55 protein-coding genes (2 of these 55 running past the window's edge) are annotated in these 57671 nt (G+C 56.9%); 21 read left to right on the top strand and 34 right to left on the bottom strand.

Annotation, left to right across the window (positions count from 1 at the left end):
* From tatC to udp, 10 genes are all read right to left on the bottom strand, one after another.
* Positions 1-724: the 5' portion of a Sec-independent protein translocase subunit TatC gene (tatC, locus tag ACNT1W_RS03460; RefSeq protein WP_012004722.1), read on the bottom strand. 47 nt of this gene lie to the left of the window's left edge; the window shows 724 of its 771 coding nt (coding positions 1-724); it begins with the start codon at positions 722-724; its stop codon lies beyond the left edge, outside the window.
* A gap of 3 nt (positions 725-727) precedes the next feature.
* Complete coding sequence (gene tatB / locus ACNT1W_RS03455) at positions 728-1294, bottom strand: Sec-independent protein translocase protein TatB (RefSeq protein ID WP_115183420.1); 567 nt, start codon at positions 1292-1294, stop codon at positions 728-730.
* A gap of 3 nt (positions 1295-1297) precedes the next feature.
* Entirely contained in the window at positions 1298-1561 is a 264-nt protein-coding gene (gene tatA / locus ACNT1W_RS03450; protein ID WP_006323098.1) for a Sec-independent protein translocase subunit TatA, read from the bottom strand.
* A gap of 80 nt (positions 1562-1641) precedes the next feature.
* Complete coding sequence (ubiB, locus tag ACNT1W_RS03445; RefSeq protein WP_017891313.1) at positions 1642-3273, bottom strand: ubiquinone biosynthesis regulatory protein kinase UbiB; 1632 nt, start codon at positions 3271-3273, stop codon at positions 1642-1644.
* Positions 3270-3878, bottom strand: a complete 609-nt coding sequence (gene ubiJ, locus ACNT1W_RS03440) for a ubiquinone biosynthesis protein UbiJ (RefSeq protein ID WP_017891312.1) — start codon at positions 3876-3878, stop codon at positions 3270-3272. Before ubiJ ends, ubiB begins: the two co-directional genes overlap by 4 nt.
* Before the next feature lie 13 nt (positions 3879-3891).
* Positions 3892-4647, bottom strand: coding sequence for a bifunctional demethylmenaquinone methyltransferase/2-methoxy-6-polyprenyl-1,4-benzoquinol methylase UbiE (gene ubiE / locus ACNT1W_RS03435; protein ID WP_012004718.1), 756 nt, complete (start codon positions 4645-4647; stop codon positions 3892-3894).
* Positions 4648-4726: 79 nt separating this feature from the next.
* A complete protein-coding gene (rmuC, locus tag ACNT1W_RS03430; RefSeq protein ID WP_261132873.1) occupies positions 4727-6274 on the bottom strand; it encodes a DNA recombination protein RmuC in 1548 nt (515 codons plus the stop codon).
* A gap of 140 nt (positions 6275-6414) precedes the next feature.
* Positions 6415-6945: a DedA family protein gene (locus ACNT1W_RS03425; RefSeq protein ID WP_012004716.1), complete on the bottom strand. Its 531-nt coding sequence runs from the start codon at positions 6943-6945 to the stop codon at positions 6415-6417.
* An 87-nt stretch (positions 6946-7032) separates the two neighbouring features.
* Positions 7033-7815: a tyrosine-protein phosphatase gene (locus tag ACNT1W_RS03420; protein WP_115183422.1), complete on the bottom strand. Its 783-nt coding sequence runs from the start codon at positions 7813-7815 to the stop codon at positions 7033-7035.
* Between the two features lie 170 nt (positions 7816-7985).
* A complete protein-coding gene (udp, locus tag ACNT1W_RS03415; protein ID WP_012004714.1) occupies positions 7986-8747 on the bottom strand; it encodes a uridine phosphorylase in 762 nt (253 codons plus the stop codon).
* A gap of 506 nt (positions 8748-9253) precedes the next feature.
* Here udp and ACNT1W_RS03410 point away from each other — a divergent pair.
* The gene (locus tag ACNT1W_RS03410; protein WP_017891309.1) at positions 9254-10090 is read left to right on the top strand and encodes a dienelactone hydrolase family protein; all 837 of its coding nucleotides are present in this window, start codon (positions 9254-9256) and stop codon (positions 10088-10090) included.
* A gap of 104 nt (positions 10091-10194) precedes the next feature.
* Here the strand turns inward: ACNT1W_RS03410 and metE are convergent, their stop codons facing one another.
* Positions 10195-12471, bottom strand: a complete 2277-nt coding sequence (metE, locus tag ACNT1W_RS03405; RefSeq protein ID WP_218218094.1) for a 5-methyltetrahydropteroyltriglutamate--homocysteine S-methyltransferase — start codon at positions 12469-12471, stop codon at positions 10195-10197.
* A 105-nt stretch (positions 12472-12576) separates the two neighbouring features.
* On the opposite strand from metE, the gene metR reads away from it, so the two are divergent.
* Positions 12577-13527 carry an HTH-type transcriptional regulator MetR gene (metR, locus tag ACNT1W_RS03400; RefSeq protein ID WP_012004711.1) on the top strand — a complete coding sequence of 317 codons (951 nt, stop codon included), beginning with the start codon at positions 12577-12579 and terminating at the stop codon, positions 13525-13527.
* A 33-nt stretch (positions 13528-13560) separates the two neighbouring features.
* Here metR and ACNT1W_RS03395 read toward each other — a convergent pair whose 3' ends face one another.
* Entirely contained in the window at positions 13561-14424 is an 864-nt protein-coding gene (locus ACNT1W_RS03395; protein WP_419246420.1) for a carboxylate/amino acid/amine transporter, read from the bottom strand.
* 152 nt (positions 14425-14576) lie between these two features.
* Here ACNT1W_RS03395 and ACNT1W_RS03390 point away from each other — a divergent pair, with 152 nt between their 5' ends.
* Positions 14577-14906 (top strand): hypothetical protein, encoded by a 330-nt coding sequence (locus tag ACNT1W_RS03390; protein WP_259191895.1) that lies wholly within the window; start codon positions 14577-14579, stop codon positions 14904-14906.
* Here the strand turns inward: ACNT1W_RS03390 and ugpQ are convergent.
* From ugpQ to ACNT1W_RS03335, 11 genes are all read right to left on the bottom strand, one after another.
* A complete protein-coding gene (gene ugpQ / locus ACNT1W_RS03385; protein WP_259191903.1) occupies positions 14903-15649 on the bottom strand; it encodes a glycerophosphodiester phosphodiesterase in 747 nt (248 codons plus the stop codon). The genes ACNT1W_RS03390 and ugpQ overlap by 4 nt on opposite strands.
* Positions 15649-16722 carry a sn-glycerol-3-phosphate import ATP-binding protein UgpC gene (locus ACNT1W_RS03380; RefSeq protein ID WP_012004707.1) on the bottom strand — a complete coding sequence of 358 codons (1074 nt, stop codon included), beginning with the start codon at positions 16720-16722 and terminating at the stop codon, positions 15649-15651. Before ACNT1W_RS03380 ends, ugpQ begins: the two co-directional genes overlap by 1 nt.
* Before the next feature lie 4 nt (positions 16723-16726).
* Positions 16727-17572, bottom strand: a complete 846-nt coding sequence (ugpE, locus tag ACNT1W_RS03375; RefSeq protein WP_419246419.1) for a sn-glycerol-3-phosphate ABC transporter permease UgpE — start codon at positions 17570-17572, stop codon at positions 16727-16729.
* Entirely contained in the window at positions 17569-18456 is an 888-nt protein-coding gene (gene ugpA / locus ACNT1W_RS03370; protein WP_419246418.1) for a sn-glycerol-3-phosphate ABC transporter permease UgpA, read from the bottom strand. The genes ugpE and ugpA overlap by 4 nt, the downstream gene beginning before the upstream one ends.
* A 114-nt stretch (positions 18457-18570) precedes the next feature.
* Positions 18571-19890 (bottom strand): sn-glycerol-3-phosphate ABC transporter substrate-binding protein UgpB, encoded by a 1320-nt coding sequence (gene ugpB, locus ACNT1W_RS03365; protein ID WP_112363609.1) that lies wholly within the window; start codon positions 19888-19890, stop codon positions 18571-18573.
* Positions 19891-20081: 191 nt separating this feature from the next.
* Positions 20082-21269, bottom strand: coding sequence for a PLP-dependent aminotransferase family protein (locus ACNT1W_RS03360; protein WP_419246417.1), 1188 nt, complete (start codon positions 21267-21269; stop codon positions 20082-20084).
* A gap of 42 nt (positions 21270-21311) precedes the next feature.
* Positions 21312-22013, bottom strand: coding sequence for a high-affinity branched-chain amino acid ABC transporter ATP-binding protein LivF (gene livF, locus ACNT1W_RS03355; protein WP_012004702.1), 702 nt, complete (start codon positions 22011-22013; stop codon positions 21312-21314).
* A 3-nt stretch (positions 22014-22016) separates the two neighbouring features.
* Positions 22017-22784, bottom strand: coding sequence for a high-affinity branched-chain amino acid ABC transporter ATP-binding protein LivG (gene livG, locus ACNT1W_RS03350; protein WP_012004701.1), 768 nt, complete (start codon positions 22782-22784; stop codon positions 22017-22019).
* Positions 22781-24064 (bottom strand): high-affinity branched-chain amino acid ABC transporter permease LivM, encoded by a 1284-nt coding sequence (locus ACNT1W_RS03345; RefSeq protein WP_017891301.1) that lies wholly within the window; start codon positions 24062-24064, stop codon positions 22781-22783. Before ACNT1W_RS03345 ends, livG begins: the two co-directional genes overlap by 4 nt.
* Positions 24061-24987, bottom strand: a complete 927-nt coding sequence (livH, locus tag ACNT1W_RS03340) for a high-affinity branched-chain amino acid ABC transporter permease LivH (protein ID WP_012004699.1) — start codon at positions 24985-24987, stop codon at positions 24061-24063. Before livH ends, ACNT1W_RS03345 begins: the two co-directional genes overlap by 4 nt.
* Positions 24988-25103: 116 nt before the next feature.
* Positions 25104-26219 carry a branched-chain amino acid ABC transporter substrate-binding protein gene (locus ACNT1W_RS03335; RefSeq protein ID WP_012004698.1) on the bottom strand — a complete coding sequence of 372 codons (1116 nt, stop codon included), beginning with the start codon at positions 26217-26219 and terminating at the stop codon, positions 25104-25106.
* A gap of 406 nt (positions 26220-26625) precedes the next feature.
* Between ACNT1W_RS03335 and panM the strand changes: the two genes are divergently transcribed.
* The 3 genes from panM to ACNT1W_RS03320 are packed head-to-tail and all read left to right on the top strand — an operon-like array spanning position 26626 to position 30276.
* Positions 26626-27018, top strand: coding sequence for an aspartate 1-decarboxylase autocleavage activator PanM (gene panM / locus ACNT1W_RS03330; RefSeq protein WP_012004697.1), 393 nt, complete (start codon positions 26626-26628; stop codon positions 27016-27018).
* Positions 27015-28232: a DUF3142 domain-containing protein gene (locus ACNT1W_RS03325; protein ID WP_419246416.1), complete on the top strand. Its 1218-nt coding sequence runs from the start codon at positions 27015-27017 to the stop codon at positions 28230-28232. Before panM ends, ACNT1W_RS03325 begins: the two co-directional genes overlap by 4 nt.
* Positions 28219-30276: a hypothetical protein gene (locus tag ACNT1W_RS03320; protein ID WP_419246415.1), complete on the top strand. Its 2058-nt coding sequence runs from the start codon at positions 28219-28221 to the stop codon at positions 30274-30276. Before ACNT1W_RS03325 ends, ACNT1W_RS03320 begins: the two co-directional genes overlap by 14 nt.
* A gap of 59 nt (positions 30277-30335) precedes the next feature.
* On the opposite strand, the gene rpoH is transcribed toward ACNT1W_RS03320, so the two are convergent.
* The 4 genes from rpoH to ftsY form a co-directional block, all read right to left on the bottom strand.
* Positions 30336-31193 carry an RNA polymerase sigma factor RpoH gene (gene rpoH, locus ACNT1W_RS03315; protein WP_012004694.1) on the bottom strand — a complete coding sequence of 286 codons (858 nt, stop codon included), beginning with the start codon at positions 31191-31193 and terminating at the stop codon, positions 30336-30338.
* A gap of 316 nt (positions 31194-31509) precedes the next feature.
* A complete protein-coding gene (ftsX, locus tag ACNT1W_RS03310; RefSeq protein ID WP_012004693.1) occupies positions 31510-32463 on the bottom strand; it encodes a permease-like cell division protein FtsX in 954 nt (317 codons plus the stop codon).
* Positions 32453-33124: a cell division ATP-binding protein FtsE gene (gene ftsE, locus ACNT1W_RS03305; RefSeq protein ID WP_012004692.1), complete on the bottom strand. Its 672-nt coding sequence runs from the start codon at positions 33122-33124 to the stop codon at positions 32453-32455. Before ftsE ends, ftsX begins: the two co-directional genes overlap by 11 nt.
* Positions 33125-33129: 5 nt before the next feature.
* The gene (ftsY, locus tag ACNT1W_RS03300; RefSeq protein WP_419246414.1) at positions 33130-34752 is read right to left on the bottom strand and encodes a signal recognition particle-docking protein FtsY; all 1623 of its coding nucleotides are present in this window, start codon (positions 34750-34752) and stop codon (positions 33130-33132) included.
* A gap of 223 nt (positions 34753-34975) precedes the next feature.
* Between ftsY and rsmD the strand changes: the two genes are divergently transcribed.
* The 9 genes from rsmD (at position 34976) to ACNT1W_RS03255 (ending at position 43854) form a co-directional block, all read left to right on the top strand.
* The gene (gene rsmD, locus ACNT1W_RS03295; RefSeq protein ID WP_012004690.1) at positions 34976-35596 is read left to right on the top strand and encodes a 16S rRNA (guanine(966)-N(2))-methyltransferase; all 621 of its coding nucleotides are present in this window, start codon (positions 34976-34978) and stop codon (positions 35594-35596) included.
* On the top strand, positions 35586-35858 hold the full coding sequence (locus ACNT1W_RS03290) for a DUF1145 family protein (protein ID WP_006317223.1): 273 nt from the start codon (positions 35586-35588) through the stop codon (positions 35856-35858). Before rsmD ends, ACNT1W_RS03290 begins: the two co-directional genes overlap by 11 nt.
* Before the next feature lie 247 nt (positions 35859-36105).
* On the top strand, positions 36106-36681 hold the full coding sequence (locus tag ACNT1W_RS03285) for a tyrosine-type DNA invertase (RefSeq protein WP_012004689.1): 576 nt from the start codon (positions 36106-36108) through the stop codon (positions 36679-36681).
* A 434-nt stretch (positions 36682-37115) separates the two neighbouring features.
* Positions 37116-37790 (top strand): fimbrial protein TcfA, encoded by a 675-nt coding sequence (locus ACNT1W_RS03280; RefSeq protein WP_041418431.1) that lies wholly within the window; start codon positions 37116-37118, stop codon positions 37788-37790.
* 9 nt (positions 37791-37799) lie between these two features.
* The gene (locus tag ACNT1W_RS03275) at positions 37800-38333 is read left to right on the top strand and encodes a CS1 type fimbrial major subunit (RefSeq protein ID WP_012004687.1); all 534 of its coding nucleotides are present in this window, start codon (positions 37800-37802) and stop codon (positions 38331-38333) included.
* 84 nt (positions 38334-38417) lie between these two features.
* Positions 38418-41045 carry a fimbrial outer membrane usher protein TcfC gene (tcfC, locus tag ACNT1W_RS03270; protein ID WP_012004686.1) on the top strand — a complete coding sequence of 876 codons (2628 nt, stop codon included), beginning with the start codon at positions 38418-38420 and terminating at the stop codon, positions 41043-41045.
* Between the two features lie 20 nt (positions 41046-41065).
* A complete protein-coding gene (locus ACNT1W_RS03265; RefSeq protein WP_419246413.1) occupies positions 41066-42223 on the top strand; it encodes a CfaE/CblD family pilus tip adhesin in 1158 nt (385 codons plus the stop codon).
* Between the two features lie 60 nt (positions 42224-42283).
* Entirely contained in the window at positions 42284-43036 is a 753-nt protein-coding gene (locus tag ACNT1W_RS03260; protein WP_419246412.1) for a LuxR C-terminal-related transcriptional regulator, read from the top strand.
* A gap of 191 nt (positions 43037-43227) precedes the next feature.
* Positions 43228-43854 carry a lysoplasmalogenase gene (locus ACNT1W_RS03255; protein WP_012004683.1) on the top strand — a complete coding sequence of 209 codons (627 nt, stop codon included), beginning with the start codon at positions 43228-43230 and terminating at the stop codon, positions 43852-43854.
* 37 nt (positions 43855-43891) lie between these two features.
* Here ACNT1W_RS03255 and ACNT1W_RS03250 read toward each other — a convergent pair whose 3' ends face one another.
* From ACNT1W_RS03250 to ACNT1W_RS03240, 3 genes are all read right to left on the bottom strand, one after another.
* Positions 43892-44269, bottom strand: a complete 378-nt coding sequence (locus ACNT1W_RS03250) for an AprI/Inh family metalloprotease inhibitor (protein ID WP_017891291.1) — start codon at positions 44267-44269, stop codon at positions 43892-43894.
* 52 nt (positions 44270-44321) lie between these two features.
* The gene (locus ACNT1W_RS03245) at positions 44322-45785 is read right to left on the bottom strand and encodes a serralysin family metalloprotease (protein ID WP_419246411.1); all 1464 of its coding nucleotides are present in this window, start codon (positions 45783-45785) and stop codon (positions 44322-44324) included.
* A gap of 310 nt (positions 45786-46095) precedes the next feature.
* A complete protein-coding gene (locus ACNT1W_RS03240) occupies positions 46096-46320 on the bottom strand; it encodes a hypothetical protein (protein WP_129939550.1) in 225 nt (74 codons plus the stop codon).
* An 80-nt stretch (positions 46321-46400) separates the two neighbouring features.
* On the opposite strand from ACNT1W_RS03240, the gene ACNT1W_RS03235 reads away from it, so the two are divergent.
* The 4 genes from ACNT1W_RS03235 (at position 46401) to ACNT1W_RS03220 (ending at position 52242) form a co-directional block, all read left to right on the top strand.
* Complete coding sequence (locus ACNT1W_RS03235) at positions 46401-48716, top strand: zinc/cadmium/mercury/lead-transporting ATPase (RefSeq protein WP_419246410.1); 2316 nt, start codon at positions 46401-46403, stop codon at positions 48714-48716.
* A gap of 153 nt (positions 48717-48869) precedes the next feature.
* Positions 48870-49940: a hypothetical protein gene (locus tag ACNT1W_RS03230; protein ID WP_218218113.1), complete on the top strand. Its 1071-nt coding sequence runs from the start codon at positions 48870-48872 to the stop codon at positions 49938-49940.
* Positions 49940-51076 (top strand): BamA/TamA family outer membrane protein, encoded by a 1137-nt coding sequence (locus tag ACNT1W_RS03225; RefSeq protein WP_419246409.1) that lies wholly within the window; start codon positions 49940-49942, stop codon positions 51074-51076. Before ACNT1W_RS03230 ends, ACNT1W_RS03225 begins: the two co-directional genes overlap by 1 nt.
* On the top strand, positions 51076-52242 hold the full coding sequence (locus tag ACNT1W_RS03220) for a DUF4056 domain-containing protein (RefSeq protein ID WP_419246408.1): 1167 nt from the start codon (positions 51076-51078) through the stop codon (positions 52240-52242). Before ACNT1W_RS03225 ends, ACNT1W_RS03220 begins: the two co-directional genes overlap by 1 nt.
* On the opposite strand, the gene tusA is transcribed toward ACNT1W_RS03220, so the two are convergent.
* Positions 52218-52463, bottom strand: coding sequence for a sulfurtransferase TusA (gene tusA / locus ACNT1W_RS03215; RefSeq protein ID WP_012004676.1), 246 nt, complete (start codon positions 52461-52463; stop codon positions 52218-52220). The genes ACNT1W_RS03220 and tusA overlap by 25 nt on opposite strands.
* Positions 52464-52683: 220 nt before the next feature.
* On the opposite strand from tusA, the gene ACNT1W_RS03210 reads away from it, so the two are divergent.
* A complete protein-coding gene (locus ACNT1W_RS03210; RefSeq protein ID WP_115183434.1) occupies positions 52684-53349 on the top strand; it encodes a 7-cyano-7-deazaguanine/7-aminomethyl-7-deazaguanine transporter in 666 nt (221 codons plus the stop codon).
* 137 nt (positions 53350-53486) lie between these two features.
* On the top strand, positions 53487-54050 hold the full coding sequence (locus tag ACNT1W_RS03205) for a DcrB family lipoprotein (RefSeq protein ID WP_012004674.1): 564 nt from the start codon (positions 53487-53489) through the stop codon (positions 54048-54050).
* A gap of 35 nt (positions 54051-54085) precedes the next feature.
* Here ACNT1W_RS03205 and glpC read toward each other — a convergent pair whose 3' ends face one another.
* The 3 genes in view from glpC to glpA are tightly spaced (each overlapping or abutting the next) and all read right to left on the bottom strand, a layout consistent with a single transcriptional unit that may run on beyond the window.
* Complete coding sequence (glpC, locus tag ACNT1W_RS03200; protein ID WP_012004673.1) at positions 54086-55285, bottom strand: anaerobic glycerol-3-phosphate dehydrogenase subunit GlpC; 1200 nt, start codon at positions 55283-55285, stop codon at positions 54086-54088.
* Complete coding sequence (gene glpB, locus ACNT1W_RS03195) at positions 55282-56553, bottom strand: glycerol-3-phosphate dehydrogenase subunit GlpB (protein ID WP_419246853.1); 1272 nt, start codon at positions 56551-56553, stop codon at positions 55282-55284. The genes glpC and glpB overlap by 4 nt, the downstream gene beginning before the upstream one ends.
* On the bottom strand, positions 56543-57671 hold the 3' portion of the coding sequence (gene glpA, locus ACNT1W_RS03190; RefSeq protein ID WP_419246407.1) for an anaerobic glycerol-3-phosphate dehydrogenase subunit A. It continues 515 nt past the right edge of the window; the window shows 1129 of its 1644 coding nt (coding positions 516-1644); the start codon falls outside the window, past its right edge; its stop codon occupies positions 56543-56545. The genes glpB and glpA overlap by 11 nt, the downstream gene beginning before the upstream one ends.

The raw sequence follows: 57671 nt of genomic DNA, 5'->3' as shown, positions 1-57671 counted from the left end.
GACGACGCTTACCGGTGTAGAAGCGGGCAAAGAACACGCCCACTTCAAACAGCAGATACATCGGGATCGCCAGCAGGGTCTGCGAGAACACATCCGGCGGGGTCAACAGCATACCGACCACGAAAGCGCCGACCAGAACATAAGGTCGTTTCTTTTTCAGATCTTCCGGTGAAGTGACGCCACTCCAGCACAGCAGAATAATGGCAACCGGTACCTCAAACGCCACGCCAAACGCCATAAACAGCGCCATGACGAAATCGAGATAGTTATTGATGTCGGTCGCTATCATTACCCCGGCCGGTGCGGTCTTGGCAAAAAAACCGAACGCCAGCGGGAAAACGATAAAGTAGGCAAACGCCATGCCGAGATAAAACAGCAGGCTGCTGGAGACCAGTAAAGGCATCATCAGGCGACGTTCATGTTTGTACAACGCCGGTGCGATGAAGGACCACACCTGATACAGGATCACCGGAGCAGACACAAACACCGAGACGATCATGGTCAATTTGATCGGGGTAAAGAACGGTGAAGCCACGTCGGTGGCGATCATGCTCGCCCCGGCGGGCAACTGCTTGATCAGCGGTGCTGACACCAGTTGGTAAATATCATTGGCGAAAAAAACCAGCACCAGGAAGATCGCCAGTATGCTGATAATCGAGTTTAACAACCGCTTACGCAGTTCTATCAGGTGACTGATAAGGGGTTGGGTATCTTCAACAGCCATGTTTTAACGATCGCCACTAGGTTGGTGAGACGCTGGGGTTTTATCCGCAACAGGTTCTGGGGTTGCCTGAACGCCCGAAACGACCGGTTGTTTAACCGGCTCGACCACGGGTTGTGCAACCGGCGGCGTTACCGAAACCACCGGCTCCGGCACGACAGCCGGGGACGATGCCACGGCCGCAGCCTCTGCCGGCGTCACGCCGTCATGAATGGCTTCAGGATCGGTGACCAGAGGGTTATGGATGGTGTGAGCAGGTTCGGTTTTGTTGTCACTGTCACCCAGATAAGAACGTTTCAGCGATTCCGCCGCGTCTTTCAGCTCATCCATCGACGCCTTCAGCTCCGGCGACAAATTCTGCATGCCCGCCTTCTCTACCTTTTTCAGGCTGTCCTGCAGTTCCTGCAGCTTCAGTTCCTGAGAAAGTTCGTTCTGCACCGAAGCCGCAAGCGAACGCAGCGCGCGGATCCAGCCCGAAACTGTTCTTACCGCTACCGGCAACCGTTCCGGCCCGAGTACCACCAGGCCGATAACCAGAACCAGCAGCAGTTCACTAAACCCAATGTCAAACACGGTTTATACCTGCTCTTTGTTCTTCGACTCTTCCGTTTTCACTTCCGGCTGCTTATCGGTAATAGGCTTGGCCGTGAAGTCAGCGTCATCCAGGCTGCTTTTTTCAGCCGTGTTGGTCGGCGGCGTGTTGTCATCGCCGATCGCCTTTTTGAAACCTTTGATTGATGCACCGAGATCAGAGCCCAGCGTACGGAGCTTTTTGGTACCGAACAGCAGCACCACGATCACTGCGATGATCAACAATTGCGTAATACTAATACCGCCCATTGCAATTACCTCTATTTTTACAGGGTTTTTTCAAAATCCGTCGCATTATACGGCAGATTTTACCAGAGTTTCGAATCAATTCAGGTGGTTCGCTTCCAGCCAATCACCCAGGATACGATACCGGCCGCTATCAGCCACGCAGGGAACACTTCAACATCCCCCAACAGCAAAATCGTACCGCTTACTAACAGTGTAGCGCCAACGCCGAACAAATAACGCGATTGTCCCTGGCGAACGCGCTGGGCCTGCATCTGATTGGTCAGCTTATCAACGCTTTGTTGCAACAGTTTATGCTGCTGCAGGCTATCGTAAAATAATTCAGGCAGTTCGGGCAGTTTCTCGGCCCAAAACGGCGCTTTTTCTTTCAGTGCGCGGATCACTGCCGGTATACCGACCTGATCGCGCATCCAACTTTCCAGGAACGGCTTTGCAGTGGTCCACAAATCCAGCTGTGGATAGAGCTGCCGGCCCAGACCTTCAACATACAGCAAGGTCTTCTGCAATAACACCAGTTGGGGCTGCACTTCCATATTGAAACGGCGTGCGGTATTGAACAGGTTCAACAGCACGTTGCCGAACGAAATTTCCGACAGTGGCTTTTCGAAGATGGGTTCACACACCGTGCGAATAGCGAATTCGAAATCTTCCACGTTGGTGTCGCGCGGCACCCAGCCAGAATCAACGTGCAGTTCTGCAACCTTGCGATAGTCACGATTGAAGAAGGCAATAAAGTTTTCCGCCAGATAGCGTTTATCGTCTTTGTTCAACGAGCCGACAATACCGCAGTCAATGCCGATATAGCAGGGATCTTCAGGATGCTCATAGCTGACAAAAATATTACCGGGATGCATGTCCGCATGGAAGAAGCTGTCGCGGAACACCTGGGTAAAGAACACCTGAACCCCGCGTTCGGCCAACAGTTTCATGTTGGTGCCCTGCTTTTCCAGCGTTGGAATATCCGAAACCGGAATTCCGTAGATGCGCTCCATGACCAACACGCTTTCGCGGCAGTAATCGGAGTAAACCTCCGGCACATACAGCATCGGGCTACCGTCGAAATTGCGGCGCAGCTGGATGGCGTTGGCCGCTTCACGCAGCAGGTTCAACTCGTCCAGCAAGGTCTTTTCATATTCGCGCACCACTTCACGCGGACGCAGACGGCGACCATCCGGCATCAGCTTTGGCACCCAGGCCGCCAAACGATACATCAGGCGGACGTCAGCCTTGATGATCGGCCGAATATCGGGCCGAATCACCTTCAGAACCACTTCCTGCCCGGTCGTTTTTAGCCGTGCGGTATGCACCTGAGCTATCGATGCCGAAGCCAGCGCCTGCTGGTCAAAATCATCAAACCAGGTTTCCAGCGGGCCGCCCATCGCCAACTCAATATGCTTGCGCGCCAGTGCACCATCGAAGGGGGCAACCCGGTCCTGCAACAGAGTCAGTTGATCGGCGATTTGTGGTGGGAACAGGTCGCGGCGTGTTGACATCATCTGGCCAAACTTGATCCATACCGGCCCCAGTTCCTGCAAGGCCAAACGCAGACGTTCACCCAGCGGTTTGTCTGCATGGCGGTTTGGCATCCAGAACAGCAGACGGCGCCCCACGCGCAGCGGCAACGTCAAGCGCATCTGGGGGATCAGTTCATCCAGGCCATAGCTGAGAAAAACGCGGACGATCAAATACAGGCGGCGTAGTTCGCCAGGGGTCATCGTTTACCCTCCAACTTGTCCATGCGAGCAATCAGCGCTTCGAGGTTGCGAACGGTGGCATCAACTTCCTCGTTGAACCACACAACTTCCAGTGGGCCTGGCGCCACGCGCCACTCTTCCGTCAGCGTTTCCGCTACATAATGCTGTTGACGCTGAAAGCCTGTCTTCAGCAGATTCGCGCCCTTACCGAGCGCCTGCGTGATACCCTGCGCGGCAATATCGCCGATGTAGGGGGCCAACCATTCAGCCGGATCCCACTCTGCCAGATCGAGCAGCCCAACCAGTTGTTGAACCACCTGAATATCACCTTCGACAATCAGTTCACCGCTGCGCATCAATGGCGAAAGTTGCTGGCGATCCCGCAGCTTCAGCAACACCGAGATGCGGCTGCGCACCGTGCAGTCGGCGGTATCTTCAGACTGACCAAGCACATCGACACGCTGCTCACTGAACAGCAACACCAACGGTGAGGAAAGCTCCTGCAATTCAATACGCAGAACCTTACCCGCCAGGCGCAAACGGGCGGCTTTCATGCTGCGATCGCGGAACAGCAGGCTGTTGAGCGATGTTTCCAGCACGCCGGTCAACAACGGGGTTAACAGCATCGGCATGTCCATATCAGAACTTGAAGCCGCGATGCAGGGCCACAATGCCGCCGGTCAGGTTAAAATAGGTCACGTTGTCAAAGCCGGCAGCCCCCATCATACCTTTCAGGGTTTCCTGATCGGGATGCATGCGGATCGACTCAGCCAGATAACGGTAACTTTCCGGATCCTTCACCACCAGCTCCCCGATTTTCGGCAGCACGTGGAACGAGTAGGCGTCATAGGCTTTACTTAACGGCGCCAGCAGCGGCTTGGAGAACTCCAGCACCAGCAAACGGCCGCCCGGCTTAAGCACGCGGAACATGGAACGCAGCGCCTTGTCTTTGTCGGTCACGTTGCGCAGGCCGAAGGAAATGGTAATGCAGTCAAAATAGTTATCCGGGAACGGCAGCGCTTCGGCATTGGCCTGCACATAGTTGACGTTACCGATAATGCCGCGGTCGCGCAGCTTCTCGCGCCCCATCTTCAGCATGGAATCGTTAATGTCCGCCAGTACCACCTGCCCCTGCTCACCGACCATGCGGGAGAACTTGGCGGCCAGGTCACCGGTACCACCGGCCAGATCCAACACCCGCTGCCCACGGCGAACGCCGCTGCAGTCAATGGTAAAACGCTTCCAGATACGGTGGATACCAAACGACATCAGGTCGTTCATCACGTCATACTTTGCAGCTACCGAATGAAAAACATCTGCCACCATGGCCTGCTTCTCGTCTCTAGCTACGGTGCGAAAACCGAAGTCGGTGGTTTCCTGCGGTTGATCTGCCATTGTCCTGCCTGCTATTCAGTCAATTTAGTGTGGATGAGTGTACCAGAACCCTACGCAATACCCCACCTCGCAGCCGCTGTCATGCCTGCGATGCGGAGCGGGGTTCCTCTGCGGAGTCGTCGTCTTCCGCCCCGGGCAACGCGTCAACTTCATCAAAGCCCGTCGCCTCGCATTCTTCATCATGCTGCGCACTGGCCTGCTGAGCCAGCAGCGGGTTAATCGGCCTTTTCACCTCAACCCCCAAAGCGCGGAACCCCTCGGTCTGGCCGATAAGATTACCACGGCCTTCGCTCAGTTTATTCATCGCCTGGCGATAACTCCCCTGGGCCTTGTCCAGGCTCTGCCCCAGCGCCGACATATCGTCAACAAACAGCCGCATTTTGTCATACAACCGCGCCGCTCTGTCGGCAATGCGTTGGGCATTCTGGCTCTGATGCTCATAGCGCCAAAGATTGGTGATGGTGCGCAACGCCACCAGCAAGGTAGTCGGGCTGACCAGCATGATGTTGTGTTTGAGCGCTTCGCTGATCAGCTCCGGCTCACGGTCGATGGCCAGCAGGAAAGCCGGCTCGACCGGAATAAACATCAGTACGTAGTCCAGCGAACGCAGGCCGGGCAACTGCTGGTAATCCTTGCGTCCCAACAGGCGGATATGGCCACGCAGCGAGCCAATATGCTCACTCAGCGCCGCCTCGCGTTCCACTTCATCTTCACTGTTGAAGTAACGTTCGTAGGCCACCAGCGACATTTTCGCATCGATGACCACGTCCTTACCCTGCGGTAAACGAACGATAACGTCGGGCTGCATACGGCTCTGATGATCCAGCCGCACATTGACCTGGGTTTCGTATTCGTGTCCTTCGCGCAGGCCGGAGGCTTCCAGTACCCGACTTAACACCACCTCACCCCAGTTACCCTGAGTTTTGTTATCCCCTTTCAGGGCCTTGGTGAGGTTAATCGCCTCGCGTGCCATTTGTGCATTGAGCTGCTGCAGGTTACGTATTTCGTGGGTCAGCGTATGGCGTTCACGCGCTTCCTGGCCAAAACTATCCTGTACCTGGCGGCGGAAACCATCGAGTTGCTCACGCAGCGGCAGTAACAGGCGGTCCAGGCTTTGCTTATTCTGCTCGTCAACCTTGCGCCCGCTGTGTTCAAAAATGCGGTTAGCCAAATTTTCAAATTGGGTGGTGAGGCGCTGCTCGCTGTTAATCAGCAGACGCTGTTTCTCTTCTGCCGCCATACGGGTCTCTTCCAGGCGGATAGTCACCTCACGCAGCTCGGCCTCCTGAGCGCTGTTAACCTCACGCTGGGCGCGCAGTTCCTGATTCAGCAACTCGCATTCGTTGCGCCAGTGATTGAGCTGTTGAAGTTTTTCGTGCCCGGCAGCCAGCTGGCTGTGCAAATTGCGCAGTTCCAGATCGGTCTGTCGCATTTGTTGTTCATTACGCTGCAGCGTTTCTTGCCGGGCTGCTGTTTCCTGCTGCGCCTGCTGTAGCGATTGTTCCAACAGCCGTTGCTCGGTTTCATGCTGTGCCTGCGTCTGCTGCACACGCAAACTGGCAATTAGCCACCCCAACAGCAGGCCAATTGCCACCCCGCCCATACCGTAAACCAAACTGGTATCCACCCTGCCTCCTGTTACACCTGACCGTTCCGGCGTTTTATGCGCCTGTTGCCCGTCACGTTAAGGGGATGCTGTATGGATGTCCAGTCTGTTTTTGCCCCAACGGCGCAAAATTGCGAAACGCTACGCAAGTCAGACCAGAACTAGCCAAACCACTGGCTTAACCACTTGATGCCAAACGCCCCCGGCGCGAGAATGCCAAACGCCCAGATCATCGCCGACGTGATATTCGCCACCTGGAAATAACGCTGGGGCATACCGCAAATGCCACCAACCAAAGGCACCACGGCACGCAACGGGCCGAAGAAGCGACCAATGAAAATGCCCAGTACTCCCCAGCGTTCAAAAAACGCATGGCCACGCGTGAGTAGCTGTGGATTGCGGGAAAGGGGCCACATATGCGCCACCCGGTCTTGATAGTGATAGCCAATCCAGTAAGAGAGCCAGTCGCCGAAAAAGGCCCCGGCAGCGGCGGCGGCCCAGATAGGCCAGAATGCAATGCCGCTTTCGCCTATCAAGGCTCCCAGCGCCAGCAGAATCACCGTGGCCGGCAACAGCAGCGACAGGAACGCCAGCGATTCGCCGAACGCCAGGAAGAAGATAATCGGGATGGCCCAGGCTTCATGCTGCCGCACGGTGTCGCTGACCCAGTGGATAATGTCATTGAGGCTCAATATGGGCTCCTGATGCGGGATTTATGGCCCCAAGGATACGCAATGCCGGCCGGGGCCGATTAAACCCCGGCTAAACACCCGTGCAGTTTACTCGAGGTAGAACGCCTGCAGTGCTTCACGCTGGTTTTGGCCCAGTCCGTACTCGGCCTCCAGCCAGCGATCGGTTGAACCATATTGGTCACGGATGCAGTTCAGGGCGGTCATCAGGAATTCTTCACGGGCGCTGAGCACATAGGCAAATTGCCCCAGTGCCGAAGCGTTAAGGCGAATCGACAGTTGATCCAGCATCTGTTCGCGGAAGGTCGCCAGCGTGGTTTCGGTCAGCAGGTAATCTTCCACTACCGTCGCTTCATCTGCCCCCAGCGCAAACAACACCAGCGCCGAACCGACCCCGGTACGATCCTTGCCTACCGCGCAGTGCTGGACGATGGCACCGTTATCGACATTGCTCAGCAATTGGGCCAACTGCTTATACGCCGCATTACCGAAAGGCAGTCGACGGTAAAGTTCCAGCATAAAGGCCTGTGCGTCGAAACCGGCCAGCGTTTCGCTGGTCAGTTTTTCCAGGTTGGCATTCACCTCATTGCTCAACGGATTGGCCGGGAAATGATGATAATCGGCGCCGTTCCACAGGACATCAGGCTTGGCCTGAACTTCATCGGCGTCACGGTAATCCAGCACCGAACGCACCGGCACACCGGCCAGGAAGGTGCAGTCGTCTTCGGTCAGACGCTCCAGCGAGCCTGAGCGGAACAGCAGACCACGCTTGATACGGCGGCCATCGGCGACGCTATTGCCGCCAAGATCGCGAAAGTTAATGCCGCCATCAAGCGGCGCCAATGAAGGATGAAGCAGGATCTGGGCAGTCATAGACGTCCTCGTGGTTATTGTCTGAAAAACGCAACCTGAGAGCAGCGGAAAAACCGGGCTCAACGGGTAAAGAGGCGGCCAGAAAGATGGCGCTGATGAGGTTAACCGTAACAGATTACGGCCGAATGGAGAAACGGGCCGCGTCGGCGACCCGTTGAACTGCGAGGTAATTACAGCAGGCGGCGCGCCGCATCAACCACGATCTGCACCGCTTTGCTTTCGGTGTTTTTCATGGTTTCTGCGTTCGGGATTTCCTGCTGGGTGCGGTTAACAATCACACCGGCAACCATACCGGCACGCAGGCCCTGGCTGGCACACATGGTCAGCAAGGTAGCGGATTCCATTTCATAGTTCATCACGCCCATCGACTGCCATTCTTCCATCGAGCCTTTGAAGCGGCTGACGACGCGGCCGGAGAAGGTATCGTAACGTTCCTGGCCAGGGTAGAAGGTATCAGAAGACGCGGTCACGCCAATGTGCGTGGTGGCGCCGGCAGCCTTGGCGGCTTCGACCAGTGCCGTGGTACAGGCAAAGTCGGCCACGGCCGGGAACTCCATCGGTGCGAAGTGCAGGCTGGCACCGTCGAGACGAACCGCGGCGGTGGTGACCAGAACATCGCCGACATTGATGTTCGACTGGATCGCACCGGTGGTGCCGATACGCAGGAAGGTACGGATACCCAATTGCGCCAGTTCTTCAACGGCGATAGAGGTAGACGGGCCACCAATGCCGGTAGAGCAGACGATCACCGCCTTGCCGTCCAGCTCTGCGCGCCAGGAGGTAAATTCACGATGGGAAGCCAGATGCACCGGATTTTCCATCAGCTTGGCAATTTTCTCTACGCGCTGTGGATCGCCAGGAACGATGGCAAGCTGGGCCCCTTGTAAATCTTTTTTAGTGAGGCCGAGATGAAAAACGTCAGATTGGGACATGCGAGACTCCTCATGGATCATGTTTATTGGGAGGAACAAAAAAGTACTCTACTGAAAATTGCCATTCAATTTCGTGACAACCATCACTATGAATAAAGAAACAGAATGCAATCTACATAACTTTTGTGACTAAAGTCACAAAAACACACCAGAAGCTGGAATGGTTGTCTCAGATGCCCCAAGTCTAGTCGACAAAATGCAGCGCCGTTTTTCACCCTGTCTCCTGAGCGCAGAGCTGATTTCCTGATGAAACTATTGACACCGCCACAGAAAATAACCTTATTTTATCGGTGACTTAGCCACAATAAAGGGAGCTAACGCACCTTATGGTATTAATGCAGGTCAACATGCGTAATAGCATGATAAAAAGGCAACAAAAACGCGCTAAAGCCAGATAATTATTCGTTTTTTACAGACTTGGCCGAAAATGCTCCACCCGGTGCCAATAACGGGTAATCTTTCCTATAGTTAATCTCAGCGCTTTTCTCGATTGCACGGAGACCGCAATGAAAACCGATCAAGTGATGACATTAAAACAGGCCCAGGGGGGATTCACCCCGGCCGTTACACCCTTGGCTGCTTCAACCATTATCACCGACGAACAAGGCATTCATGCCGGGGAAACCACCATTCCTTCACAGGGTGACAATCTGCCGGCCTATATCGCCAAACCTGCCGATAGCAGCGGCCCCTTCCCGGTGGTGCTGGTGGTACAAGAGATTTTTGGCGTGCATGAGCACATTCAGGACGTGTGTCGTCGCCTGGCCAAACAGGGCTATCTGGCGATAGCACCGGAACTGTATTTCCGTCAGGGGGATGCCCGGGATTACACCGACATCGGCGAACTGTTCCAAAAGCTGGTGACCAAAGTGCCGGATCGTCAGGTGCTGGCGGATCTGGATCATGCCGCTCATTGGGCCACGCGCCACGGTGGCGATGCCGGCAAGCTGGCGATTACCGGTTTCTGCTGGGGCGGGCGTATTAGCTGGCTGTATGCGGCACATAATCCGCAGTTGAAAGCGGCCGTCGCCTGGTACGGCAAACTGGTGGGCGAAAAAACGCTGAACTCGCCAAAACATCCGATCGATGTCGCTACCCAACTCTCTGCGCCGGTGCTGGGATTATATGGCGGGCAAGACACAGGTATCACGCTGGATACGGTGGAAAGCATGCGTCAGGCGCTGCGTGCGGCCAACGCCGATGCCGAGATCGTGGTCTATCCTGACGTCGGCCATGCCTTCAATGCCGACTACCGGCCAAGCTATGATGCCGAAGCGGCCGCCGACGGTTGGCAACGCATGCTGGCATGGTTCACCCAACATGGCGTTCCGGGCGTTAAGTAAACCTCACCTCACGGCTGCCTGACCAGACAGCCGCTTGCGACATAAAAAAGGGCGCCGAAGCGCCCAGATTGCCAGATCAAAACATCATTGCACCACGGCGACAATCAGGCCTGCTGCTCGCGCAGGCGCTGTGCAGCCAGCACCATGTTGGCCAGCGACTGACGGGTTTCCGGCCAGCCACGGGTTTTCAGGCCGCAGTCCGGGTTAACCCACAGGCGTTCTGCCGGGATGTTCTGCGCGGCTTTACGCAGCAGCGCTTCGATCCATTCCACGCTTGGCACGTTTGGCGAGTGGATGTCATACACGCCCGGACCGATTTCGTTCGGATATTCGAACTCTTTAAAGGCTTCCAGCAAATCCATATCGGAACGCGAGGTTTCGATGGTGATCACGTCAGCATCCAGCGCCGCAATCGAATCCATGATGTCATTGAACTCGCAGTAACACATGTGGGTGTGGATCTGAGTATCATCCTGCGCCACGGCGGCATTCAATTTGAACGCGTCCACCGCCCAATTCAGGTAGGCAGCCCAGTCGGATTGACGCAGCGGCAGACCTTCACGCAGTGCCGGTTCGTCAATCTGGATGATGCCAATGCCGGCTTTTTCCAGATCTTCCACTTCATCACGCAGCGCCAGGGCGATTTGTTTGGCAATCACTTCACGGGTCACGTCTTCACGCGGGAATGACCAGCAAAGAATGGTTACCGGACCGGTCAACATGCCCTTCACCGGCTTGTCGGTCAGCGACTGGGCATACTTCGCCCACTCTACGGTGATGGCTTCCGGTCGGCTGATATCGCCGATGATCACCGGCGGTTTTACGCAGCGGGAACCGTAGCTCTGTACCCAGCCGTTTTGGGTGAAGACGAAGCCGTCGAGGTTCTCACCGAAGTATTCGACCATGTCGTTACGCTCGGCTTCACCGTGTACCAATACGTCCAGGCCCAGACGTTCTTGCTCAACGATCGCCTGTTTGATGTGCTCGCTAATGCTGGTGCGGTAGTTGTTGCCGTCCAAACGCCCCTGCTTGAAGTCCAGACGCAGGCCGCGAATTTCTGTGGTTTGCGGGAATGAACCTATGGTAGTGGTCGGCCAGGCCGGCAGGTTAAAGCGTTCACGCTGTGCCTGAGCACGCTCGGCGTAAGGACGCTGACGTTCGCTGTCCTGCGCGGTAATAGCAGCCAGGCGTTGACCGACCTGCGCATTATGCACACGGCTGGACTGACGACGGGCACGGATTGGCGCGCTGTAGGCGTCCAGTTCAGCCTGTTTTGCTGCGCCCGGTGCGTTCAACGCCGCGCTCAGCAACGCCAGTTCGCCGCATTTTTGCAGGGCGAAGGCGAACCAACTCTTCACTTCTTCGTCCAGCCGGGTTTCCACACTCAGATCGATCGGGCTGTGCAACAGTGAACAGGAAGTGCCGATCCACAGCGGGCGACTGCCCACTAATGGCTGCAAACGTTCGAACCAGTTGCTCAGATCGGCGCGCCAGACGTTGCGACCGTTGATTACCCCCAGTGACAGCAGCCACTCTTTCGGCAGCGCCTTATTCAATACCGCGATATCGTCGTGACCGCCAACCAGGTCAACGTGCAGCCCCTGCACCGGTAACTCACGGAGAGTGTCAAGATTGTGGCCAACGCTGTCGAAATAGGTAGTCAGCAGCAGTTTTACCTGGCCCTGCAGCGCGTCATAAGCCGGTTTGAAGGCGTTCAGCCACGCCTGCGGCAATTCCAGCACCAGCGCAGGCTCGTCGATCTGCACCCATTCAACGCCGCGTTTCGCCAGCTCGGCCAGCACCTGCTGATAAACCGGCAGGATATCGTTGAGCAGCGACAGGCGGTCAAACGGCTCACCCTTCACTTTGCCCAGCCACAGGTATGTGACCGGCCCCAGCAGCACAGGTTTGATTTTGTGGCCCAGCGCCAGCGCTTCGTCAACTTCGTCCAGCAATTGGGTCCAGCCCAGTTTGAACTGCTGGCCCTTATGGAATTCGGGCACCATGTAGTGGTAGTTGGTGTTAAACCATTTGGTCATTTCCGCCGCTGCTGCCGGTTCACCGGTCGGTGCGCGGCCACGGCCCAGGCGGAACAACGTATCGAGATCGATTGTGCCGTCCGCATTTTGATGACGCGCCGGCACGTTGCCGAGCAGTAGACTGGTGGTCAAGACATGGTCGTACCAGGCAAAATCGCCGACCGGCACCAAATCCACCCCGGCCTGTTGTTGCTGTTGCCAATGGCGAGCGCGCAGCTCGCGGCCAACTGCCAACAGTTCTTCCTGCGTTGAGTTACCTGCCCAGTAGCTTTCCTGAGCTTTTTTCAGTTCACGTCGTAGCCCAACGCGAGGAAAACCCAGTGTGTGATTTAGAATTGCCATCGTCATATTCCCCATTTAGCCGTCCAGATGTTTACACATCCATAATCCGCAGGTACTGTATTAACCACAAGCGCAATTTATTCACTGTCACTGTGAAGGACTCTCATGATCGAACTGAAACACTTACGGACGCTGCAGGCTCTGCGCAATACCGGTTCGCTGGCGGCCGCGGCTGCCCAACTCCATCAGACGCAGTCTGCTCTTTCGCATCAGTTCAGCGATCTGGAGCAGCGCCTGGGCTTCAAGCTGTTCGTTCGTAAAAGCCAACCGCTGCGCTTTACCGCGCAGGGAGAGATCCTGTTACAGCTGGCAGAGCAGGTTCTGCCGCAAATTCAGCAGGCATTGCAGACGTGCCACGAACCGCATCAGGCCACGCTGCGTATCGCCATTGAATGCCACAGCTGTATTCAATGGCTGACACCGGCGCTGGATAACTTCCGTCAGAGTTGGCCGCAGGTGGTGATGGACTTTAAGTCCGGCGTCACCTTTGATCCGCAACCGGCCTTACAGCAAGGCGAGCTGGATCTGGTGCTGACCTCCGATATTCTGCCGCGCAGCGGTCTGCATTATTCACCGATGTTTGATTTTGAAGTGCGACTGGTGCTGGCGCCGGATCACCCGTTAGCCAGCAAGCTGCACATTGAACCCGAAGATTTGATCGATGAAACGCTGATGATTTATCCGGTACAGCGTCAACGGCTGGATATCTGGCGTCATTTCCTGCAGCCGGCGGGCATCAGCCCGGCGCTGAAAAACGTCGATAACACCCTGCTACTGATCCAGATGGTGTCGGCGCGGATGGGGATTGCGGCGTTACCGCATTGGGTGGTGGAGAGTTTTGAGCGCCAGGGGTTGGTGGTGACCAAAACCCTGGGCGATGGCCTGTGGAGCCGTCTGTATGCCGCAGTTCGCGATGGTGAGCAGCGTCAGGCGGTAACCGAAGCCTTTATCCGTTCGGCACGCCAGCACGCCTGCAATCATCTGCCGTTCGTCCGGGACGCCGCCCGCCCAAGCGCCGGTGTTGCCAGCGTCAAACCGCTGGCCTCACAACCCTGACGACCAGGGCTGCCTGCGCTTGGGCAGCCCGGTTTATTTACTGATTATTTTGGGTGCCACCCAACGGCGATGTACCCACAGCGAAGCAACAATCACCGCCCCACCGATAATAAAACTTGGCCAGAGCGGCTGTTGCTGCCAGATGGCCAGATTCACCAGCAGCCCGGCAGGCACATGCATGTTATTCATGATGCCCAGCGTGCCGGCATCCACCTGCGTGGCACCGTAGTTCCACATGAAATATCCCAGCCCGGAAGCGACCACGCCCAGCCACACCAGAATGCCCCATTGCAGATTGGTGGTCGGCAACTGTTGCGGGTTGCCCCACAGGCACCAGGCCACCACCGCCACCACCAACGCGCCCAGGTAGAACCAGGAAAACGCGGTGTGCTGTGGCAACGGATGCACTTCCATCAGCCGCTTATAACCGACCATGCCAATGGCGAAGCTGATATTCGCCGCCTGCACCAGCAGCAGCCCCAGCCAGAAATGCTCGCTAAGCTGGTGGTACCGGATGATCGCCGCACCCAAAACGGCTAGCAACGCACTGAATACGTAGCTCCAGCGCAGGCGCTGCCCACTGATCAGGTCATAAATCAGCGTGACGTAAAGCGGCGTCAGCACGGTAAACAGCAGGAATTCCGGCACCGTCAGGTACATGTAAGCGCGGAAGCTGAACAGGTACATGATGCCGAGCTGGCAAGCCCCCACCAGCATGTACATCAGGATCACTTTCAGCTTGATATTGCGCCAGCGCAGGAAAGGCAGGAACACCAATGCCGCCAGGCCAATGCGCATCAGCACCGAGAACCAGCTGTCGACCTGGCCTGCCAGATATTCGCCAATCAGGCTGAAAGAGAACGCCCACAAAATGGTAGTAATCACCAGAAGCAGCACGATGGGTTCATCCTAAAAATTCACAAAGGGCGATTGTAACGGAAGGCGGGATAGGTCGTGACGAAAAGGCAGTTTACATCTGTGCGAAATACAAACTATCGGCAAAAAATTCACCGGTGGGTTAGGCTTAATAAAAAAGCGAGGTAAACATCATGAAGACTTATCACCTGCTCTACGGCCTGTTGTTGCTGTCCGGGTTGGCTACTGCGGCCAACGGGGTTACCGAGCTTAGCTCGCAGCAGCAGTTTCTCAACCAACGCAGTCAACAGGCGCAGCAACAGCGCATGCTGAATAACCAGCAGTTGGATCAGCGCCGTCTGCAACAACAGCGGCAGTTCGACAATAACCAGCAACAACTGCTGCGAAATTCGCCGAACGGCGGGCAACTGCTGCCAAATGGCAACCAACCACGCAATCCGTTCGATCGCACCACGCCTGCGGTACCTCAGGCGCCGCTGCCGACGCCGGTCAACCGAGGTTAGCCATTGGGAAAATCGGGGCCAATCAAATCTATTCGGTCCGTGCAAATGCAGTCAACGCCCCAGTTTAACAACAAGCGCGCCCGCGCCGGCTGGTTAACGGTATAAACCAGAATGCGTAATCCCGCCGCTTTCAGTGCTGCCACCCGTTCGGCGGTCAGTTCTTTATGGTTGATGTGCAAAGACACACAATCCAGACGTTCGGTCAGCGCCAGCCAGTTGTCATCCCACTGATCGAGCAACAGGCCACGCGGCAATTCAGGCACGGTACGTTTTGCTGCTGCGAGCGCTTCAACCGAGAACGAAGAGAGCAGCGGATCGGTCTGCCCCTGCCACAGCAGGCGTGCCGCCAGCGCCACTACCCGGCCGGTTTCGTCATCACTACCGGTGGTGGGCTTGATTTCAATGTTCGCCATCATACCGTGCTGCAGGCAGCGTTCCGCGACCTCCGCCAGCAAGGGTAAGCGTTCGCCTTTGTAGGCGGAGTTATACCAGTTGCCGGCATCGAGCTGCACCAGCTTGTCCCACGGCAACTCGCCCGCTACGCCCCAGCCGTTGCTGGTGCGATCCAGAGTATCGTCGTGCAGCAGAAAAATCTGCCCGTCCTGCGCCAGCTTGGCGTCGAACTCAATCATTTTGTGGCCGTGACGTGCGCCAACGTCGATCGCCGCCAGGGTATTTTCCGGTGCCAGAGAGCCACCGCCGCGGTGGGCAACAATATGAGGGTAAGGCCAGGCTGTGGTCATCATTCCATCCGTAATCCGCTATCGGTATCAAAAAAGTGCAGCGCCTGTGCAGGCAGTTGTAAATATAGCGTGCTGCCTGCCGTCGGCATAGTTTCATGCGATAGCCGCGCAATGACCCCGTGGCCGCCCCACTGCCCGTGCGCCAGATTATCCGCGCCCAGCAGCTCCAGCGTTTGCAGCACCAGCGGCACGCCACCTTGCCCATCGGGGAGCAGTTGAATATGCTCGGGACGAATACCCAGCGTCAGCCGGCGTCCGCCCCAGTGCGCCTTCGCCTGCGGTAAATTCAAGGTCATGCCGTCCGCCAGTTGCAGTTGGCTGCCGTCGGCGCTCAGGGTGCCTGGCAACAGGTTCATCGCCGGTGAGCCAATAAAGCTGGCGACAAACAGCGACGCCGGGCGTTGATAGACCTCACTCGGGGTGCCAATCTGCTCTGCCACGCCCTTGTTCATCACGATCACCCGCTGCGCCAGCGTCATCGCCTCCACCTGATCGTGCGTTACGTACAGGCTGGTGGTTTTCAACCGGCGATGCAGCTGTTGTAATTCCAGACGCATCTGTACCCGCAGTTTGGCGTCCAGGTTGGACAAGGGTTCATCAAACAGGAACACCGCCGGTTCACGCACGATAGCCCGCCCCATCGCCACCCGTTGACGCTGGCCGCCGGAAAGCTCACGCGGCTTGCGCTGCAACAGCGGCTCCAGCTCTAAAATGCGCGCCGCTTCTTCTACCCGCTGCTGGATATGCTGTTTGCCAAAGCCGCGAATTTTCAAGCCATAGGCCATGTTGTCGTACACGCTCATGTGCGGATACAGCGCGTAGTTCTGAAACACCATCGCAATGCCGCGATCTTTCGGCTCCATATCGGTCACGCGTTGGCTGTCGATATAGATATCGCCGCTGGTGGTACGTTCCAGCCCGGCGACCATGCGCAGCAGCGTCGATTTACCGCAGCCGGACGGCCCGACCATCACGATAAACTCACCGTCCGCCACGTCGAGATCGATCTGCTTAATTACCGGCGTTTTACCGTCGTAGGATTTGGTGACTGCCTGTAGTTTTAAACCTGCCATTTCGTTACTTCTCGCTATCAACCAGGCCGCGTACAAACCAGCGCTGCATCAGAAGAACCACCGCCAGCGGTGGGATTAAAGTCAGAATCATCGCCGCCATCACCTGATTCCACTGGGTTGGCGCGCCGGAGGTGGAGATCATGCTTTTGATGCCCGCCACCGCAGTGCCCATTGAGGCATCGCTGGTGATCAGGATCGGCCACAGGTACTGGTTCCAGCCGTAGATAAAGGTGATGACAAACAGCGCCGCCAGGTTGGTCTTCGACAGCGGCAACACGATGTCCCAGAAGAAGCGCATCGGGCCGGCACCATCAATCCGCGCGGCTTCCAGCAGTTCATCCGGCAAGGTCATAAAGAACTGGCGCAACAGGAAGGTAGCGGTTGCCGAGGCCATCAACGGCAGCGTCAGACCGGTGTAGCTGTCCAGCAGGTTGAGGTTGGATATCACCTCCACCGTGGGGAAAATACGTACTTCCACCGGCAACATCAGCGTCATGAAAATCAGCCAGAAAAACAGGCTGCGCAGCGGAAAACGAAAATAAACGATGGCATAGGCCGACAACACCGATACCACTATTTTGCCGCAGGTAATGGCCAGCGCCATGATCACGCTATTGAGCAGCAGCAGCGAGAATGGCACCTTGAGGTTGCCCACACCGCCCTGCCAGATATTGCTGATGTTTTCCCACAGGTGGCCGCCCGGGATCAGGGTCATCGGCACCTGAAACACCTGTTTGTCGTCCAGCGTGGCGGCGACAAAGGCCACGTATAGCGGGAACAGCACCACCAGCACGCCGATAATCAGCATTATGTGGCTGAAGATATCCAGCCCGCGTCGGTTCTCTATCATTGGTAACGCACCTTACGTTCGACAAAACGGAACTGGACCACCGTCAGGCCAATCACCAGCAGCATCAGGATCACCGACTGCGCCGCAGAGCTGGACAAGTCCAGACCGGCAAAGCCTTCGCGGTAGATCTTGTAGATCAACGTGGTAGTGGACTGCACCGGCCCACCGCCGGTCGCGGCATCGATCACCGGGAAGGTGTCGAAGAAGGCGTACACCAAATTGACCACCAGCAGGAAGAAGCTCACCGGCGTGATCAACGGCAGCACCAGATTGAAGAAACGCCGCACCGGGCCGGCACCGTCGATGGCCGCCGCTTCCACCAGCGATCGGGGAATGGACTGTAATGCCGCCAGGAAAAACAGGAAGTTGTAGCTGATTTGCTGCCAGACCGAAGCCAGCACCACCAGGAACATCGCTTGCCCACTGTTCTGTGCGTGGTTCCAGTTGTAGCCCAGTCCGTTAAGGAAATGAGTAATCAGCCCCAGGCCGGGGTTGAACAGGAAGATCCACAGTACCGCCGCCACCGCCGGAGCTACCGCATAAGGCAAGATCATCAGCGTCTGGTAAATCCGGCTGCCGCGCAGCACGTAATCCACCAGCGCAGCGAAGAACAACGACACGACCAGCCCGATACCCGCCACCAGGAAGCTGAAAATCAGCGTGGTGTAAAACGAATCGAGGTAGTAAGGATCCTGGAACAGCTGGGTAAAGTTATCCAGGCCGACAAACTGGCTGGACAGACCGAATGGGTCGAGGCTCTGCACCGAATACCACAGCGCCTCGCCGGCGGGCCACAGGAAAAAGATTGCGGTGATCAACAGTTGCGGCAGCACCAATACATAGGGCAGCCAGCTACAGCCGAAACCGGGACGGGAAGATGACATAGGGGTTAACCGTTAATGTGGGGAGAGGGCTGACTGAGCCCCTCACCCCGGCCCTCTCCCAGGGGAGAGGGGGTGAAATCGGTGTCGTTCGCCGGAAGGGAATTCCGGTTGACGCTACTTGGTCTGGGACTCGAAGCGACGCAGCAATACGTCACCGCGCTGCACGGCGGCATCCAGCGCCTGTTGTGGCGTTTTCTTGCCGGTCCACACGCCTTCCAGCTCTTCATCCACCACGGTACGGATCTGCGGCATGTTGCCCAAACGCAGGCCCTTGGTGAACGGTAATGGCGGCTTATTCAGCATCTGACGCGTTGCCACATCGGCGCCCGGGTTCTTGTCATAGAAGCCCTGTTGCTTGGTCAGATCGTAGGCCGCGGTGGTGATCGGCAGATAACCGGTCTTCTGGTGCCATTCGGCGGCAATTTCCGGCTGGGCCAGATACTGCAGGAACTCGGCAACCCCTTTGTAAGTGGCGGCATCTTTGCCGTTCATCACCCACAGGCTGGCACCGCCAATGATGGCGTTCTGCGGTGCATTTTTGGCATCGGCATCGTACGGCATCATGCCCACGCCGTAGTTGAACTTGGCGTAATGCTTGATATCCGCCAGCGAACCGGATGACGCGGTAGTAATGGCACAGTCGCCGCTGTAGAACTTCTCGGTGGATTCGTCTTTACGGCCGAAATAGGTGAAATCGCCCTTCTTGTTCATCTCTTCCAGCAGTTGGATGTGCTTGACCTGCAGCGGCTTGTTGAATTCCAGCTTGGCGCTGGCTCCCCCGAAACCGTTGTTCTCCGTGGCGAACGGCACCCCGTGCCAGGCGCTGAAGTTCTCGAGCTGGATCCAGCCCTGCCAGCCGCTGGCGTAGCCACACTTCATACCGGCTGCACGCAGTTTGGCGGTATCCGCCGCCAGTTCCTGCCAGGTTTTTGGCGGCTGGTCCGGGTTCAGGCCGGCTTTTTTGAAGGCGTCCTTGTTGTAATACAGCACTGGAGTGGAACTGTTGAACGGCTGAGACAGCAGGTGACCGCTCTTGTTGTCGGTGTAGTAACCGGCCACCGTCGGCACGAACACCGACTCGTCAAAGTTGATACCGGCGTCTTTAAACACTTCATACACCGGCTTGATCGCCTTACTGGCCATCATGGTTGCCGTGCCCACCTCGTACACCTGCAAAATTGCCGGCGCTTTGCCTGAGCGATAGGCCGCGATGCCCGCCGCCAGGCTCTGTTCGTAGTTACCTTTATAAACCGGGACAATTTTGACGTCGGTGTGCGACTGGTTAAAGCGATCCGCCAGGGAATCCACTTCTTTACCCAATTCACCTTCCATCGAATGCCAGAACGGGATCTCGGTTGCCGCCAGTGCCTGAGTGCTGACCGCCAGGGTCAACGCGACGCACAGCGTAGTTTTGCGAATAGCGTAGGTGAGCATGCCTAACTCCTGAAAAAAGCTGGTGTAATAAGCGCGTGAGCGAAAAGAATCAGTTTTTTGTTCGGTAGCTAACATGCCATGCTCGGATGACAGAAATATAACTGCCAGATGACAGCCGTGTGACGGGAGAGTGAAGTGCAGATTGCGGTTTGATGTCGGCGGCAGGGAGAACTGCCCCGCCGCCGTGGGTATTACAGTGAACGACGCAGTCGAGCGACCGCTTCCTGCATTTGCTGTTCGGTCGCGGTGGCGAACGACAGGCGGAAGGTCGAACGATCCGGGTTGTCTGAGAAGAAGTACTCTCCCGGCACAAACACCACGCCCTGCTGCAGGGTGGTTTTGAGCCATTCGGTCGCGTTAAACGGCTGACGGAAACGCGCCCACAGGAACATACCGCCCTTCGGCATATCGAAGCTGATGTGATCGCCCAACTCTTGCTCCACCAGCCCGGCCAGGATCTCACCCTTTTGCTTGTAGGCCGCGCGGATCTTTTCGATCTGCGCCGGCAGACGATCCAGCCCCAGATAGCATTCGACGATGCTCTGCGACAGCGCACTGGCATGCAGATCCGCCGCCTGCTTGATGATCGCCACTTTATGCAGCAGGAACTCAGGCAAAATCGCCCAGCCCAGGCGCAGGCCCGGTGCCAGGATCTTTGAGAAGGTCGAGGTGTAGATAATGTTATCGGTATGACCCAGCACCTGCTGGGAAATCTGGTGCAGCGTAGCGTTGCGCTCTTCGGTAAAGCGCAGTTCGCCGTACGGGTCATCCTCGATGATCAGGAAATTGTGCTCGGCCGCCAGTTTCACCAACAGTTCGCGGCGCGGTGCACTCAGGGTGATACCGCTTGGGTTGCCGAAGTTCGGCACCACATACACGCCCTTGATGCGCTGGGTTTTCAGCAGTTCAGCCAGCTCTTCGACCACCATGCCATCGCTGTCGGACGACACCGACATGATGTTGGCTTCCGCCAGCTCCAGCGTCTGTAACGCCGCCAGATAGGTCGGACGCTCCACCACAAACACATCGCCCGGATTGACGATGGCACGCATCACCAGATCCAGCGCCTGCTGGGAACCGGCCGTGACCATCACTTCTTCGGCAGTGGCAGAAACACCACGCTGGGCGCACAGTTCGCAGATGCGCTCACGCAGCACCGGACTGCCTTCGGTCAAACCATATTGGAAAGCGCTTTTCGGCTGCTCGGTGATCGCCTGATGAGTAGCGATGCTCAAGCCTTCGAAATCAAACAGGGCATCAGAGGGGATGCCGCCCGCCAGCGAAATGACGTTTTCCATCTTACTGTGCTTGAGCAATTCACGAATTGCCGAGCTTTTTACTTTTACGATGCGCTGCGCGAGTAACCCTTCTGTGTTCATTTCTTCTTCTCATTCCTGATTATTATTAGTTACTGGGACAAACTATCCACCGAGATAAGCGGATCGAACTGCTTCGTTTGCTAACAATGCGGCTCCCGTATCTTCCAACACCACGCGGCCGTTTTCCAGTACATAACCACGATCGGCCAGTTTCAGCGCCTGATTGGCGTTTTGCTCCACCAGGAAGATGGTCATTCCCTCTTCGCGCAGTTGCTCAATGATGTCAAAAATCTGCTGAATAATGATCGGCGCCAGCCCAAGGGAAGGTTCGTCGAGCAACAGCAATTTTGGCTGGCTCATCAGTGCACGGCCGATAGCCAACATCTGTTGCTCACCGCCGGACATGGTGCCGGAACGTTGGGCACGGCGCTCCAGCAGGCGCGGGAACAGGCCGAAAACCCTTTCGATACGCTGCTGATACTGCTGACGATCGGCAAAGAAACCGCCCATCGCCAGGTTTTCTTCCACCGTCATGCGCGAGAATACCCGTCGCCCTTCCGGCACAATAGCCACCGCCTCACGCATGATGCGCGAGGTCTGCCACTGGGTAATATCCTGATCGAGGAAAGTGATGCTGCCCTCGCTGGCACGGGGTTCACCGCACAGCGTGCCGAGCAGCGTAGTTTTACCGGCGCCGTTAGCACCGATCAGCGTGACTATCTCACCCTGCTTAATGTTCAGGCTGACCTGATGCAGCGCCTGGATTTTGCCGTAATGGGCGGATACCTGATTAAATGACAACATAATTTATTCGCCCAGATAAGCCCGGATCACGTCCGGGTTGTTGCGGATTTCTGCCGGAGTGCCCTGCGCCAGCGGCGTACCCTGGTTCACCACGTAGATGCGGTCGGAAATGCCCATCACCAGCTTCATGTCGTGTTCGATCAACAACACCGATACCTTATGCTGATTACGCAGCTCGACAATCAAATGATCCAGCTCGTCGGTTTCCTTCGGGTTCAAACCCGCCGCAGGCTCGTCGAGCATCAGCAGCTCCGGCCGGGTGACCATGCAACGCGCAATCTCCAGCCGCCGCTGCTGGCCGTAAGCCAGGTTGCCCGCCGAGCGGTTAGCCATCTCCAGCAGGCCAACCCGCTGCAGCCACACCGCCGCACGTTCCAGCGCGTCGGCTTCGGCGCGACGGAAGGCCGGCGTTTTCAACAGCCCGGCGAAAACGCCGCTTTTCAGATGCTGGTGCTGCGCGACCAGCAGGTTTTCGATCACCGTCATTTCACGGAACAACCGCACATGCTGGAAAGTCCGCACTACGCCCATACGAGCGATGTTTTGGCCGGATAGCCCTTCCAGATGACGTTCGCGCAGTTTAATGGTGCCGCCGGTTGGGCGGTAGAAACCGGTCAGACAGTTAAATACCGTGGTTTTTCCGGCACCGTTCGGGCCGATCAGCGAAACGATTTCGCCTTCATTGAGTTCCAGCGCCACGTTATTGACCGCCAGCAGGCCGCCGAAACGCATCGATAACCCTTCGACCTTCAGCAAAGGTTGCATACTCATGCCTGTTCCCCCTTGCCCGCGTGGATATCCGCCGCTTTCAGTTTCAGCTGTGGCCGCTTCATCGGCAGCAACCCTTGCGGTCGCCAAATCATCATCAATACCATCAGGGCGCCCAGCAGCAACATGCTGTATTCGTTCAGATCGCGCATCATTTCACGCGATACCACCAGCAGAATAGCCGCCAGGATCACGGCAAACTGCGACCCCATACCACCCAAAACCACGATCGCCAGCACGAAGGCCGACTCGACAAAGGTAAAGGATTCCGGGCTGACAAAGCCCTGACGTGCGGCAAACAGCGTACCGGCAAAACCGGCAAAGGCGGCGCTGATGGTAAAGGCGGTCAGCTTGATTTTGGTCGGGTTAAGGCCCAGTGAACGGCAGGCGATTTCATCTTCGCGCAGCGCTTCCCAGGCACGGCCCAGCGGCATGCGCAGCAGGCGGTTGATCACAAACAGCGTCAGTACCACCAGCAGCAGTGCCACCAAATACAAAAACACAATGCGATCGCTCGGATCGTATTTCAGGCCAAAGAAGTTGTGGAAGGTGTCCCAGCCGCCGTCGCGCACGCTGCGGTTGAACTCCAGCCCAAAGAAGGTCGGTTTTGGGATCTGGCTGATACCGTTCGGCCCGCCGGTGATCTCGGTATTGTTCAGCAGCAGGATACGCACAATCTCCCCGAAGCCCAGGGTCACAATCGCCAGGTAATCGCCGCGCAGACGCAGCACCGGGAAACCGAGCAGGAAACCGAAGATGGCGGTGACGATGCCCGCCAGCGGCAGGCTTTCCCAGAAGCCGAGGCCATAGTAATGGTTCAGCAGCGCATAGGTGTAGGCGCCGATGGCGTAAAAACCGCCGTAACCCAGCACCAGCAGGCCGGACAACCCGACCACCACGTTCAGGCCCAGACCCAGCATCACGTAGATCAACGTCAGGGTGGCGATATCCACCGTGCCGCGCGATACCAGGAACGGCCAGGCGACCGCCGCGACAATAATCGCCGCGGCCAGCAGCTTCTGGCGCGCGGTGGTGCCATCAAAGCTCGGTAAGACGAATGACGGGCCGGAGATTTTTTTCAGCCCTTGCTGCATCAACGGACGCAACAATTGGAAGAAAAACACGATGACACAGCCAATGCCGATCCACATCCAGCGTACTTCCGCCGCGCCATGAACCACCAGTTTGGTTCCGTCGAGACTCAGTTGCATCCCCATCAGGAACGAAGCCATCACAAACAGCACCAGCGTGGCGATCAACGCATTGAGCAGATTGAGTTTCATACCTTCTCAACCTCCGGACGCCCAAGGATGCCGGTTGGCATGATCAGCAACACCACGATCAGCAGCGCGAACGACACCACGTCTTTATATTCGGTGCTCAGGTAGGCCGAGGTCAGCGCTTCCGCCACGCCCAGTACCAGGCCACCAATCATTGCGCCGGGAATGCTGCCGATACCGCCCAGCACCGCCGCGGTGAAGGCTTTCATGCCTGCCATAAAGCCGATGTATGGGTTAATCACTCCGTAGAACTGGCCCAGCAGCACGCCGGCCACTGCCGCCATCACCGCGCCAATCACGAAGGTCAGCGAGATAACCCGGTCGGTATTGATGCCCAACAGGCTGGCCATTTTCAAATCTTCCGCGCAGGCACGGCAGGCGCGGCCCATGCGGGAATAACGAATGAATATCGTCAGCGCCAGCATCGCCAGGAAGGTGACCACCCAGATAATCAACTGCATGGTAGTGATGGTGGCGGCAAAACCGTTACTTTCACCCAACACCCATTGGCCGGTGACCAGGCTAGGCAGCGCCAAATCGCGCGAGCCTTGCGTCAGGCTGACGTAGTTTTGCAGGAATATCGACATCCCGATGGCGGAGATCAGCGCGATCAGACGCTTGGAGTTGCGCACCGGCTTGTAGGCTACCCGCTCAATGCTCCAGCCGTAGGCGCTGGCAATGACGATCGACACCAGGAACCCGGCGCCAATCAGCAACCAGCTCACGTCGATGCCCACCATCATCAGGGCGGCGATAACAATAAAGGAGACATAGCTGCCGATCATATACACCTCGCCGTGGGCGAAGTTGATCATGCCGATGATGCCGTAGACCATGGTGTAACCGATGGCGATCAATGCATAGGTGCTGCCCAACGTGACGCCGTTGAACATCTGCTGCAGAAAATAGAGAACCTGCTCTGACATACTCTAACCCTTGGCTGCGAAACCTGAACGCGAAGAAAATTCAGGTAAAGGGATACGGAGCCGGCAAGCCGGCCCGCGGGCGCAGCAGAACTGCACCCTACCCTGATGATTATGGCTTATTTGATTGGTGTTGATGTGCCGTCTGCATGCCATTCAAACACGCCGAACTCGAAGCCTTTCAGATCGCCCTTGTCATCCCAGCTCAGCGGCCCCATCACGGTGTCCACCGGCTTGCCGGTTTTCAAATCCTTGACGATATCGGCCGGCTCCTGGCTGCCACTGCGCTCCATCCCGGTGGTCAAAGATTGCAGTGCGGCGTAGGTGGTCCAGACAAACGGCCCGGTCGGATCCAGCTTCTTGGCTTTCAGCGCATCGACCACAGGTTTGTTGGCTGGAACCTGATCGTAGCGTTTCGGCAAGGTCACCAGCATGCCTTCGGAAGCCGCACCGGCGATGTTAGACAGTGAGGAGTTGCCCACCCCCTCTGGCCCCATAAAGCGGGTGGTCAGCCCGGCCTGTTTGGCCTGGCGCAGGATCTGGCCCATTTCCGGGTAGTAGCCGCCGAAATAAACAAAATCGACGTTCTCTTTCTTCAGGCGTGCCACCAGAGTGGAGAAATCTTTATCGCCGGCGGTGATACCTTCAAACATCACCACGTCGGTACCCTGTTTTTTCAGACTGTCGCGTACCGAGCGTGCCAGGCCTTCGCCATACTGCTGCTTGTCGTGGATCACGGCAATACGCTTGGGTTTGATTTCACTGAGGATGTACTTGGCTGCGGTCGGGCCCTGATCGGAGTCCAGGCCGGTGGTACGCATGATCATCTTGTAACCACGGGTGGTCAGATCGGCGTTGGTGGCCGCCGGGGTAATCATGATCACGCCTTCATCTTCATAAATATCGGAAGCCGGCTGCGTCGAGGACGAGCACAGGTGGCCGATCACATAGCGGATACCGTCGTTGATCACCTTGTTGGCCACCGCTACCGCCTGTTTCGGGTCACAGGCATCGTCGTATTCCACACCAACCAACTTATCGCCCTTGATGCCACCCTTGGCATTGATATCGGCAATTGCCTGACGGGCACCGGTAAACTCCATATCGCCATACTGTGCGACCGGGCCGGACATCGCCCCGACGATCGCAACCTTAATGTCTTTTGCCATTGCCGCATGCCCGATTGCCATCGCGATACAGCCAGCCAACAATGCCTTACCTTTTGTTAATTTCATCCGCAAATCCCCATCTGTCGTTGTGAACGTACCTGTTGTGTTTGCCTGCACCTGACCCTTATTTACTGCTTTTATTCATAAGTAATAATGATTTAGGTGTTTTTGCGGCAATATTTTCTAATAAGACTTTATTTTTCATGCCATTAAACAGGAATTTTCTGCTGCAAATCAACTTGCACAATCAGGAACAAGCGGTGTAAACAGCATAAAATCCGGATTAAATCTGCGCTGTTTTGCATCAGGCGCAGCGCGTTATGCTGGTTCCCGATCGCTTTACTACATATTTACTCGGAAAATGCGTCTTGCAAAAAACATTTCGCGCAGTAATCGTACAGAAAAACTTACACAACGCTCTGTGCAAGATCTATTACACTGTCGGCATCGATTAGCCGTTCGGAAATCCTGCATGAAATTAACTATAGAACGATTAACCACACTGTCCCCGCAAGACCTTATCGATCTTGGCAAAATCTGGCCGCATCAGCAGCCGGAGCAGTGGCAAAGCGGGTTGAGCGGCGATAAAGCCCTGTTCGCAGCCCGCTTCAACGAACGGCTGCTCGGTGCGGTGAAAATCGAGCTGAACGGTAAGCATGCCCAACTGCAAGATTTACTGGTGCGTGAGGTGACGCGCCGTCGCGGCGTTGGTCTGTATCTGGTGCAGGACGCCCAGCGTCAACTGCCGCAGATAACGCACTGGCAGCTTTCAACCGCCGGCCTGACAGCGCGCGAACGCGGTGAAGTGGATAACTTTATGCGCGCCTGTGGCTTTACTCAGCAAGGCGAACTCTGGCAGCAATGAAACGCGGGCTAATGGCGCTATTAATGCTGGTACTGGCATTCATCGCCTGGTTCGGTGGCCGCCAGCAGGCACTGCAACTGCAGCAAGCCTGGGATAACCAGGCCTACGTTTGGCAACGGGTCTGGACGCCGCAACATGCTGCGGCATTGGCGCAAAGCCGCGATCTTTTCTCTGCGTTGCGGGTGCTGGGCTTGCAGGTACATCCGCGCGAAGGCTGGCGTGAAATCCCGGTTAATCTCCCATTATTGAAACAAGATGGCCGCCCGCTGTGGCTGGTCGTGCGTCTGGATGGGCAGTTGGCGCAGTTGGACGAATCCGCCATTCGCCAGCGCCTGCTAAAGCAGGTGCAGCAGTGGCAGGCCGCCGGGTTGCAGGTCATCGGCGTTGAAATAGATCACGACGCCGCCACCGCTCGCCTGCCCGACTATCAGCATTTCCTCCAACAACTGCGCCAGCAGCTGCCTCGCTCATTGCAACTGGGTATTACCGCCTTACCGACCTGGATCGGCTCAGCAGCGCTGCCCGGCGTATTACAACAGGTGGACAGTTCGGTACTGCAGGTACATGCGGTGCTGTCGCCGCAGCAAGGGTTATTTTCCGGCCCGCTGGCACTGCGCTGGGTCAAGCAGTACGCGAAAATGACGACGAAGCCCTTCCGGGTGGCCTTGCCCGCCTATGGCATGGGTCTGGTGGGGTTTGATGAGCAGGGCGCGCAGGTTGAAAGCGAAGCCTCGCTGCGCGTGGCCGGGACTTCGCGAGAGCTGACGGTCGCGCCGCAGCAGATAGCTGATTTTCTGCATCAATTGAACGCGCAAACCACGCCGCACCTGCGTGGCATTATCTGGTTCCGGCTGCCGCTGGCGGACGATCGTCGCGCCTGGTCATTGACGACGCTGCGGGCAGTGATTGAAAACCAACCGCTCAGCGTCAACTGGCTGGTAAAAATTAGTCCTCAGCCACAGCAAAATGGGCTCAATGATCTAATACTTCACAATAATGGGCCGATTGATGCCCCGCTGCCCCATGAAATTGTCATCACCGCCAGCGACTGTCTGGCGGCGGATGCCACGGGCAACTACCGGCTGGAAAGTGAGCCTCAACGGCAACGCTTTGTCCTGATTAGCGGCGACCAGTTACGTGCCGGGCAATCCCGGCCACTGGGCTGGCTGCGCTGCCAACAACTGACGCCAGGAGGCACCCTTGTCACACCTTAATGCTCGCACTCTTCCACTGGCGGCCCTGATCGGCTCAGCGTTGGCGCTGCCGATTAACGGCTACGCCTGCGGACCGGATTTCCCTAACCGGTTGCTGGTCGATCGTAACGGCACACTGCTGTATATGCCGGAAGGCAATTTTGCCTTTGAAGCCGGCCGCCTGGTCGCGATAGATAAGCAACTACCGCAATGGAAAGCCCCACCGCCGCCCATGCCGCCGAAACCGATGCCTCTGTCGCCAGAAACCATCATCATCGGCAAAATGCGCGCGGCAAAAACCGTTGAAGAGGCCGATGCGGTCAATACTCAGGGGTTGTCTGATGCCGCTCGCCTGTACCAACTGGGCGCAGTGGCCTTTGCCGGCCAGGATCCGCGGGCCGGCGAATACTTCCAGCAGGTATTGGCGCTACCCGCTGCAGAACAGGGCGATTGGGGGCTACGAGCGCAATACTCACTCGGCCGACTGCTGATGGGCGATCACGGCACGCCAGAGAACGAAAGTGGCGAACCGGCTGCGACGGCCAAACACCCGGCAAAACCGCAGCTGGAGCAAGCGCTGGCGGCTTTCCAGCAGGTGATTGAGCGAGTGAAAAGCGGCACGGCCGATCCGGATCAACTGGCGCTGAGCAGTCTCGGCCAGCAGGCACGTATCCACCTGTGGCTCAATGACGTGACTCAAGCGGCGCGGCTGTATGCCCAGCAGGCGGCTCAGGGCGATCAAAACGGTGGACTGTCGTTGCAGTACGTTTCCAGTTATCTGGTCAATCCTGACCACTTCGATACGCTAAAACAGGCGATTACCGATCCGCTGATCCAACAGCTGGTGACCATCGAACTGTTCGCCCGCAGCAGTAATCTGCAAATGGCCGACACCGACGGCACCAGCAGCCGCTCAACGCAGATTATCAGCCAAATTCTGACGCTGTTGGACGCCTCGGTGAAAAACGGCTTCAACGGCAGCGACCGGTTGGCAGCATTGGCCTACCGCACCGGGCAATATCCGATGGCGGCCAGCCTGCTGAAACACGCCGGTGACAGTGGCCTGGCCTGGTGGCTACGCGCCAAGATGGCGCTGCGTGACGGTGATGTGAAAGCCGCTACCGCGAACTACGCCAAAGCGGCGGCCGCTTTCCCATCCAGTGAAAGCTGGGGCGAGCAGCGCAATGCCGACTTTGTGCAAGAAACCATTGTGCCCGAGTGTCGGGTGGCGGGTGAGCAGGCGATCCTGGCGCTCGATCGCGGTGACTATCTACAGGCAATGGATTTCCTGTATCGCGGTAAAGAGATTTATTGGGCTGACGTCGCCGACGTAGCCGAACGGGTGCTGACCGTCGACGAGCTGAAAGGCTTTGTCGATAAACATGCGCCAGCACCAACTACGCCGCTAAAACCGGTCAATCCGGACGAGTACAGCGGCCAGCCACTTACGCCGGAAGTACAACTGCGGGAACTGCTGGCGCGACGGCTGATGCGCGCCGGACGTCCTCAAGAGGCCATGGGCTATTTCGACATCCCTAACTATCGTCAGGTGGCACAACAGTACGCCGATACGCTGAAAACGGCGCAGGACAAAACCGCCGATAAACTGGCGCGCGCCGAAGCCTATTATCAGGCGGCCACGCTACTGCGCACACAAGGGCTAACCTTCACCGGCTATGAGATGACGCCGGATTACGCGATTTATGACGCAGGTTATTCCTATCTGGGAGATGCGTTTGATACTCGCGAACTCAAACATAAGAGTTGGATCAGCAGCGCGGAAGCGGCACGGGCCAAAGCAGCGCTACCGCCACAGGACAATCGCTTCCTGCACTATCGTTGGCAGGCCGTCACCCTGGCCCAGCAGGCTGCCGATTTGCTGCCACCAAAAAGCCAGGCCTATGCCGCCGTGCTGTGCAATGCCGCCGGTTGGGTGATAAAACGTGATGCAAAAACCGGTCAGGCACTGTATCAGCGCTATATCAACACCGGGTCTCGTTATCCCTGGGCCAACAAGTTTGGCTATAGCTGCCCGGCACCAGACTTCGCTGCCGTTACGCCATAGCGCCGAATTTCAGGCACAAAAAAGCCCGGCTAGCCGGGCTTTTTAAAGCTTACGCGGGATTAGGCTTCGATCGCCATTTTCAGTTTCTTCATGGCATTTTTTTCCAACTGGCGAACACGCTCAGCGGAAACGCCATATTGATCGGCCAGCTCTTGCAGCGTGGACTTGTTATCGTCGTCCAGCCAACGGGCACGAATAATATGCTGACTACGCTCGTCCAGGCCTTCCATCGCGTAGGCCAGTTTGTCTGCGGCGTTGCTTTCCCAGTTATCTTCTTCGATACCTTCGGCAAAGTCAGAGCTTTTATCCTGCAGGTACAGCACTGGCGCCATCGACTGGCCTTCACGGGCGTCGTCGTCCGGCGTTGGATCGAAAGTCATATCCTGTGCCGCCATGCGGGATTCCATCTCGCGTACGTCCTTGCTGGTCACGCCCAGTTCACGGGCCACCAATTCCACCTCGTCCTGGTTGAACCAGCCCAGACGCTGCTTGGTTTTACGCAGGTTAAAGAACAGCTTGCGCTGTGCCTTGGTGGTAGCAACTTTGACGATACGCCAGTTGCGCAGTACGTACTCGTGAATTTCTGCCTTGATCCAGTGCACCGCAAAGGAAACCAGGCGCACCCCAACCTCTGGGTTGAAGCGGCGAACAGCTTTCATCAAGCCGATATTACCTTCCTGGATCAGATCCGCCTGCGGCAGGCCGTAACCAGAGTAATTGCGGGCAATATGAGCGACAAAGCGCAGGTGAGACAGGATCAGCTGCTTAGCGGCTTCCAGATCGCCCTGATAATGCAGCCGTTCAGCCAGCTCCCGCTCTTCCTCTGCCGTCAGCATCGGATAGGTGTTGGCGGCCCGGATATAGGCTTCCAAACTGCCCTGGGGCACTAAAGCTAAAGTTTGCATTTCTTTGGTCATTCAAACCCTCTCTTGAAAAAACAGGTCATGCAGGTGATTTATCACGGCGGGGAAATAATTGATTCTACGGCAGTTGCTATTGCAAAAGCGGTCCACACGCCGGGCACCATAACATTTTGCTGCAGATTTTGACCGTGTTCCGCCCTATTAGTTCACAGTTTTTCGATCACATTGTGCATGACAATACGTGACGAAGACTCAGGCCGATAGGGAATTTGTGCGCAAAGAAGAGACTGAATGGGGCTTGGGTTGGTGCCGGTAGCTCTTCTCCCGCAACACGCTCGGAGCAGCAGGAGAAGAGTATACCAAAAAAACTTTATTGTGGTGTAAATCGACGTAAATGTTGCACCGTCGCCAGCCAGGCGGCGATCCAGCCGATCATCGCGGAGACAATCAGCAGCAGCAGGGCTTCATCCCAACCCAGGCCATGCAGGGTAAAGGTGGTGCCAAACACCTTGGCCACGCCGGTGACCACCGACTCCAGACGCCACACCATCCCGCCGGATAACAGCAACGACAGCAACGCGCCAAAGAAGCCCAGCATTGCCCCGCCGTTCAGGAACGGCCGCAGGATAAAGCCGTCGGTCGCACCGATCAGCTTCATCACGTTGATAGTGTCACGACGGCTGAAGATGCTCAGCCGCACGCTATTGCCGATCACCAGGAACACCGCCACAATCATCAGCACGCCGATCATCGCTGCCACCTGGCCCACCAGCCCGGTCAGCGCCGCCAGGCGGGCAAACCAGCTGTCGTCCATTCTGACCTCATCCACGCCCTGTACCGCGGCTACGCGATCGCGCAGGGTGTTGAGGGTGTCGGAACTTTGGAAGCTCATTTTCGGCGTGATAATGGCTACCGCCGGCAACGGGTTCTCTTCCAGCATATCCAGTGCGCCGCCAAAGCCAGACCAGTTGCGGAATTCGCCCCGGGCCTCTTCACGCGACAGGTAATTCACTTTCTCGACGCCGGCTTCCGCCTTGATGGCATCGAGCACTTTCACCGCGGCATCGTCATCGAGGGATTTATCCAGATAAACCGTCAACTGTGGCGTCGGGTACCATTGGGTCGCTGCGGTACTGACGTTTTTCCAGACGATGTAACACACGCTCGGCAGCGTCAGAGAAATGGCGATCACCATCACCGTCAACAGCGTTGCCAACGGCTGGCGCAGCATATCCTTGATGGCGTTCATCCAGGCGTAACGCCATTGTTCACGCCAGCCCCCGCGCAGCGCTTTGCTCTTGGCGGTTTTTGCGTTATTCGCCATGATGCGCTCCTCCAGCCATACGACCCTGGCTCAGGCGCAGAGTGCGGTAATTACGACGGGCAATCAGCCCGGTGTCATGGGTGGCCATCAGCACGGTCACGCCAACACGGTTAAATTCTTCAAACAGACGCAGAATGCCTTCCGACAGCGCATCATCCAGGTTACCGGTTGGCTCATCCGCCAGCAGCACCGCCGGTTTGTTCACCACCGCACGGGCAATACCCACGCGCTGCTGCTCACCACCGGAAAGCTGGATTGGGAAGTTTTTGGCCTTATCCAGCAGCCCGACCTTGTCCAGCGCGGCGGAAACACGACGGCGGATGTCTTCGGTACTGGCACCGGCAATGATCAGCGGCATCGCCACGTTGTCATACACCGTGCGATCCAGCAGCAGATGGTGATCCTGGAAAATCATGCCGATCTGACGACGCAGGAACGGCACCTCACTGTTTCTCAGGCGACTGATGTCGTGACCACCAAACCAGATATGGCCGGCGCTCGGCCGTTCGATGCCACAAATCAGTTTCAGCAGGGTACTTTTACCCGCGCCGGAATGGCCGGTCAGAAACGCCATCTCTGCCGGGCGCAGATGAAAATCTACCCCCTGCAGTGCCTGCCGTCCGCCCAGATAAGCTTTACTGACCTGTTCAAAGCGAATCATCCGTATTAATCCTCTCGGGCAAAAAGTGCCTCAATAAAATCGTCGGCCTTAAACGGCCGCAAATCTTCGATGCCTTCCCCAACGCCGATATAGCGAATCGGGATAGCGAACTGATCGGCAATGGCGAAGATCACCCCGCCCTTGGCGGTACCGTCCAGTTTAGTCAGTGTGATACCGGTTAAGCCTACGGCTTCATTAAATAATTTCGCCTGGCTGACAGCATTCTGTCCGGTGCTGGCATCAAGAATCAGCATAACCTCATGGGGGGCCTGGTCGTCCAGTTTTTTCATAACGCGGACGATTTTCTTCAGCTCTTCCATCAGGTGTGCTTTATTCTGCAGACGTCCGGCGGTATCGGCCAGCAGTACGTCGATGCCACGAGCCTTGGCGGCCTGTACCGCGTCAAAAATCACCGAAGCGGAGTCTGCACCGGTATGCTGCGCGATCACCGGGATCCGGTTACGTTCGCCCCATACCTGCAGTTGTTCCACCGCCGCGGCACGGAAGGTATCCCCCGCCGCCAACATCACCGATTTGCCTTCCGCCTGGAACTGGCGGGCCAGCTTGCCGATGGTGGTGGTTTTACCCACGCCGTTCACGCCAACCATCAGAATGACATACGGGTTTTTACCGCCAACATCCAGCGGCTGATCAACTTTAGCCAGAATTTCAGACATTTCCTCCTTCAGCTTGCCGTATAGCGCCTCGGCGTCTTTCAACTGCTTGCGGCTGGCGTGCTGGGTCAGAGAGGTAATGATTTTACTCGTGGTTTCCACGCCAACATCGGCAATCAGCAGCTGCTCTTCCAGCTCTTCAAACAGATCGTCGTCGATTTTCTTGCCGCGGAACAGGCCGATAAAACCGGAGCCCAGATTCTGCTTGGTTTTCACCAGGCTGCGTTTCAGGCGGGCAAAGAAACCTTCTTTGGTCGGGCGTTCCTGCTCCTGAGTCACCGCAGGGGCCAGCAGCTCAGGTTGTTGTTCTTCAATAATGGCCGGAGCGACGATAATCGGTTCCAGCGCTACGCTGGCCGGCAGAGGTTCTGGTTCTGGTTCTGGCTCTGGCTCTGGCTCTGGCGCGATAACCTCAGGTTCAGGCTCGATCGCCTCCACTTCAGGCACCGCAATCGGTTCTGGCTCAGGCTCGATAACAGGCTCAGGCGCAATCACTTGCGGTTCTGGTTCGATAACCGCTTCTGACTCAAGCACTTCCGGTTCGGCTACGACAACCGCTTCCGGCTCAATCACCACCACCGGCTCAGGCTCAACCTCGGCAATCTCTTCCTCTGTCACCGGCTGCTGCTCTGCCGCCACCTGTTCGGTGAGGGTAACAATCTCTTCCGCCAGCGCTTGTGCCGCTGCAGAGTGCTCGGCAACCACCGGCACGCTTTCTGCGATATGCTCGCCGGTCAGGCTGCCGTCCCATTCTCCTGGGGTTTCTACGGAGGCGGCAGGTTCAGATTCCTGGGCGGGGAGTTGGTCATCCAGCTTGGGAGCAACCGGTTCAGCCGGGGTCTCCACGGCCTGATTTTCCGCCGGTTCTACCGCCGTCTCAGGTTGCTGTTGCTCTTCTTCCTTCTGGCCGAAGCCCAGCCAGGAGAAAAACCCGCGTTTCTTATCTTTTGCCATGTTATGACTCTACTCCGTACCGAAGGCTTGCTTATGCTGACAATTATTCCGCCGAGTCTATCACTTTCCCTCGCCCAGCAACACGCATCCGGTATGCTTTCCACTGTGAAATCAGGCAACAAAGTTTTACCGTTTCCCCCGGCGCGTCTCACCGGTAGAATAGAGGCAACTTTTCGCTAACTTGTGCGGCCTTCACCGCCCCAAACAGAAATAAACCAATCCTATGACAAGAATATCGCCACGGGCGTCGGCAAAAAAACCGCCTCAGGCTGCGGCCGGGCAGATCCGTATTATCGGCGGCCAATGGCGCGGACGGAAACTGCCGGTGCCAAATAGCCCTGGGCTACGTCCAACCACCGATCGCGTCCGTGAAACCCTGTTCAACTGGCTGGCGCCGGTGATCCAGGGCGCGCGCTGCCTGGACTGTTTCGCCGGTAGCGGCGCACTCGGCCTGGAAGCGCTGTCCCGCTATGCCGGTAGCGTTACGCTGTTGGAGTTTGAACGCCCGGTGGCGCAGCAACTGGAAAAGAATCTGGCGCTGCTGCAAGGCAAAGGCCATGTGGTCAACACCAACGCACTGAGCTGGCTGGCGAATAATGCCCAACCGTTTGACGTCGTGTTTCTCGATCCGCCTTTTCGCAAAGGGCTGCTGGCGGAAACCGTCACGCTGCTGGAGCAGCAGGGCTGGCTGGCCGATGAGGCCTGGATTTACGTAGAGGCCGAAGCCGAAAGCGCCGCCACCGACGTTCCGGCCAACTGGCAGCTACACCGTGAAAAAGTCGCCGGTCAGGTGGCTTACCGTCTTTATATTCGCTCTCAAGAGAAAACCGACAATGCTGATTAATCTGGGTCGCCTGCTGATGCTGTGCGTATGGGGCTTTCTGCTCTCCAATCTGTTTCACCCTTTTCCCAAGCCGCTGAAGTACTTCATCGACGTGGCGCTGTTCTTTATGGTGGTGATGCACGGGTTACAACTGGTGCTGTTGAAATCCACGCAGCCTAAAGATCAGCCGATAAGCTACTGGCAGGAAGCCAAGATCTTTATCTTTGGCGTCTTCGAACTGCTGGCCTGGCAGAAAAAGCAGCCGCCAATCAAAAGAAAATAACACTGCTCCGGCGCACGATCGTTTTCGGCCTCAGAACGGTACTGGTCGAAATAACGGTGCGCCGCCAGTACGGCGACAAACAATCAGCGAAAATGCCCTTCGCTTCCCCGGTGTTTCAGATTTTCTTTCAGCGAGCCCCCCGACAGAGTTCCCCTAATTACCGACACAATCCGCCTGCATTTCCTATACTCTCCTGCCGACCCATTTCAGGGCCGGGTTTTCTCCATTACCGTCAACAGGAGCCATGATGAAAAAAAACGTGCGAAAGCACCTAACGCGCCCGGAAATCGAGCGCATGCTCGCCGCCGCCGACAGCATCCCCGACCCGGAACGTAACACCTGCCTGCTATGGATGTGTTTTGTCCACGGCTGTCGGGTCAGCGAGCTGACCGGAATGCACCTGGCAGATCTTGATATAGCCGGCGACAGTCTGTATGTCCGGCGTCTTAAAAATGGCCTGTCAACCATGCAGCCCCTGCATCCCATGGAGCGGAAGTTACTGGCACGCTGGTTACAACGCAGACAAAGCTATCCGGGGGCAAAAGATTACGATTGGCTATTTTTATCTCACAAGGGTGGGCGACTTTCCCGCTCACGCATTTATCGGATACTGAAGGATTTAGGGGAACGGGCAGGATTATCTATTGCTGTGCATCCACACATGTTACGCCATGCCTGTGGCTACGCGTTGGCTGACAAGGGGGCAGATACCCGGTTGATTCAGGACTATCTCGGCCACCGCAACATTCAGCACACTGTGCTGTACACAGCCAGTAATGTGGGACGATTCAGGGCGTTATGGGGGGAGGAAAATGTTACATAATGAGCCAAAGTGTCACTATTCTAGAATTCCGCTCATAAAAGCGTCAAGATTTTTTTAAGACCCGCCGCAATTTAAAATTTTTATCCTTTAATATCATTAAGTTATATAAAATCATTTCGTACCCCAGCTACTCTCATTTCATTTGTCATTTCTCTTAATCCACGTGTCTCTGATACCCCCCATAAAATTAAATTAGAGCATCACACTTAAATAGCGCCATCCATGGCTGTTTATTAGTTATATCGACTGCAAAATCAAACAAATTCAGTCACAAAACCATAATGTAACACTTTGGCTCATTATGTTGCATTATCGCGGCCCGCAAAACGGGGTAAATCCATACCTTTTTCTCGCATCACAGGGAGTGTGCAGACATGGCGAAAACGAATCATCCTCTAACACCCAGCAAGCTCACGGGGCTGGCAGGTGTGTTGATGCTTATCAGTACCTGCGCCCTGGCCAACCTGACGGTCTACCCGATAAGCAAAGACATTGGTGCCGGACAAACGGCCACCACGCTACAGGTATTTTCCAAATCGCCACAAACCCAATACGTGCGTGTCAACGTCAAGCGGATCCTCAACCCGGCTACGCCTTTGGAAAAAGAAGTAGAGGCCGAAAGCCAGCAAGGGCTGGTCGTTTCGCCGGACAAGTTTGTCCTGCCGGCCGGTGCCACACGCACGGTACGGCTCATAACGCTGGTAACTCCGCTGCGGGAAGAAGCCTGGCGGGTCTATTTCGAACCTGTTGCCTCGTTGGGCGATGAGGATCCCGACAAGTCGCAAAAAGCGCAGGTGAACGTCAACCTGGTTTGGGGCGTGCTGATACGTTTGCTGCCGGCGGTCGCTCAACCGCTGCTGGCACGGAGTGCCGATGGCGCTCAGTTACTGAACCAGGGCAACGTGCGTCTTGGCGTATTAAAAGTGGGTCTCTGTTCGCCGGTCTGTCGCTGGCAACAGATTGACCGCAGTGTCTATCCCGGTGAGGCTCTGATGCTGCCCGCCGGGATGTCAGGTGGCGTTGTACGAGTGGAATATCGCGACAGCGCCGCAACTCCGGTGACGGCGGATTTGCCAGCCGGAGCATCAACCACAAAAACCATGAAATAAGGATATTATATGAAAAAGTCGTATGCATTCGCACCCATCGCATTGGCCGCCTTGTTCTCACTGTCAGCCATGGCAGTACAGAAAGACATTACCGTCACGGCGGATATCGATCCGACGGTGGAACTGTTGCAGAGCGACGGGACTGCGCTGCCTTCCAGCATCAAAATGACCTATTTACCCGGCGTTGGCCTGCAGAAACAAACTCTCAGCACCAAAATCTTCACCAATGATGCCACCAAACAGGTTGAAATGCGTTTGCTTGCCACCCCAAGCCTGACGTCGATCACCACGCCTACCGCCGCAGCCATTCCACTGACCGTTAGCTATAACGGCAAGGCCCTAACCACCGCAGTGACCAAGGACTCCACATTAGAGCCTGCGGTGCTGTTCCCTAACGGGCGTTTAGATGGCGGTTCCGTTCCCTTTGATCTGGTGATTGCTCAGTCCACACCAGGATTGGTCACGACTTCTGGCTCTTATCAGGGCGTCGTCAGTCTGGTTCTGAATACCTCAACCGTACCTGTTACACCACCAGCACCATAAGAAAATCATACCGACAGGGCGCACCGTGCGTGTGCCCTTTTCCCGGGGAAGGATCCCCCGGTTTGACCAAGGGATATGATCGTCATGAATACCCGTTATCGTCCGCTGTATCTACCCTTGCTTCTGGCCTGTCAGGCCACGGCCGCACCACAGGTGCCGCCAGGATTTGAATCACTGTTGCTGGGGCAAACGGAACAACTGGAGGTGCGCCTGCCGGGCCACTCACTTGGCCTGTTTGCCGTGGAGGTCAAACCAGACACGCTGACGTTTGAAGCGCCAGAGGCGTTATTAGCGGCGTCCGGTCTGCAAACGTTGCCAGAAGCGCAAAAGCAGCAGGCGCTGCAAGCGTTGAGTCAACCGCTACTGCGCCATGGCAATCTGGCCTGCAACGGAAGCCAGACGCCAGGGTGCGGCTATGTCGCCACCGACAGCGCGGCCGCTATCCTGGATGAAAGCCAGGGTGCCGTTCTGTTGTTTCTGAAACCAGACTGGCTAACCACCCTAAAACAAGATCAGCGCTGGCTCAGGCCAACACCGGCAGCGAAAAACGCCTTTATCCATCGACAAACCGCCAACTACAGTGGCGACCGAGACAGTCAGAATCTGGCACTAAACGGAACGGGGGCGCTTGGCCTTGGAGAGCGCCGTTATCTTGGTGGCAACTGGGCTTACACCTGGAACCGGGTGCGGGACGACAATGCCAGCCGTTTCTGGTTCGACAACCTGTACGCACGTCAGGATATGGGCAACCGCTACTATCTGCAGGCCGGGCGTATGGACCAACGCAATCTCTCCAGCCCGCTGGGCGGCAACTTTGCCTTCACCCTGCTGCCGCTGACGCGTTTTGACGGTTTACGGATCGGTACCACCGAAGCCTATGTCAATCACAGCATCAACCGTGATGCCACACCCGTAATGATTCAGGTCAACCGCAATGCCCGAGTAGATATCTACCGCGGCGCCCAGCTGTTGGGCAGCCAGTATTTTGCGCCGGGGATGCATACCCTGAACAGCGACAGTTTTCCGCCCGGCAGCTACCCACTGGAACTGCGGGTATATGAAGACGGCGTGCTGCAACGTAAAGAAAGTCAGCCGTTCAGCAAGGGCGGCGGTACCTTCAGTGACCAATGGCAGTGGTTTTTGCAAGGAGGGAAAGCGTCCGCGGAACGCGCGACATCGCAACAATCCACTGCACAGGGCACCCAAGCTGCCGGGGTCCAAATGGCCTTGTGGCGCAACCTGCAACTGACCAGCGGCTTGGCAAAAACACAAAACACCACCTACAACGAGACCCGGCTGGATGCTCAGCACGCCTTTAGCTTCGGCGTGCTGAGCCTGGCCGCCAGCGGCTTGACCGGCAGCAACGGTGCACGCGGCGACAGCCAGCAGGTCAGTTTTGCCGACGGATTTTCCGCCAGTCTGTACCGCTACCGGGTAGGCGGCGCAGGCTGCGACCAAACAGGCAACGCCAATAATGATATCGGCTGCTATACCACGCTCAACGGCTCACTCTCGGTGCCGCTTGCCGGCTGGAGCGCCACCCTGGGCTACAGCGACACCAAAAACAACGGACGTCGTAATTCGCGATCGGCCTCGACGGACAATTTGCTGCCGCCGCCAACGTTGCGCTCGGCCGACCAACGCAACCGCGCCTGGCAATTAGGGCTGGCTCGCGCTTTCAACTGGAGCGGCACCACGATCAACACACGACTAGGAACATTTCGCAACAGCAACGGACAAACCACCGACAACGGCGTCTATCTCGGCTTTACCCTGTCGCGCGTCGACAATGCGGCAAAATCCGGCGGCAGTGACAGCTACAGCAGTGCCGGCATTGACTGGCGCAACGGTAGTGGCCAGTCGCAGACCAGCTACAACCTCAACCATACCCGCATGTGGCAACAGGATACTTACCGTGAACTGGCGCTCAATTTTTCCGGTTACAACGACGACAGCTACAGCGGCAATCTGGGAGGCAGGGCCAACGGACGTTATGGCGACCTGACGGGAACGCTGAGTGACAGCCAGCGTCGCGGCGGCGGTAGCCGCACCGCGTTGACCGGTGGTTACTCCTCGGCCTTTGCCCTGGCCGGCGATGGTCTGTTCTGGGGCGGCAACGGCGGCGGAGAGCCCGCTGCCGGACTGGCGGTGCGGGTCGCGCCAGCGGAAGAAAACGGTGCAGCAGCGCAGATCAGCGGGGGCAGTTATCGCCCGCTGACGCTGGGCTTTGGCCAAAGTACCCTGCTGCCGCTGGACGGTTATCAGTTATCGAACGTGACGGTGCAGGATATTGCCGGTACCTCCGACGGCGGGGTAGCCAACGTGACCGGCGGTGCCGGAGAGGGCCGTTATTTTCTGCCCCCAGGCCGCCTGCTGGTACGGGATGTCCGCGCCAATATCACCTGGGTATATATCGGTCAGGCAATCGGGCCGGAAGGCCGGGCGCTGGCCAATGCCCAGGTGCTGAATCAGGCGCTGCCGGCGTTGGGAGCCGACGGCGGTTTCACACTGCAAACCCAGCAAAAAGTCCCGGCGCTGTGGCTGATCAGCGACGGTCAATTACTGCGTTGTCCGCTGCAGGTCAAAACCGTCAGAGACATTTTACAAGTGGTCGGCGAGACGCGCTGCACGGTCTCCGGGCCGGAGGGGCTGCCGCAGTCACTGCGCATGACGCCACGGGTAATGAAACTGCTGGCCACCGCCAAACGCTAACCACGGGACGGAAAAACAAAATGAAGGCAATGCTGAACAGAACGGTAAAAAAGATAATTGCGCACGGTCTACTGCCGCTGCTGGCCATGGTCAGCCTGCCTGCACAGGCAGCGAGGGTGCCGCCGGCAGACAACCATCAGGTGATCAATCTGAGCTATGACAAAAGTACACCGCTGGCGGACAGCTATATCTGGAGGCGCGCTTCCGGCGGCTATGATACCGATAATGGCCCTTTATGGGGGCGTAATACCTGGCTATGTCAGTCGCAGAGCAATAGCCTGGAGGGCGCCTGCAGCACCGAAGCTCGATGGGTATACGATTCATGGAAAACAACAGCCATCACCCTGACGTTTACCGAGCAGCGCAGTAACTTGTCAACCCAGTTGCGCCTGACCGCTTATATGGAGGCAACTCGTGCTAGTGACCTATGTACCTCCTATTCAGCATTAACGCCTCTGGACGCGGCACCTCATAGAAGCTGTGAAGATGGAAGCACTTTTAGCGAAAAAGCCATCACCGCTTATCTTCCCCAGACCGAACTGGCCAAACTCCCCGTCGGCGGCATCTGGAAAGCCAGGCTAGTGCTTAACGAGACGCAGTGGTCCCCATACATCAAACTGGCCACCTTCTCCGCCGATATCACCCTTGACGTCACCGATAAAAATAATGGCGCCATTTATTTACCGGCCTTTGGCAGCGCCACGCCGCGCGTAGACCTCAACTTACGCACCCAGCCGCTCTCCACCGCCCCCGGCGGCGAGGTCTCCGGCCAGGCCAACATCGATATGTGCCTGTACGACGGCTACAACAGCAACAGCCCTTGGTTAAAGGTCGCCCTCTCCGACCTGCAAACGGTCACCGGCCGCCCGACGGACGTGTTCTCACTCCGTCGCGACGGCAGCAGCGGCACTGTCGCCGCCGATCGTGTCGACTACCGCATTACCCTCAACTACAACAACCAGCCACAAACAGTAAACAACGGCCAGGACATTACTCTGGCAAGCGTCAATAGCACGTTGATCCGCCCGGTGGTGCTGCCCGGCATCGCGTTTCCGGTGATCTGCACCCCGACACCGCTGACGCTCAACGTGCTGCCGTTCGCCAAACTGAGTAAGGCCGCAGGCCATTTTAGCGGCACGCTACGCGTCACCCTGAGCGCAGATGCGCTGGCGCCCTGATAGATTCTTCACCTACTTGTTTTTATTGCATAATTTGTTACTGACTATTGGAAATCTCATATGCGTCTGACGATTAACGACCACATTGGCTATTTTCCTCCCTTCAACTGGCAGGAGATTTACGACGCCACTCGTCAAAACAGTCTGCCCAACGTCGTGCTTGGGCAATGTCCGAATGTCGGAAGCACCGTACTGCTGGAGCCTCAACACCATGAGCACGCTGTTAACTGGCTCCCGCTCTTATGGCAGCTGGTAATATTGAAATCTTGCAGGCCCGACCTAAAGCTGGCTCTCAGCGCCCCTTTTTCGGCCCCAAACTGGCACCGGCTGCTGGCCGCACTGGGCATCACCCCCCTGGAGGGCAATGTAACGCCATCGCCCACCACGCCACAGTTGACCCTGACGGAAAGCCAGGTGTTATTGACGTTGCTGGACGGTACCCATACCCAGCAGCTGGCATCCCGCCTAAACCGCGACATACGCACCGTTTCCAGTCATAAAAAACGGGCGATGGATAAGGTGGGGTTGCGGCACAACGGCGAGCTGTATGCGCTGGGTGCCTTGCTTTACGACCGAGAAGACACCATGCCTGCCGTCTTCTTGCCCCCGGCGGAACAACGGGTGCTGGCCAGCCTGCTGCATAATGGCAGCGTCACGGCCACCGCACGCCTGTTAGGGAAAAGCGTCAAGACCGTCAGCGGCCAGAAGCTCAACATTATGAGGCGATTCGGCGTGCCCCATGAAGTGGCGCTGTTTGCGGTCGCCGTGACGCAGCAAGGCACGACGGGGAGCTTTTATCGGGTTCTGCCGTAAGACAACCTTTGCGAAAGGCCAACCCGCAAAGGGAAGCATTAGCCAAACCTTGTCACAGCAAATAGGTTACAGTCCATACGCAAGAAAGCGTTGTCGATTACAGGCCTGCTGCCTACACTGCAATCAGGAAGTGACACTGGTGACAATTTGGAGCCGGAGGCTGTGGCTCCCATAATGAATAAGGAAGACATATGAGTTGGCCGTTCCTTGCCGTATTCTTTTCCGGTTGGCTGTTCGTCGACGCCTCCTACCGTGGGCCACGCTGGCAACGTTGGGTATTTAAACCCGTTACCCTGCTGCTGCTGTTATTGCTGGCCTGGCAAGCGCCGGTATTGGGTGCGGCAGGCTATCTGATCGTCCTCGGCCTGTTGGCGACGCTGCTCGGCGACGCTCTATTGCTGCTGCCGCGTGAACGGGTGCTGTACGCCATCGGCGCATTTTTCCTGTCGAGCCTGCTGTATACCCTGAGCTTTGCCAGCCAGATGACCTTCAGCCTGTTTTGGCCACTGCCACTGGCGCTGCTGGTGATTGGCGTGCTGTTGCTGGCAACCATCTGGACCCGGCTGGAAGAGATGCGCTGGCCGATTGCCACCCTGGTCGCAATGACGCTGCTGATGGTGTGGCTGGCAGGGGAACAGTATTTCATGCGCAGCACCGATTTCGGTTTCTCACTGCTGGCAGGGACCTCACTGCTATTGCTGGCCAACGTCATTTGGCTGCTTAATCGCTATCGCTTTAGCTTCCGCGCGGCCGATGCGCTGGTGGCCTTCTGCTATTTCTCCGGCCATTTCCTGATTGTCCGTTCGCTGTACCTGTAGTGACTCAGGGCGGGTTCGGCTGCCGAACCCGCTGCCACTAAGCCAGAGCCTTGAGCGTCAGGCCTCCATCTGCGCCAGGTTGGTTACGATAAACGTCCCCATCCCGCGAAAAAAAAGCCAGCGTGCTGCCGTCCGCCTGCAGTAAAGCAATGCCATCCGGTGCCGGACGCCAGCCGACCACCTCAGCCGTTAACACTTTTTTCAGGCAATTTTGCCGATCAATCAATGGGTAGCCATTGGTTGCACTCTGTTCGCTGGCCAAAAATTCAATCTGGCATTGCTGCTGCGCATCGGCGACTTGCCATTGACCCGCCAGAGACTGCGCGGAAGGAAGAACCAAACTGCTGGCCATAGCTGCCCCCGTTACCATCATATTTCCCGCCATTATGGCGGTACGCGCCAAGCTGCCTTTCATATCGGCTCCCGCATAACGCCCGGCCAGACTGCGCCGGGCGTTATCTTCACTGTTACACGATAAAATCAGTGGTGACGTCTACCTGACCCACGATCTTCACCAGGAAGTCCGGCGTCTGATGGCCACCGATATTCAGCGCCAAATCGCTGACATTATTCGAAGCGTTGTAAGTCAGTAACGCTTCACCCACAGAGCCACTGAAATGATCGACGAAGTGGATTTGGTCACCGCTCTGTTTGCCCTGATTGAAGAACGACAGATCGATTTTATCAGTGCCTTTCTGGAAATCCTTGATCACGTCGGAAGCGCCCGGCGCGGAATCGCTGACCGCAGAGAAGACAAAGATATCCTTGCCAGCACCGCCCCACAGCTCATCTGCCCCACCAGCGCCGAACAGCACGTCGTTGCCCGCGCCGCCCTTCAGCACGTTGTTGACCGCATTGCCGACGATCACATCATTGCCCGAACCGCCGATGGCGTTTTCAATGGTCACGCCCGCCGCGATAGACACGTTGCCTTTCAGCCCACCCACGTCGGAGAAGGACGTCTCGTTCAGGTTGATGCGCTGGTTGGCGGTGTACCCGGAGAAGTCGAAAGTGTCATTGCCGCCCGCATCCCAGGCAGCAAAGATCACTTTCTGCGAGTTGCTGGTGGTGCTGAGGAAATCGCGGCCGGTATTGGAATTGAAGCCATAGACGCTGTCACCGGTACGGGTCGACAGATTGGCTCCATACAGATGCTGGATGGCGGCAATGTCATCCAGCAACGGTGCTGCCGCGTAGTGCCCACCGTTGTCACCGCCGGTGTTGGTTTCACTCCAGTAGCTCATCAGGCTGAACTCGCGGGTGTCCTCGGCATAGGTAACGTCATTGTAGGTTGGGTTGCCTTCCCCGGCGTTGTATTCACCTGGGTGGCTCAGGCCCAGCGCATGGCCAATCTCGTGGGTAAACGTCTGACGGCCATAGTCTTCGCTGGCCGGATGCTTGACGTTGGACTGGTTGACGTTGTACCAGGTCTGGCCGCCCAGATCCTGGCCCTGATAGATGGTATTGGGCAGGAAAGCGTAGGCCTGCGTACCATAGTCATAATGGCCGGGACGATCCTGACTGTAGTTGCCGAAGGTAATATTGGCCTTTTGGCCGGCGGCAACTTCGGTAAAGGTGAGATTGGCCACGTCAGACCAGGATTGCAGCGACAGTTTCGCCTGCTGCTGCTGTTCCGCGCTGAACTTACTCAGCCCGGTATCGCCGGCGACGTTGGTGGAGGAGAATTTATAATCCGGGAATGAGAAAGTTAATTTAGCCGGCTGGCCAAAAACTTTATAACCGTTCCAGGTTTGATTCTCACGGGTAATAAACAGCCCAGCTTGTTCGTTAGAAAATGAGTCCTTGCCATTAACCTGGATCCCGTTGCCACGCTCGTGGTAATGCAACAGATCGTCTACAGCATTGTAGCCAGATCCTGTTGCTGCGAGGCTGGATTCAGTAACTTCAATTGCCTTTTTAGTAGATTGCATTGGTTCGATTCCACTCATTAGCTGATCGTTATCAATCAGACAGATAGACATAACCTGCCGGTCACCTACGGAGAAGGTTCCGCCGATTAACCGGAAGGGACTTATGCGCCGTTACCGGCAGTGTGTTAGATAGAATTAATGCATATATATCAGCAAATAAGATTACCGCCATAAATGGTAATCGATTCCAATTATAGGCAGGCGCGCAAAACTGAACATAAAATAATCAGCTATATATTTTCATAACGAAGGAGAGTTATGCTGGTTTTTGGCGATACTTACAATCTAAATGAAACCTGACAGTCACAAGTTAGCAACAAACTTCAACAAAAATGCGGCCTGCAGGTGCAAGCGGATCGTGCTGGCTTTTAAGTGACGAAAAGTTAAATTTAGCTAAAGAGTTATAGATTAATAACTCTTTATTATTAGCCGCCGGGACTTTTAAGTTTCTAAGGGAATACCATTTTCTTTTTTCGTCTAACGGCCTTGCGCCACCCACGATAGCGCCCGCCTCACAGTTAGCAATAATTCTCATCCCGCCGCTTGACTCTGGAGTTGACTCCAGGGTGTAGAGTCTGCCCAATGAACTTCATTAACGGCCCGGAGGGGGACGCTATGACTAACCATGAAAAGCATAATCATCAGGAACATCACCATGCGGAAGGCGGCTGCGGTTGCAACCACAGCCACAGCAAAACCCAGCACGGCTGCAGCAGTGAAAAGCAAAGTGCCGACAGCCATAGTGGGCATGCCCACACGCACGATCACGGTGCCGGCGGGTGCAACACTGACGGTCATGAAGATCCGGATGAGGAAAGCGACAGGCTGGCTGCCGCCCCTCTCTCCGGCAGCCGGCGCTACAGCTGGAAAGTCACCGGCATGGACTGCCCAAGCTGTGCCAAAAAAATTGAAAATGCCGTAACCGCGCTCCCAGGCGTCGATAATGCTCGAGTGCTGTTCGCCACCGAAAAACTGGTGGTCGATGCTCAATCCGATATCAGCCTGCGCATTCAGGACGCGGTGAAACAAGCCGGTTTCACCCTGCTCGGCACCCAGACCTCCCAAGCCGACCAGCCAAAAACATCGCGCCTCGGGGAGTTTGGTCCACTGCTGCTGCTCACCACGCTGATGATCGTCAGTTGGGCGCTCAGCATGGTCAACCCTGAACTGAGCCGCATTGCCTTTATCGCCACCACGCTGGTGGGTCTGGCTCCGGTTGCCACCAAGGCGGTACGCCTGATCCGCTCCGGCACGCCGTTTGCCATCGAAACCCTGATGAGCGTCGCGGCCATTGGTGCGTTGTTTATCGGCGCCACCGCCGAGGCGGCAATGGTATTGCTGCTGTTTATGGTCGGCGAGATGCTGGAGTCTTACGCAGCCAACCGTGCACGCCGTGGTGTGAAGGCACTGATGGAACTGGTGCCGGAAGACGCTCTGCTGCTGCAGGGCACGGAGCGCAAACGCGTGCCGGTTGCCAGCCTGCGCCCCGGCGATGTGATTGAAATTGCGCCCGGTGGCCGCCTGCCGGCCGATGCAGAACTGCTCAACCCGTTCGCCAGCTTCGACGAAAGCGCCCTGACCGGCGAGTCGGTGCCGGTCGAACGTCAACAGGGGCAGAAAGTCGCGGCGGGCAGTTTGTCGGTCGATCAGGCTGCGCAGATGAAGGTCATTTCCGAGCCGGGCAAAAACGCCATCGACCGCATTCTGCAACTGATTGAAGAAGCCGAAGAGCGCCGTGCGCCGATCGAACGTTTCCTCGACCGTTTCAGCCGTTACTACACCCCAGCCATTATGCTGCTGGCCATCGCGGTGATCCTGGTGCCACCGTTGCTGTATGCACAGCCCTGGGATGTCTGGATTTATCGCGGCCTGACTCTGCTGCTGATCGGTTGTCCTTGTGCGCTGGTGATCTCTACCCCGGCGGCGATCACCTCCGGGCTGGCAGCGGCTACCCGACGTGGTGCGTTGATTAAAGGCGGTGCCGCACTGGAACAATTGGGCCAGGTGCAAACCATCGCCTTCGATAAAACCGGTACGCTGACCGAAGGCAAGCCGACGGTAACCGATGTGCTGCCGCTCAACGGCATCAGCGAACAGCAGTTGCTGACGCTGGCCGCGGCCGTCGAGGCTGGCTCCCATCACCCACTGGCCCAGGCCATCATCAACCGCGCAGAACAGTATGGCGCGCCTCTGCCACTGGCACAGGGTCGCCGCGCGCTGGCAGGCGTTGGGGTAGAGGGCGTTATCGACGGCAAAACCCTGCTGATCAGTGCGCCGGCCAAGTTGGCCGCAGGCCTGCTCAATCAGCAGGCTGTCAATCAGGTAGAACAGCTGGAAAACGCCGGTAAAACGGCGGTGGTGGTGCTGGAAGACGGCGTGCCGATTGGCCTGTTGGCGCTGCGCGACACGCTGCGTAGCGATGCCAAACAGGCGATTGCCGAACTGAAAGCATTAGGGATCAACGGGGTGATGCTAACCGGTGACAACCCGCGTGCGGCGGCGGCGATTGCCACTGAGCTGGGGCTGGATTACCGTGCCGGGCTGCTACCGGAAGATAAAGTGCGTGCGGTGACCGAGCTGAGTGAACTGCGCCCAACGGCAATGATCGGCGACGGTATCAATGATGCACCGGCGATGAAAGCCTCCAGCATCGGTATCGCGATGGGCAGCGGCACCGACGTGGCACTGGAAACCGCCGATGCAGCGCTGACCCATAACCGGCTGGTGGGCGTGGCGGAAATGATCCGCATCTCACGCGCGACGCACGCCAATATTCGGCAGAACATCACCATTGCATTGGGGCTGAAAGGGGTATTTCTGATCACCACCCTGCTGGGGCTGACCGGCCTGTGGCTGGCGGTGCTGGCAGACTCCGGCGCCACCGCGCTGGTCACCGCCAATGCCCTGCGGCTGCTGAAGAAACGTCAATAATACCCTATGAAAACCACATCATGCGCCAGACTACAGGGCGCATGATGTGACGCATTTTATGCACTATTAACTGTAGGGTTTTACTATATTCTCGCGCACTTGCATGACGGGACCGTCAAGGATGCCCCACCCTTAAATGCCAAGAGCCTAAATATGAAAAACTTTAATTATACCTATCTGTTATTTGTTCCAATGACCCTGCTCTCTCCCCTGAGCTTTGCACAGCAGCCTGAAACCGACAGTACGCAACAATTGATTGACCAGGCCCAGCGCCCCCCATTTACCCAAGGGGTGCTACCCGCCGCCAGCCATACAGCAGTAACCGCCGAAAAATCCCAGCCCCAACCAGAGCATCGCCTGCTGCCCATTTGGGGCGATGAAGCTCGAGCTCGCGGCTATGACCTGCCGGAACCCTTTGGCATCGGCGTCAATTACATGAACATGCGGCAGAATATAGAAGTCGATAGCATCAACTTTACCGGCTTGGGTTGGGATACATTCAATCTGCCGTCAAATTTGTTCAAAATCGATGTGGGCAAAACCCGCGAACAGAGCAAAACGGAAACCATGCGTCTGGATACCTGGGTGCTGCCGTTCCTCAATGTTTACGGCATCGTCGGCCATACCAAAGGCAGTTCTTTGTCCCAGGTCTCCGTTGATGCCGATCCCAGCCAACATTCAGAAATGATGGAAAAAATCATCGCCAATGTCGTACACGGCATGAATAAGCAAGGGACACTGCGCGATCTGGATTTCAAACTTGATTTCAAGGGCACCACTTACGGCGCGGGTGCCACAATAGTCGGGGGATATGACAACTGGTTCGCCTCGGTCGATACCAACTACACCCGTACCAGTTTCGATATCCTCGACGGCCAGATTTCCGCGCTGACGGTGTCACCCCGCGTAGGTTACCGTTTCCTGGTGCCCGGTATCAGTGGGCAGAGTCATCTAAACCTCTGGGTCGGCACCATGTATCAGGACGTGCAACAAGAGTTCAAAGGCAGCCTGTCTGATCTAAGAATGCCGGCAGAACTGCAGTCGCTGATGGCCCTGGCCAATCAGAAAGGCGAAGGTCGTTTCGAGGTTAAGCAGCATCTGCAATCCCCATGGAATGTCCTGGTTGGCACGCAATATGAGATCACACGAAACTTCAACGTGTTAACCGAGTTTGGCTTTAGCCAACGCAACAGTTTCATGGTTTCCGGTGAATATCGCTTCTGATGGCGATATTTACCCGCAGTTTACCCCTGGCCTTGTTAGTCCTGTTGCCCGGTGTTGATGCCGCTTTATTGTCACGTCAGCAAGTAGATGAAATGTTGGCCCCTCTGGGGTCTGACAACCGTTTCGACAGCAGCAAAGCCATCGATTGGGGTGTCTTGCCTGGCCCATTTTATACTCCCGAACTCGGTCTTGGCCTCGGTACCGCTATCGTTGGGATCTATCGGCCGGACAGCCACGACAACGTCAGCCAAAATTCGACGCTGGCGTTAAAAGGCTTTGTCAGCTCGACGGGGGCCTTTGGTGTCGGTTTCCAAAACCACAGTTTTTTCGCTGACGACCAATGGCGTTTCTTCGCCGACGGCTCTCTCAATAATATGCCCACCTATTTCTGGGGCACCGGCTACCAGGCTGGGCATAACGAGGGGAACAAGGAAAAGTACACTCAACAGTCATTCCAGATAGCGCCACAGCTGTTGTACCGCATTGCCAGCGCTACCTACGCGGGGGTTGGCTGGGACTTTTCCTCAACCCACGCCAGCGATCCCGATGAGGGTGACAGCAGCCTGCTAAGGGCTCAAAACGCCGGTGTGTCCTCACTGAGTTCAGGAATCAGCGGTTCGCTGAGTTACGACACCCGTGATTTCGTTTCCAATGCCAGTCGGGGTCAGTTTTTTCGCCTGAGCGACACTTATTTTGCACCGGAGTTGGGCGGTGACAGCCGTTTCAATGCCGTTGAAGGCCAATACAATGCCTACCACAGTTTGAGTGCGAAAAGCGTGCTGGCGTTGGATGCCTTCAGCCGCCTGACCACTGGCGAGGTCCCCTGGGACAGGCTGTCTGAGCTGGGTGACGACCAACGAATGCGTGGCTATTATCAAGGCCGCTACCGCGACAGGAATGTGTTCAGTAGCCAGGTCGAATATCGTCGCAAGCTAAACTGGCGGCACGGGTACGTGCTGTGGGCCGGTGCCGGAACGCTAAGCAGCAGGGCCGGCGATCTGGGCCGTGGTCCCTGGTTGCCTACGCTGGGAGCGGGTTACCGTTTTGAATTCAAACCGAAAATGAACGTACGGCTCGATTTTGGCATCGGGCGTGGAAGCAGCGGATTTTACTTTCAGGTTGGGGAAGCTTTTTAATGCGTTCTGTTGCACTGCTATTTTTTCTGTTGTTGCCCCTCTCGCTGCCCGCCAAACCGTTGGAAACGCTGATCACTTCGCATCCCGTCGGTGAAAGCCAAATTGCCTGGCCGGTGGCCGCGCCACTGCCACCACCGGGAGGTTTGCGCCCCTGCTGCGCCTTTGGCTATAACCTCAAAGCGCAAGCTTGGGGTATTCCCGTGCCGTTTTATCAATTAGGTAACCTGGTGGATGCCGACCGGCTTGGCACCCATCACTATAACGACAGCGCTTTCAACGCCATCAGCAACTTGCTGGGCATTGGCAGTGAGCAATTGGGCTTGATCTACACCCACCGGGGAGGGTTTATCGATATCGCCCACGTCCGCGATACCGCCGACAATACCCTCTTCCTGTTCAGCCAACTGCTACCCCGATTGGGTCAGCAGTGGTATATCGACCTTAGCCCTGAGCTGGCAACGCGTCGCATACAGCTTAACGCCTTTAGCCCACCTCAGGATGCAGCACAGCGCTATACGCTGGCGGCCTATTTGGCAGGAGAGATCGCCTTTCAAATGGCGGCATGGCATGAGATTGCACAGTGGTATGGCTACCGTTCCGTGCCGGGATTTTCTGAGGAGGTCTCGGCTTTTTCGCCGGAAGATTTGTATTCCAATCTGCTGGGGGCACGGCTGGCGATCGATGCAATTTTGCAAGGGCAGGCGACGTCTCTCACTGCCTACAACAGCGCCATTGAGAGGCTGCTCCCTCAGGCTCTGCACCAGCTTGGCGCGGTATCCATCGCGGCGACCCAGCGGCAGTTTGACGGTATTGACGGCGACTGGTGGGACAGCCATCGCCGGGTGCCGGAGAAGTTTCTGGTGTTAAAACGGGATTACGCCACCGGAAGCAATCGCCTGCCTGCGCTGCCCCCGTTCGAGAAGACCGCCCCACAGCGCCTGACGTTACCGCTACAGCTTCAGGGGTTCAGTCTGGCCAGTCTGGGCGAGTTGCAACTCTGGCCGACGGATGACATGCGCCATCTTCCAGCACCCGCCCACTATTACCGCCCACAGGATTTCAATGGCCTGGCATTGCATGCTCGCGCAGAAGACGCACAGCAAATATTACAAAACGCCAGGCAAACAGGCGGTGATAAACGTCAAACGCCTTTGCGCAACAAATAGCGGTAAGGCGCAGTGTCGGTTTCCTGCGCCACCAGCGTGTGTTCCATAAAGCGGCAGAACCCCGGAATGTCACGGGTGGTAGCCGGATCGTCAGCGATGATCAGCAGAGTTTCACCGTTATCCATATGGCGCACGGTTTTGCGCACCATCATTACCGGTTCAGGACAACGCAGCCCCAGCGCATCAAGCGTCTGGTCGGCCTGGGCAAATAAGTCAGTCATGCAATTTTTCTCGGTCGAAAACGATCGGCGAACGCTCGCCACATCTCATTAGCGCATAGTTTACGCCGGTAGTTTTTCTGTGCAAGATGCGTTAACGTTTGCGTTAAATTTAACCATTGCATTGGTTGCGCAAACGCGTATCATGCGGCCGCGACGCTTATTTCTCGGCGCAGAAAAGACATTCTGGGTTCCCTCACCCCACTATTAAAAAGGCTACAACATGTATTCGTTTACTGCTCGGCAGCGCCTTACCGCGTTGGTCTGGCTATCGCTGTTCCATATTGTCATCATTACCTCCAGTAACTATCTGGTGCAGTTGCCGATGTCCATTTTCGGCTTTCATACCACCTGGGGTGCTTTTACCTTTCCGTTTATCTTCCTGGCAACCGATCTGACGGTGCGTATTTTCGGCGCTCCGCTGGCGCGACGCATCATTCTTTCGGTGATGGTACCGGCGTTGTTCATCTCTTACGTGATCTCCACCGTCACCTATCAGGGTGAATGGCAGGGCTTTGCCGCCTTGGGTAGCTTTAATCTGTTTGTCGCCCGTATCGCCGTCGCCAGCTTTATGGCTTATGTGCTCGGTCAGATCCTCGACGTCCACGTTTTCAATCGCCTGCGTCAGCGCAGCGCCTGGTGGGTCGCTCCTGCCGCCGCCATGTTCCTCGGTAACATCAGCGATACCCTGTCGTTCTTCTTTATTGCGTTCTACAAGAGCAGCGACGCCTTTATGGCTAACAACTGGGTTGAAATCGCGCTGGTGGATTACAGCTTCAAGGTAATGATCTGCTTGCTGTTCTTCCTGCCGATGTACGGCGTACTGCTGAATATGCTGCTTAAGCGCATTGCCGCCCGCCAGAACGACGGCAGCCTGCAACCCGGCTGACCCATGTTATTATTGGCGGCCAGCCCCCCCCGGAGGCCGCCATCACCATCCGCCATGACAACCTCTGCTTGCATTTCACCCTGGAATAGGTTGCGATACGTGAGAGAACCCCTACCTGAAAGGAAGAAGGAAGCCCAATGCGTAAAGTAGCAAAATTGATGGGTATCAGCCTGTTAGTGCTTGGCCTGGCGGCCTGTGACGGCGAAACCAAAGACACCAAGGCATCGGCAGGCGATGCCGCAGCCAGCGCCCCAGCCGGGCAACAGGTAAGCTTGCTGGATGGCAAGCTGGCGTTCACCCTGCCGGCGGGCATGGCGGACCAAAGCGGCAAGTTGGGTAATCAGGCGAACAACATGCACGTTTACGCCGACAGTACCGGCCAGCGTGCACTGATCGTGATCCTCGGCGATAAAACGGCCGACAGCCTGGAAACCCTGAGCAAGCGTCTGGAAGATACCCAGCGCTCGCGCGACGCCAACCTGCAGGTGATCACCAACAAAGCCATCGACGTTAACGGTGTTCCGCTGCGTCAGTTGGACAGCATCATCACCAGCGGCGGCGAGAAAGCCTACTCCTCTATCCTGATCGGCACGCTGGACAACAACATGCTGACCATTCAGGTGACGCTGCCGGCGGATAACCAGCAGCAGGCGCAGAGCGAGGCCGAAGGCATCATCAAAACGCTGAAACTGAAGCAATAAACTTTTCCGGGGCGCAGTTCACAACTGCTGCGCCCTTAAGCCAATGCCTGCGCCAGCAGAGTGATCGGATGTTCGCAGCGCTTGCTGGTCGACATCTCGATTTGCCATTTGCAGGTTTCGCAGTCAGTCACCACCAAATCCACCCCGCTCTCCTCTATCTGGCGGAACAGCGACGCACCAATGCCCTGCGATGTCTCATAGTTCTCCGATTTAAAACCATAGGTGCCGGCAATACCGCAGCACTGCGAGTCCAGCACCACCAGTTCCAGCCCCGGTATCTGCCGCAACAGCTCCAGCGTATAGGCGGTCCAGCCCATTTTTTCCATATGGCATGGCGTATGATAGGCCACCCGCAGCGGCGTGTGCTTCAACGGCAGCTGGCGCCCTTGATTGATCAGGCGGTACAGATAGCGCGTCGCCAGCTCCACCCGTTCACGCACCGCCGAGGTGTCCACGTCCAGCAGGTGCGGGTATTCATCACGCAGGGTAAAAGTACAGCTCGATGAGGTTGCCACGACCGGGATACCCCGCTCCAACACCGTCTCGTGCAGCGATTCGGCGTTCACTTTGGCCTGTTTCCTGGCCTGGGCGATAAAACCGTTGGCGATCAGCGGTACGCCGCAGCATTTCTCCCGCTTGAGCAACTGCACGCCGATGTCCATCGCATTAAAGACCTTGATCAGATCCTTGCCCAGTTGCGGATGGTTGTAATTAACGAAGCAGCCGTGGAAGAACGCGACCTGCTCGGCATAACGCCGTTGGGCCTGCGCCTGCTGACGGTACCAGCGGCGGAAGGTACCGAACGAGTATTTGGGCAGTTCGCGGCGATGATCAATCTTCAGCGCCTTGTCGAGCAGGGCACGCACCGGCTTAAGCCCGGTAGCGGCATTAACAATCGGCGCAAATGGCGTCGACAGCGAGCCCATGAGATCGGTATGGCTGAGGATAGCGTCACGCAGAGTGGGCTTGCTCTGGGCAAAGTCGGCGCGGGCGCGCTGAATGATGTCGCCGATTTTGACGTCGGACGGACAGGCCACCTCACAGCGTTTGCAGTTGGTGCAATATTTCAGCGCCTCATCATACAGCGCCGGATCTTTCAGTCGCAGGCGCTCACCGTCCGGCCCCGCCTGTTTTGGCCCCGGATAGAGCGGATTCACCTTGGCCACCGGACAATAGGTGGTACAGACGGTGCATTTGATGCAATTCTCAAAACTGTTGTCTTTATGCAGGCTCATGGACGCTCCTCCTGTGCCGCAATCTGTTGCGCGACGTACAGCGCCCCAATCAGCGAAACACCCGCACCGCAGCCCTGCTGCAGGGGATCATAGCCGCCGGTCACTGCGCCGATGGCATACAGGTTGCTCAATGGCTCCCCCTGCCTTAAGGCACGCAGTCGGTCATCGGTTCGTACCCCAAATTGCAAATAGGGTTGCGGAGCAAACAGATTGCGATCGCTCCAGTCTGCGCGATCCGCACGGCTGTCGACATCCAGCCCAAACACCGGTTCACGTATGCCGTCGAAGCCCGCCACCAGCCCGTTGCTGAAGAAGCTGCCGCTGGCCAGCACCACCTGCTGCGCCAGCAATGGAATATCGGTATGGTTGCGGGTATAGAGGCCAGTGATTCGCCCGGCTTCGATGTCTGCCCGCAGTACGCTGTCACCCGGCATAAAAACGCCGCCCAGTTGCTGCAGACGCGAACGCAGCGCCTGATGCAGGCGCATACCCAGAACCGAAGGCGGCAACGTCGGTAACAGCAGAATCGGTTTACCCACCGCCGCCTGCAACGCGGCCAGTGCGCTATCATCTTCCAGCCCCAGACAGGCAGGCAGGAAAATCGCCTCGGCATCACCGGCCAACCGGCGCATTTCTTCTGCCATCGGCGTCAGGTTTTCCGGCAGATCCAGTACTCTGGCGATATTCACCGCCCGGAACTCACTGGGGTTGTTACGCAGCCGATCCAGCGCCGGCAAGTGCATATAAGCCACTTCCGCCTTGATGCCCAGCGTCTGTACCAGGGAACTGGCGGCCAGCTGTGGCTGAAAATCCAAAAATCCTTCAATGCCGATCACCGCGATATTTTTCCACGCTAGTTCGCCGTCCAACGGCGTGACCGGAATAGCCTGAGGACTAAGCCAGGTGGGCCGGCGCGTACCCAGCGGAGTCACCCGCAGATGATTACGCTCATTGCTGCCCTGCAGGCTCAAGCCGCAGCGTTGCAACAGCAGAGCCGCATCATCTGACAGTGCGGCCACCCGCTCAGCGCCGATCAGCGCATAAGGATGCCGTGGCGCTTGCAGCTCAAGTGCCGGTAGCGCCATCAACGGTGATTCCACCAGGGTGCCGTCGGGCAGCTGCGCCAGCAGATCAAGCGATCCGGACGAAAAATAGAGTGCACTCTGGCCTGAACTGACCACGGCGCAGCGCTTGCCTTGCTCTGCCAATCGAATGGCACAGCTCATGCCTGCCAGGCCACCGCCAATCACCACTACGTCAAATCGCATCATCGGCCTCCTGTTCCCCCCGGGCATCAAGCCCGCACAATCCCTGATAAACCCAACTGGTAAACTCACTTTCACGTAGCGCATCGCCCCAGGCGATCGGTCTTACCCCTTTCCAACGCTCGTTAAGGAAATGCGATAGCTGATCGATAGACTGCTGCGGGGTAGTGACGTTAAAACGCGTCAACAGCCCGGCGGCACGGCAGGCGCAAAGCTCCCCCTGGCAGGTGCCCATGCCGACGCGGGTGCGGCGGCGCAGATCGACCAGGTTATTAACGGTGAGGGAGTTCACCGCATAATGCACTTCACCAGCGGTCACCGCTTCGCATTCGCACACCAGGCTGTTATCCAGCCGATCGCCGGCCGGTACCTGACTGGCCCTGTCGCCGTGGCGATAAACCGCCGAGCCGCGAATGCTGGCAGGCAGGGAAACCACGCTGCGCACCGTTTCTTCCGCCGACTGCCGCGAACCGGGCAAGGCTTCCTGCGCGGTAGTACAGGGGCTGTCGATTCCGAGCTTTTCGCACACTTTATCGGTCGCCCACTGCGCCATCAGCCGGTAGGTCATCAGCTTGCCGCCGGTAATGGTGATAAAGCCTTCCAGGCCGTCGCGGCTGGCGTGATCGAGCAGCACGATGCCGCGGCTGACGTTGCGGCCGCTGGGGTCGTCGTCACTGGCTACCAATGGGCGCACACCGGCATAGGCGCGCAGAATACGCGTCTGCGCCAGCTCCGGCGCCAGCAGCGCCCCTTCGCGGATCAGAATGTCCACTTCCTGCGGCGTCACCAGCATGTTGTCGATCTGGTCATAATCAATATGGGTGGAGGTGGTGCCAATCACCGAGATGGTGTCGCCCGGCACCAAAATGTCGGCGTCCGCCGGTTTGCGGCAGCGGTTGATCACCATGTTGTTGATGCGGTGGCCGAGGATCAGCAAAGCGCCCTTGGCCGGGAACATGCGAATGCGCAGATCGGCATATTCCGCTATCTGCTGGCCCCAGATGCCCGCGGCATTGACCACCACTTCGGCATGAATATCGTAGCGCTGTGCAGATTGATGGTCGAAAACGCGCACCCCGGTAACGCGATCGCCCGAGCGAAGCAAACCGACCACCTGATGA

The organism is Serratia sp. NFX21, from assembly GCF_048517035.1.
Lineage (GTDB): Bacteria > Pseudomonadota > Gammaproteobacteria > Enterobacterales > Enterobacteriaceae > Serratia > Serratia quinivorans.
The sequence above is the reverse complement of the archived record's forward strand: the minus strand, read 5'-3'. Positions and strand labels throughout refer to the sequence as shown.

Coding starts and splice junctions, on each gene's coding strand:
- udp (WP_012004714.1), bottom strand. CDS start 8,747: ATGTCCCAATCTGACGTTTTTCATCTCGGCCTCACTAAAAAAGATTTA.
- glpC (WP_012004673.1), bottom strand. CDS start 55,285: ATGAGCCTGCATAAAGACAACAGTTTTGAGAATTGCATCAAATGCACC.
- metE (WP_218218094.1), bottom strand. CDS start 12,471: ATGGCAATTCTAAATCACACACTGGGTTTTCCTCGCGTTGGGCTACGA.
- ACNT1W_RS03255 (WP_012004683.1), top strand. CDS start 43,228: ATGAGTTGGCCGTTCCTTGCCGTATTCTTTTCCGGTTGGCTGTTCGTC.
- tcfC (WP_012004686.1), top strand. CDS start 38,418: ATGAATACCCGTTATCGTCCGCTGTATCTACCCTTGCTTCTGGCCTGT.
- ACNT1W_RS03420 (WP_115183422.1), bottom strand. CDS start 7,815: ATGACTGCCCAGATCCTGCTTCATCCTTCATTGGCGCCGCTTGATGGC.
- ACNT1W_RS03210 (WP_115183434.1), top strand. CDS start 52,684: ATGTATTCGTTTACTGCTCGGCAGCGCCTTACCGCGTTGGTCTGGCTA.
- ACNT1W_RS03280 (WP_041418431.1), top strand. CDS start 37,116: ATGCTTATCAGTACCTGCGCCCTGGCCAACCTGACGGTCTACCCGATA.
- ACNT1W_RS03225 (WP_419246409.1), top strand. CDS start 49,940: ATGGCGATATTTACCCGCAGTTTACCCCTGGCCTTGTTAGTCCTGTTG.
- ftsE (WP_012004692.1), bottom strand. CDS start 33,124: ATGATTCGCTTTGAACAGGTCAGTAAAGCTTATCTGGGCGGACGGCAG.
- ACNT1W_RS03265 (WP_419246413.1), top strand. CDS start 41,066: ATGAAGGCAATGCTGAACAGAACGGTAAAAAAGATAATTGCGCACGGT.
- ACNT1W_RS03360 (WP_419246417.1), bottom strand. CDS start 21,269: ATGAACACAGAAGGGTTACTCGCGCAGCGCATCGTAAAAGTAAAAAGC.
- tusA (WP_012004676.1), bottom strand. CDS start 52,463: ATGACTGACTTATTTGCCCAGGCCGACCAGACGCTTGATGCGCTGGGG.
- livF (WP_012004702.1), bottom strand. CDS start 22,013: ATGTTGTCATTTAATCAGGTATCCGCCCATTACGGCAAAATCCAGGCG.
- glpB (WP_419246853.1), bottom strand. CDS start 56,553: ATGCGATTTGACGTAGTGGTGATTGGCGGTGGCCTGGCAGGCATGAGC.
- ACNT1W_RS03380 (WP_012004707.1), bottom strand. CDS start 16,722: ATGGCAGGTTTAAAACTACAGGCAGTCACCAAATCCTACGACGGTAAA.
- ACNT1W_RS03410 (WP_017891309.1), top strand. CDS start 9,254: ATGAAAACCGATCAAGTGATGACATTAAAACAGGCCCAGGGGGGATTC.
- ubiB (WP_017891313.1), bottom strand. CDS start 3,273: ATGACCCCTGGCGAACTACGCCGCCTGTATTTGATCGTCCGCGTTTTT.
- livH (WP_012004699.1), bottom strand. CDS start 24,987: ATGTCAGAGCAGGTTCTCTATTTTCTGCAGCAGATGTTCAACGGCGTC.
- ugpA (WP_419246418.1), bottom strand. CDS start 18,456: ATGTCATCTTCCCGTCCCGGTTTCGGCTGTAGCTGGCTGCCCTATGTA.
- ACNT1W_RS03290 (WP_006317223.1), top strand. CDS start 35,586: ATGCTGATTAATCTGGGTCGCCTGCTGATGCTGTGCGTATGGGGCTTT.
- ACNT1W_RS03285 (WP_012004689.1), top strand. CDS start 36,106: ATGAAAAAAAACGTGCGAAAGCACCTAACGCGCCCGGAAATCGAGCGC.
- ACNT1W_RS03250 (WP_017891291.1), bottom strand. CDS start 44,269: ATGAAAGGCAGCTTGGCGCGTACCGCCATAATGGCGGGAAATATGATG.
- livG (WP_012004701.1), bottom strand. CDS start 22,784: ATGAGTATGCAACCTTTGCTGAAGGTCGAAGGGTTATCGATGCGTTTC.
- metR (WP_012004711.1), top strand. CDS start 12,577: ATGATCGAACTGAAACACTTACGGACGCTGCAGGCTCTGCGCAATACC.
- rpoH (WP_012004694.1), bottom strand. CDS start 31,193: ATGACCAAAGAAATGCAAACTTTAGCTTTAGTGCCCCAGGGCAGTTTG.
- rsmD (WP_012004690.1), top strand. CDS start 34,976: ATGACAAGAATATCGCCACGGGCGTCGGCAAAAAAACCGCCTCAGGCT.
- ACNT1W_RS03345 (WP_017891301.1), bottom strand. CDS start 24,064: ATGAAACTCAATCTGCTCAATGCGTTGATCGCCACGCTGGTGCTGTTT.
- tatA (WP_006323098.1), bottom strand. CDS start 1,561: ATGGGCGGTATTAGTATTACGCAATTGTTGATCATCGCAGTGATCGTG.
- ACNT1W_RS03275 (WP_012004687.1), top strand. CDS start 37,800: ATGAAAAAGTCGTATGCATTCGCACCCATCGCATTGGCCGCCTTGTTC.
- ACNT1W_RS03220 (WP_419246408.1), top strand. CDS start 51,076: ATGCGTTCTGTTGCACTGCTATTTTTTCTGTTGTTGCCCCTCTCGCTG.
- ACNT1W_RS03325 (WP_419246416.1), top strand. CDS start 27,015: ATGAAACGCGGGCTAATGGCGCTATTAATGCTGGTACTGGCATTCATC.
- ACNT1W_RS03230 (WP_218218113.1), top strand. CDS start 48,870: ATGAAAAACTTTAATTATACCTATCTGTTATTTGTTCCAATGACCCTG.
- ACNT1W_RS03390 (WP_259191895.1), top strand. CDS start 14,577: ATGAAGACTTATCACCTGCTCTACGGCCTGTTGTTGCTGTCCGGGTTG.
- ugpQ (WP_259191903.1), bottom strand. CDS start 15,649: ATGACCACAGCCTGGCCTTACCCTCATATTGTTGCCCACCGCGGCGGT.
- ACNT1W_RS03205 (WP_012004674.1), top strand. CDS start 53,487: ATGCGTAAAGTAGCAAAATTGATGGGTATCAGCCTGTTAGTGCTTGGC.
- ACNT1W_RS03245 (WP_419246411.1), bottom strand. CDS start 45,785: ATGCAATCTACTAAAAAGGCAATTGAAGTTACTGAATCCAGCCTCGCA.
- ftsY (WP_419246414.1), bottom strand. CDS start 34,752: ATGGCAAAAGATAAGAAACGCGGGTTTTTCTCCTGGCTGGGCTTCGGC.
- ACNT1W_RS03235 (WP_419246410.1), top strand. CDS start 46,401: ATGACTAACCATGAAAAGCATAATCATCAGGAACATCACCATGCGGAA.
- ugpB (WP_112363609.1), bottom strand. CDS start 19,890: ATGCTCACCTACGCTATTCGCAAAACTACGCTGTGCGTCGCGTTGACC.
- ubiJ (WP_017891312.1), bottom strand. CDS start 3,878: ATGCTGTTAACCCCGTTGTTGACCGGCGTGCTGGAAACATCGCTCAAC.
- ACNT1W_RS03260 (WP_419246412.1), top strand. CDS start 42,284: ATGCGTCTGACGATTAACGACCACATTGGCTATTTTCCTCCCTTCAAC.
- panM (WP_012004697.1), top strand. CDS start 26,626: ATGAAATTAACTATAGAACGATTAACCACACTGTCCCCGCAAGACCTT.
- ugpE (WP_419246419.1), bottom strand. CDS start 17,572: ATGATAGAGAACCGACGCGGGCTGGATATCTTCAGCCACATAATGCTG.
- ACNT1W_RS03335 (WP_012004698.1), bottom strand. CDS start 26,219: ATGAAATTAACAAAAGGTAAGGCATTGTTGGCTGGCTGTATCGCGATG.
- ubiE (WP_012004718.1), bottom strand. CDS start 4,647: ATGGCAGATCAACCGCAGGAAACCACCGACTTCGGTTTTCGCACCGTA.
- ACNT1W_RS03240 (WP_129939550.1), bottom strand. CDS start 46,320: ATGAGAATTATTGCTAACTGTGAGGCGGGCGCTATCGTGGGTGGCGCA.
- ftsX (WP_012004693.1), bottom strand. CDS start 32,463: ATGGCGAATAACGCAAAAACCGCCAAGAGCAAAGCGCTGCGCGGGGGC.